The following is a 57671-nucleotide window of genomic DNA, read 5'->3' as shown; positions in this document are numbered from 1 at the left end:
CGTGGTTATTGCGTTGATGCCGGCTTTGCTGTTCGGTATGTACAACGTAGGTTACCAGCATTTCACTCATACAGGAGGCGAAGGCAGTTTTCTGGAAATGTTTGCCTATGGATTCCTGGCTGTATTGCCTAAAATTATTGTATCCTATGTAGTCGGTCTTGGTATTGAGTTTGTTATAGCACAATGGAAGAAAGAAGAGATTCAGGAAGGTTTTCTGGTTTCAGGTATGCTTATTCCGATGATTGTGCCGGTTGACTGCCCACTCTGGATTCTGGCTGTTGCAACTGCATTTTCTGTAATTTTCGCAAAAGAAGTATTTGGTGGTACGGGTATGAACGTGTTCAACGTTGCTCTTGTAACCCGTGCATTCCTCTTCTTTGCATATCCGACTAAGATGTCTGGTGATGCTGTTTGGGTATCCGGACAGAGTATTTTCGGTATAGGTCAGAGCGTAGATGGGCTGACTGCTGCTACTTCACTTGGTGTAGCTTCCACAGCACTGACTCCTGATGGCTATCCTCCATTTTCATGGGATATGGTGACGGGACTTATTCCGGGTTCTATCGGTGAAACAAGTGTTATTGCCATTGCACTGGGAGCGATCCTGTTGTTGTGGACAGGCATTGCAAGCTGGAAAACCATGTTTTCTGTATTTGTAGGTGGTGCTTTTATGGGATGGATTTTTAATGTTGCTGGTCCGGACACTGCTATGGCTCATATGCCTTGGTACGAACACCTTGTGTTGGGTGGTTTTTGTTTCGGTGCTGTATTTATGGCTACCGATCCTGTTACTTCTGCCCGTACGGAAACAGGTAAGTATATTTTCGGATTCCTTATCGGTGCTATGGCTATCATAATCCGTGTGCTCAATCCGGGATATCCCGAAGGTATGATGCTTGCTATTCTGTTGATGAATATCTTCGCACCGCTGATTGACTACTGTATCGTACAGAGCAATATCGGTCGTCGCGAGAAACGTGCTGTTAAGTCTAACAATTAAAACCGAACGAAAACAATGAATACAAATAGTAATACCTATACTATCATTTATGCTTCGGTAATGGTTGTTATCGTAGCATTCCTTCTGGCTTTTGTTTCTGCTTCTCTGAAACCGACGCAGAAAAAGAACGAAGAGTTGGATAAGATGAAACAGATTCTGGCTGCATTGAACGTTGACACAAAAGGTCAGAATGCGGAAGAACTGTATAAAACATATGTGAAAGCAGATGAGATCCTGAACGCTAACGGAGAGGTTGTTTCCGAAAATGGTGGTTTCGCAATAGATATGGCTGCCGAAATGTCTAAGCCGGAAGCAGAGCGTCAGCTTCCGCTGTATGTGTGCGATGTGAAGGGAGAGACCAAATATGTAATTCCTTTGTCGGGAGCCGGACTTTGGGGGCCGATTTGGGGATATGTAGGTTTAAACAAAGACAAAGACACGGTTTACGGTGTGTACTTCTCTCATGCAAGTGAAACTCCGGGTTTGGGAGCTGAGATTGCAACTCCTGCTTTTCAGAAAGAGTTTGATGGCAAGAAAGTGATGAAAGACGGACAGATTGCTCTTGCTGTTGAGAAGAATGGTAAAGTTACTGATCCTGCATATCAAGTCGATGGTATTTCGGGTGGTACAATTACTTCTAAGGGTGTAGATGATATGATTAAGAACTGTCTGGGTCAGTACAATAATTTTTTAACTAATAAATAAGGAGGAACGATAGAATATGAGCCAATTATTTTCTAAAAAGAATAAAGAAGTATTCTTTGCTCCGTTGGGAGTCGACAATCCGGTTACCGTACAGGTGCTTGGTATCTGTTCGGCACTGGCGGTAACAGCCAAATTGGAGCCGGCTATCGTTATGGGCTTATCCGTGACAGTAATTACAGCTTTTGCCAATGTTGTTATTTCGTTGCTGAGAAAGACAATCCCTAACCGTATCCGTATTATTGTTCAGTTGGTAGTAGTGGCTGCATTGGTTACTATTGTGAGTGAAATATTGAAAGCATTTGCTTATGATGTAAGTGTACAGCTTTCTGTTTATGTAGGTTTGATAATTACCAATTGTATCTTGATGGGACGTCTTGAAGCCTTTGCAATGCAAAATGGTCCTTGGGAGTCATGTCTTGATGGTATAGGTAACGGACTTGGATATGCCAAGATTCTGATTATTGTAGCCTTCTTCCGTGAGTTGCTGGGTTCGGGCACTTTGCTGAACTTCCGCATTATTCCGGAGTCATTCTACAAGATGGGTTACTTAAACAACGGTCTGATGTTGATGCCTCCTATGGCATTGATTATCGTTGCTTGTATCATCTGGTATCAGCGTGCGAAACATAAAGAATTGCAGGAAAACTAACAAATAAGTAGTCAGAATATAGTAGCTGGTAGCTGAGGTGAAATACATTTCTCTACTTACTACTTTAACGACTTGACTACTCAACTACTAAAAGATAGATTTATGGATCAATTATTAAGTTTATTCGTCCGCTCCATATTTGTGGACAATATGATATTCGCCTTCTTCCTGGGTATGTGTTCTTACCTGGCTGTGTCGAAGAATGTGAAGACTGCTGTCGGTCTGGGTATTGCGGTAACTTTCGTGTTGGTGGTTACGCTTCCTGTGAACTACTTGCTTCAGACGAAGGTGCTGGCTGCCAATGCTATCATCGAAGGTGTCGATCTTAGCTTCCTTAGCTTTATTCTCTTTATTGCCGTTATTGCCGGTATTGTGCAGTTGGTAGAAATGGTGGTAGAGCGTTTTGCTCCCTCATTGTATGCCTCTTTAGGTATCTTCCTTCCGCTGATTGCCGTAAACTGTGCTATTATGGGTGCTTCACTGTTCATGCAACAGAGAATTACAATGGACCCTGCCAATCCGCAAGCTATCACAGGTGTGGGTAGTGCAGTGGTTTATGCCTTAGGTTCCGGTATTGGTTGGTTGCTTGCAATCGTCGGTCTGGCTGCTATTCGCGAAAAGATGGCTTACTCTGACGTTCCCGCTCCGCTGCGTGGTTTGGGTATTACGTTTATCACTGTAGGACTGATGGCAATGGCCTTTATGTGTTTCTCTGGATTGAAATTATAACTAAAGTAAAAAGAATAATACAATGACGTCTTTAATATTAGCGAGTATCGGAGTATTCCTTGGAGTGATTCTCCTGCTTGTCATTATACTGCTCGTTGCGAAGGGCTATCTGACTCCTTCGGGCGAGGTTACGATTACGATGAACGGCGAACAACAACTGAAGACATCACCCGGTGGTACATTGCTGGGTACACTGTCTGCCAACAATGTGTTCCTTTCATCGGCTTGTGGTGGTAAAGGTTCATGCGGACAATGCCGTTGCCAGGTGCTCGAAGGGGGGGGAGAGATTCTTCCTACTGAAACCGGATTCTTCTCTCGCAAACAGCAAGCTGATCACTGGCGTCTGGGTTGCCAGGTAAAAGTGAAACAGGATATGTCTATCAAGATTGACGAGTCAATCCTGGGAGTGAAAGAGTGGGAGTGCGAGGTTATCTCAAACAAAAATGTAGCTACTTTTATCAAAGAGTTTATCGTAGCTCTGCCGAAGGGCGAACACATGGACTTTGTTCCGGGCTCTTATGCACAGATCAAGATTCCTAAATTTTCAATGGATTATAATAAAGACATTGATAAAAGTCTGATCGGTGACGAATATCTGCCGGCTTGGGAAAAGTTTGGTCTCATGGGACTCAAGTGCAAGAATGATGAAGAGACCATTCGTGCTTACTCTATGGCCAATTATCCGGCTGAAGGTGACCGTATCATGTTGACTGTACGTATTGCTACACCTCCTTTCAAACCGAAAGATCAAGGCCCTGGATTTATGGATGTAATGCCGGGTATCGCTTCTTCTTATATCTTCACACTGAAACCCGGTGACAAGGTAATCATGAGTGGTCCTTACGGAGACTTCCATCCGATATTCGATTCTAAGAATGAAATGATGTGGATTGGTGGTGGTGCCGGTATGGCTCCGTTGCGTGCACAAATCATGCACCTGACCAAGACACTGCATACAACAGATCGTATCATGAACTATTTCTACGGTGCACGTGCATTGAATGAAGTGTTCTATCTGGAAGACTTCCTGCAGATTGAAAAGGACTTCCCGAACTTCAAGTTCCATTTAGCTCTTGACCGTCCGGACCCTGCAGCAGATGCAGCGGGTGTTAGCTATACAGCAGGTTTTGTTCATGAAGTAATTTATGAAACTTACCTGAAGAACCACGAAGCACCTGAAGATATTGAATACTACATGTGTGGTCCTGGCCCGATGTCTAAAGCCGTTGAGAAGATGCTTGATAGCCTGGGTGTACCGGCTAAGAATCTGATGTTTGATAATTTCGGAGCATAAGGAAAGCGCTGAAATTTACGATTAGACGATTTACAATTTACGATTGGAGTTAGTTATAGCTATTGATTTTAAGGAATCATAGTAAACTTTAATCGTAAATCGTAAATCGTCTAATCGTAAATCTCCCTATCTTTGTGCCATTATGATACAAAAGAACGAATTAATACAAACTGCGCTGCGCAATCTGAAGATTGAAGCGCTGAATCCTATGCAAGAAGCTGCGCTGGATGCTGCTTCCGAAGAAAAAGACGTAATATTGCTTTCACCTACCGGATCGGGTAAGACACTCGCTTTTCTGTTACCTCTGCTTTTATCCTTGAAACCGGATGACAATACAATACAAGTACTGATTCTCGTTCCTTCGCGGGAACTGGCCTTACAGATAGACTCTGTATTCAAAACCATGAATACCTCTTGGAAGACTTGCTGCTGCTATGGTGGTCACCCTATCAGTGAAGAGAAAAAGAGCATTCAAGGTAATCACCCTGCAATCATCATCGGTACGCCGGGACGTATAACAGATCACCTTGCCAAAGGGAATTTCAATCCTGATACAATCCGTACACTTATTATTGACGAGTTTGATAAATCTCTCGAATTCGGTTTCCATGATGAAATGGCTGAGATTATCACTCAACTGCCCGGACTAAAGAAACGGGTACTACTCTCTGCAACGGATGCCGAAGAAATTCCACGGTTCACCGGACTGAACCGTACTATTAAACTGAATTTTCTATCAGATATCCCTGCAGAAGCACCGCGACTGACCTTAATGAAAGTCATCTCTCCGGTAAAAGACAAGATTGACACACTTTATAAGTTGCTTTGTACCTTGGGAAGTAGTTCCAGTATTGTTTTTTGTAATCATCGGGATGCGGTGGACCGTGTGAGTGCATTGCTTGCTGAAAAGGGTATGTACAACGAACGTTTTCATGGTGGTATGGAGCAGCCCGACCGTGAACGTGCACTTTATAAATTCCGTAATGGAAGCTGCCATGTACTTGTTTCCACTGATCTTGCTGCCCGCGGACTGGATATTCCGGAAGTAGAGCATATTATTCACTATCATATGCCTGTGAACGAAGAAGCCTTTACCCATCGAAACGGACGTACTGCTCGTTGGGATGCTACCGGAACCTCTTATCTCATTCTGAGCTCAGAAGAAAAAACACCGGAATATATTCCTACGGCTATCGAAATATATGAACTTCCGGAACAAGCTCCGCGTCCTTCAAAGCCGCTTTGGGTTACCTTATATATAGGTAAAGGAAAAAAAGATAAACTAAGTCGTATAGACATTGCCGGATTCTTGTATAAGAAAGGAAATCTTTCTCGTGAAGATGTGGGGGCAATTGATGTAAAAGAGCATTATGCTTTCGTTGCTATTCGCCGGGGAAAGGTGAAACAGTTACTGACTCTTATCCGGGGAGAAAAGATAAAAGGAATGAAAACCGTTATTGAAGAAGCTGATTAATTATCAGTTCACCGCAGAGGACACGGAGAGCACAGAGAAAATAATATCTCTGTGCCCTCTGCGACCTCTGTGGTGAAATACCGTATTAAACATGAATATCCTTCGGGGGATATTTTCCCTTTCTTTCATATCATAAATATTCGTTTTATATCCTTTTTACTTTCAGTCTTTAAGTAAAAATTATCCAATACTATTACTTTATTCTTTATGTTCACTCTTGATATCTATACATGACAAAATGGTGCATATATCCTGCATAAACCAATAAAAAGTAAGATAAATCAGCAAACCGAATGTGATTTTATAATGAAAGATTTGTTTTACGGAAATAATTCCGTAATTTCGCAATGTCAAAAGACACAAAGTAACGAAATGTTAAACCAAAAACAAACTTCAAATGAAAAAGCATAATTTCAATGCAGGACCTTCTATTCTTCCGCGTGAGGTGATTGAGGATACAGCGAAGGCTATTTTAGATTTCAATGGTTCCGGTCTCTCACTGATGGAAATAAGCCACCGCGCTAAGGACTTTCAACCTGTGGTTGATGAAGCCGTAGCACTATTCAAGGAATTACTCAACATCCCCGAAGGGTATTCGGTATTGTTCTTGGGTGGTGGTGCCAGTATGGAGTTCTGCATGGTACCTTACAATTTCCTTGAGAAAAAAGCTGCTTATTTGAATACTGGCGTATGGGCCAAGAAAGCAATGAAAGAGGCCAAAGCTTTTGGTGAAGTTGTAGAAGTTGCCTCTTCTGCCGAAGCTACCTATACATATATTCCGAAAGATTATACAGTTCCGGCTGATGCTGACTATTTCCACATTACTACTAACAATACTATTTATGGTACCGAATTGAAAGAAGATCTCAATTCTCCGGTTCCGATGGTTGCCGATATGTCTTCCGATATATTCTCTCGTCCTATCGACGTATCAAAATATATCTGTATTTATGGTGGTGCACAAAAGAATCTGGCACCTGCGGGTGTTACTTTTGTAATTGTGAAGAATGATGCATTAGGCAAAGTTTCACGATATATTCCTTCTATGCTGAATTATCAGACACATGTTGATAATGGCTCTATGTTCAACACTCCTCCGGTAGTGCCTATCTATGCTGCACTGCAAACATTGCGTTGGATCAAAGCACAGGGTGGTGTGAAAGAAATGGAACGCCGTGCAACCGAAAAAGCCAATATGCTGTATGCTGAAATCGACCGTAATAAGATGTTCGTAGGAACTGCTGTTAAAGAAGATCGTTCACGTATGAACATCTGCTTCGTAATGGCTCCTGAATACAAAGAGCTGGAAGCTGACTTCATGAAGTTCGCTACTGAAAGAGGTATGGTAGGTATTAAGGGACACCGTTCTGTAGGTGGTTTCCGCGCGTCATGCTACAATGCTCTGCCTAAAGAAAGCGTACAGGCATTGATTGACTGCATGCAGGAATTTGAGAAACTTCATTAATATTCTCACTACAGAGTATCGCAGAGTTTCACAGAGTTTTCTGTTTTAAGCAGTCTCCTCTATGAAACTCTGTGTCAGTTTGTAGTGAATCGTTTTTTTATAATTATATACATCGAATCATGAAAGTACTTATCGCTACCGATAAACCGTTTGCTAAAGTAGCTGTGGACGGTATTCGCAAAGAAATCGAAGCAGCCGGATACGAGCTTGCTTTACTTGAAAAATATACAGAAAAGGCACAATTATTGGATGCAGTAAAAGATGCCAATGCAATCATTATACGCAGTGACATTATAGATGCCGAAGTGCTGGATGCTGCCAAAGAACTGAAAATTGTGGTACGCGCTGGAGCCGGTTATGACAACGTAGACCTTGCTGCTGCAACTGCACACGGGGTATGTGTAATGAACACTCCGGGACAGAATTCCAACGCGGTAGCCGAACTTGTTTTCGGATTGTTGGTATATGCAGTTCGTAATTTCTATAATGGAACATCAGGAACTGAACTGATGGGTAAGAAACTGGGTATTCATGCTTACGGAAACGTAGGTCGCAATGTAGCACGTGTGGCTAAAGGTTTCGGTATGGAAATCTATGCTTATGACGCATTCTGCCCGAAAGAAGTAATCGAGAAAGATGGTGTGAAAGCGGTTGATTCTGCCGAAGAACTTTACAAAACCTGTAATGTTGTCTCTCTGCATATTCCTGCTACTGCCGAAACGAAGAACTCCATCAACTATGCTTTGTTGAAGGATATGCCTAAAGGAGCTATTTTGGTAAATACTGCACGTAAGGAAGTTATCAATGAAGACGAACTTATCCAGCTGATGGAAGATCGTCCCGACTTCAAATATATCACCGATATTATGCCTGCTGCTAATGCTAAGTTCACCGAACTTTTTGCCGGACGTTATTTCTCTACTCCTAAGAAAATGGGTGCACAAACGGCTGAAGCCAATATCAATGCCGGCATTGCTGCTGCACAACAGATCGTTGGTTTCCTGAAAGACGGTTGCGAAAAGTTCCGCGTAAATAAGTAATAAGACTTATGGCTACAATTAAACCATTTAAAGGTATTCGTCCTCCACAAGAATTAGTGGAGCAAGTTGCCTCGCGTCCTTACGATGTACTTAATTCAGAAGAAGCACGTGCAGAAGCTGGTGAAAATGAGAAATCACTCTATCATATAATTAAGCCTGAAATAGATTTTCCTGTAGGTACGGATGAGCATGACGAGAAGGTGTACATCAAAGCTGCCGATAACTTTAAACTGTTTCAAGACAAAGGCTGGCTGGTGCAGGATGATAAAGAAAACTATTACATCTATGCTCAGACAATGAATGGTAAGACACAATACGGACTTGTTGTGGGTGCTTTTGTGCCTGATTATATGAATGGTATTATCAAGAAGCATGAACTGACCCGTCGTGACAAAGAAGAAGATCGCATGAAACATGTCCGCGTGAACAATGCCAACATTGAACCGGTATTCTTTGCATATCCTGATAATGCGAAGCTGGATGCCATCGTCAAGAAATATACTGCTCAGAATCCTGTATACGATTTTATAGCTCCGGGTGATGGTTTCGGACATACTTTCTGGATTATAGACCAGGCAGAGGATATCGCTTCTGTCACAGCTGAGTTTGCTAAAATGCCTGCACTCTATATTGCTGACGGACATCACCGTTCTGCCGCTGCCGCGCTTGTAGGTGCTGAGAAGGCAAAACAGAATCCGAATCATCGTGGAGATGAAGAGTATAACTATTTCATGGCGGTATGTTTTCCTGCCAATCAATTGACTATTATTGATTATAACCGTGTGGTTAAAGATCTCAATGGTTTGACTCCTGCACAGTTCCTTACTGCGCTCGAAAAGAATTTCGTTGTAGAAGAAAAAGGTACGGAGATTTACAAACCGAATGCACTGCATAATTTTGCCCTCTATCTGGATGGTAAATGGTACAGTCTTACAGCGAAGGCCGGAACGTATGATGATAACGATCCGATAGGTGTATTGGATGTTACTATCTCTTCCAACTTGATTCTGGATGAAATTTTAGGTATTAAAGACCTTCGTTCGGATAAGCGTATCGACTTTGTAGGTGGTATCCGTGGTCTGGGAGAATTGAGTAAACGTGTAGATAGCGGTGAAATGAAAGTAGCTTTGGCACTTTATCCTGTTTCAATGAAACAATTGATGGATATTGCTGATACTGGCAATATCATGCCGCCGAAGACTACTTGGTTCGAACCGAAACTTCGTTCGGGGCTGGTGATTCATAAACTTAGTTAGTTGAAAATGGAAAGTTGAAAATTAACTGTATAATACGCTGCATAGTAATTTTTAATTTTCAACTTTCCATTTTTAATTCTAAAAGCATGGAAGATACATACAAAACCATTACTGAACCCTCCGAAGGTATTTATACCGAAAAGCGTAGCAAGTTTATTGCTATTGCATTGCCTGTGCGTACACACGAAGAAATAAAAGCACATCTCGAAACGTATCAGAAGAAATATTACGATGCACGTCATGTATGCTATGCCTATATGTTGGGACATGAACGAACAGATTTTCGTGCGAATGATAACGGTGAGCCTTCCGGTACAGCCGGAAAACCTATATTAGGACAGATCAATTCTAATGAACTGACTGATATACTTATTATTGTAGTTCGTTATTTTGGTGGAATCAAGCTGGGAACAAGCGGATTGATCGTAGCTTATAAAGCTGCTGCCGCCGAAGCCATTGCCACGGCTACCATTGTAGAAAAAACGGTAGATGACGAGGTGACTTTGCTTTTTGAATATCCTTTTATGAATGATGTGATGCGTATTGTGAAAGAAGAAGAACCTGAAATTTTACAACAGTCCTATGACATGGATTGTAGTATGACGCTTCGTATTCGTCGTTCTATGATGCCTCGTCTGAGGGCACGCTTGGAAAAAGTAGAGACTGCACGTATCCTTGAGGAAGAATAACATGTTGGTGGAACAGAAAAATTGAATGCGTGTCTCTTCGGGTAAATATTCCGTTGATACACGCACTGGAGTTTATAAAAGACGCATTTGTGTAGCCTTATTCGTTGTCCTTTTCAAAATTTATTTTACGATGTGTTCCGTCGCAAAATGGTTTGTTTTTAGAGTGGCCGCAACGACACAAAGCGTTTGTTCCTTGCAAAATACTCTCTTTCCCTTCTTTGTTAATCATCTTAAATTCACCTTTGATGATGTAGGGCCCGGCAGGGACTTCCGTGATACTAATCAGATTTTCATTTTTATCCATAATTTTATTTTTTAAGTAGTCAACTCTATTTATATAACATTTGGAATTGGAAATAGTTTTTTCTGTCCACCATTTGTTTTATCAGATTTCCTTATCTTTGCACACAATGATACGAAATGTGATAATGAAAGCTCTGTATCTCGGTTTGTTATTGATTGGAAGCCATTTGCCTTCTGTTCAGGCTCAGGAAGTGGCTCCCAACGATATTCCTTTACCCTGGTATTCGCAGAAGATCAGCGGATGTCCTTATGCGCATTGTTCGCTGGCATCCTCATTGATGGTATTTGATTATTATAAAGGGATGACCGTAGATAGTTGCCGTTCGGCAGCAGAAGCCGAAGCAAAGCTTGTAGAGTATCAGAAAAATTATTTTTTGAAAAAACGTGCTCCTTTCAAGCGGCGTACATCCATAGGACAGGGTGGCTATTATTCTTTTGAAATAGATTCGTTGACACGGTATTATGAACATATGGTGAGTGCTGAGCATTTTATGAATAAAGACTACCGGGCGCTGAAGGCATATATTGATCAGGGTATTCCCGTACTGATAAATGTGAGGCATCGCGGTTCGTCTCATGGGTTGATGCAACCGGGTAGTCACCGTCATTGGATGGTGCTTCGCGGTATAAATGATACTCATGTATGGATCAACGATCCCGGGCGTTCGGCTATGATGCGGAGTAAGGGTGAAAATCAATGTTTTCCAATAAAGCGGGAGCGGGGTAATCCGGCCTGGTTTGATGGCTGCTGGACAGGGAGGTATATTGTGATAACTCCACGTATTCCACTGGCTATAGCACGTGCTGGGAAATTACCACCTGTGGAGAAAGAGATAGAGATACAACGTCCGTTGATCCCTTGGCAGGAACTGCCCGAAATGATTAATCTGTAAAACAAATATATTAAATATGGCATTTGAAGCAACAAAAAGAGAATGGAGTGAACTGTATGCTTTTTTCCGTTTGCTGGCAGACGGAAAGGTTTCGTTGGGTACGCCGCAAGCAAAAAAAGACGATACACAGTGCTGGCCTGTAGCAATGGTACAGCGCGAAGAGCATGATGGTACGCGTCGCTATTATATTGAGAAAGAGGAAATTCATATTGTAAACGAAACAGTAGATAAGCGAATACCACGGGAAGATTTTGCCACAGTGGCCGGATTAATTCTCGATGCAGTCAAGTCGTCATCCGAAAATGATGTGACTTCGCCTGATGGGGTAGAAGAGTTCCTGGATGAAGCAGGTATCTTTGATCTTGAAGCAAAAACAGATGATCGTACGGACTTTTCTGTTGCCTTCTGGCATCCTGAGGCTCCATTGACAGGATTCAATGTTCGTTCACGTCTTAGTGCCATGAATCCTTTGCTTGATGGCGGACGAACTGCCAATCTGAAATTGGAGCAGACAGGTGTTAAGTTTGCCGTACCTACTGTGAATAAAATAAATGCATTGGAAGAGTCGCCTACAGAAGTGGCAGAGCGTATGATGATGATAGAACGCCTGGGCGGTGTATTAAAGTATTCTGATGTGGCAGACCGTGTGTTTCGTTGCAACCTGTTGATGATAGATTTGCACTTTCCGCGTGTTCTGGCAGAGATGGTACGTATTATGCATTTGGATGGTATCACACGTATCAGTGAATTGACGGAGGAGATAAAACGAATCAATCCGTTGAAAATCAAGGATGAACTGATCAATAAACATGGTTTTTATGAATTTAAAATGAAGCAGTTCCTGCTTGCTCTGGCATTGGGGATGCGTCCGGCAAAGATCTATAACGGGACGGATTCTGCTGTGGAAGGAATTTTGCTGATAGATGGAAACGGAGAGGTGCTTTGTTATCATAAAGCGGAGAAAAAGACATTTGAAGATTTTCTCTATCTGAATACCCGTTTAGAAAAAGGATCTGTGGATAAAGATAAGTACGGCTTCCTGGAGCGGGAGAATGGGGTATATTACTTTAAGTTGAATGTGAAGATTGGGCTGGTTAAAAGGTGATGAGGTATGATACATTGTAGTGTAACCAGTTCATCATTTTATTTCTAACAAATAAAAATTAAAACACTATTCATCATGAAAACAAATGAAGTATTAGAAAATATCAAAGCACGTCGTAGCGTACGTGCTTATACTACTCAACAGGTAGCTGAAGAAGATTTACTGACTATTCTTGAAGCTGCCACATATGCTCCGAGTGGTATGCATCTTGAAACATGGCATTTCACAGCTATACAAAATACAGAGAAACTCGAAGAATTAAATGCCCGTATCAAAGGTGCATTTACCAAAAGTGAGGATAAACATTTGCAGGAGCGCGGATGTAACCAGACGTATTGCTGTTATTATCATGCACCAACGCTTGTAATTGTTTCTAATGAACCGACACAATGGTGGGCAGGTATGGATTGTGCCTGTGCTATTGAAAATATGTTTCTTGCTGCCCGTTCTCTGGGTATTGGTTCTTGCTGGATCAACCAGCTGGGGACAACATGCGATGCCCCCGAAGTACGTGAATTTATCACTTCTCTCGGTGTCCCCGAAAATCACAAAGTATACGGTTGTGTAGCCTTAGGATATCCTGATCCTTCTATTCCAATGAAAGAAAAGAGAGTAAAGGTGGGAACGATAACCGTTGTTTAGTTGAAAATTGAAAGTTGAAAGTTGAAAATTACTATGCAGCGTGACAGCGCAGCTAATTTTCAACTTTCAACTTTCAATTTTCAACTAAAACGAACCGTACCTTGTTGGCAACAGTTTTCTGTCTCCCAATGTATTATCTACGCGTGCCACATTTACCCAGAATTTATTTTCACGTACGCTTTCTATCGGGTAGGCAGCTTTTTCACGTGTATAGCTGTGTTCCCAGTGGTCGTTCACGATCTCATATTCCGGATGCGGAGCATTTATTAGTACGTTATCTTCCGCGCTTGCTTCGCCATTTTTCACTTCCTGGATTTCTTTCCATATCGTTTGCATCACGGTTACAAAATTATCCAGTTCCCACAAACTTTCACTTTCTGTAGGTTCAATCATCAGCGTTCCGTGAACAGGGAAGGAGAGAGTAGGAGCGTGATATCCATAATCCATAAGACGTTTTGCGATGTCGTTCTCGCTGATTCCTGTTTCCTCGTGTACTTTGCGGCATTCCAGAATCATTTCGTGTCCTACGAAACCATTAGCTCCGCGATATACGATGCCATACGTGTCTTTCAGGCAGGCAGCAAGATAATTGGCATTGAGGATAGCGGCTTTTGTTGCCATAGTCAAACCTTCGGTACCCATCATGCGGATATAACCGTATGTGATAGGTAGTATTCCTGCACTACCAAAAGGAGCGGCAGATACTTCATTTATCGGATTACCAAACAATCCGTGACCTGGGAGGAATGGTATCAGGTGTTCGGCTACACAAATCGGACCTACACCGGGGCCACCACCACCGTGGGGAGATGCAAAGGTTTTATGCAGATTCAGATGACAGACATCCGCGCCAATAAAGCCTGGATTGGTTAGTCCTACCTGAGCATTCATATTTGCACCGTCCATATACACTTGTGCGCCACAGGCGTGGATGATATCGCAGATCTCTACGATTTCTGTTTCAAAAATGCCATGTGTAGACGGGTACGTAATCATCAGGGCGGCTAACTCTTCTTTGTTTTCTTCAGCCTTGGCACGAAGATCATTCATTTCTACATTGCCATGTTCGTCGCAAGCACAAGTGATTGTGGTGAAACCTGCTTGTATAGCCGATGCAGGATTCGTTCCATGTGCCGATGCGGGTATCAGAATCTTATTACGGTGTCCCTGACCGATACTTTCGAGATAACTGCGAATCACACGAAGGCCTGTATATTCACCTGCTGCACCGGAGTTCGGTTGCAAGCTGACACCGGCAAATCCGGTAATTATTTTCAGTTCATCACTCAGGTTTTCTATTAATTTACGATACCCCTCAGCCTGGTCTTCGGGTACTAACGGATGCATACACAGAAGGTCCGGACGACTCAGTGGTAACATTTCGGCGGCGGCATTCAGCTTCATGGTACACGAACCCAGTGGAATCATAGATTGGGCAAGCGAGATATCCTTGCGGTCCAGTCTCTTGATGTAACGCATCATTTCCGTTTCCGTATGGTATTTATTGAATACTTCGTGGGTAAGGAATGCACTCTGGCGTTTCAGTTCTTTAGAGAATGTATCAGCATCGGGGATTTCAGTAATCTTCTGATAATCCTTCTCAGCAGCAATAGCGAAGATAGAAAGCAGCATATTGGCAGCAGAAATATCAGTGGTTTCGTCAATGCTGAAACCAACGTCACCATTGTCGAAATAGCGTAGATTCACCTCTTTGCTGAGTGCGATGGTACGTACTTGCGGTGCCGAAACATTGTCGGGCAATATGAAACGGAGCGTGTCGAAATAATGTTTGTTCACCTGTTTATATCCCAATTTGCTGATCTCTTTTTCAAGGAAAACACTGATACTGTGAATACGTGATGCAATATCCGTGATACCTTGTTGACCATGATAAACAGCATAGAATCCTGCCATTGTAGCCAGTAATGCCTGGGCAGTACAGATGTTGGAAGTAGCTTTTTCACGTTTGATATGTTGCTCACGGGTTTGCAAAGCCATGCGATAACACATCTTTCCATATTTATCCTTTGACCAGCCAATGATACGTCCCGGCATGTTGCGTTTAAATTCGTCGCGGGTAGCAAAATAGGCTGCTGAAGGACCACCATAGAACATCGGTGTTCCCAGCCTTTGCGTTGTACCGAATACAATGTCTGCTCCCCATTCACCCGGAGGTACGATGAGTGCAAGACCCAACAGATCGGCAGCTACAGCTACTTTACAATCAGCCTTGTGTGCCTTTTCTGTGAAACTGCGATAATCTTCAATACTTCCGTCCGAATTGGGATATTGGAGGATGCAGGCGAATACTTCCGGAGTCGGTTCAAATTCCTGATACTTGCCTACACGTAGCTCAATGCTTTGCGGTATGGCACGTGTATTCATCACAGCCAGCGTTTGTGGAAAAATATTCTCATCAACGAATACAACATTAGCTCCCGACTTTTGCTTATCGCGTGGGCGCAGTCCGTACATCATTGTAACTGCTTCTGCGGCGGCGGTGGCTTCGTCCAGTAAGGAACAGTTAGCTAATGGCATAGCTGTAAGATCGCAAACGGCTGTCTGGAAATTCATTAATGCTTCCAGGCGTCCTTGTGATACTTCTGCCTGGTAAGGTGTGTAAGAGGTGTACCATACAGGGTTTTCGAACACATTTCTCTGAATTACGGCAGGGGTAATGGTATTATACCAGCCCATTCCGATATAAGTGGTGAATAATTTATTCTGACCAGCCAGTTCGGCAATGTGCTTGCTGAATTCATATTCGGTCATAGCCGGAGGCAATGCCAATGGTTCTTTGAGCCGGATATTGGCCGGTATTGTTTTATCAATCAGTTCATCAAGAGTGCTTATGCCTATCTTGCGGAGCATCACTTCAATGTCTTTTTCGCTGACACCTATATGGCGGTTGGCGAATGAATCGGTTTTCATGTTAATTAGTTTTTAAGTTGCTCAAATGGATTGTATAATCGCTTGGCGTAGATTCTCCGTATGCGAAACAGTTATCGGAAGAATGGATTTTCCGCTTTCTCCATACCGATGGTCGTTGGTGCTCCGTGTCCCGGATAAACCACAGTTTCGTTGGGAAGAATGAACAGACGGCTACAGATGTGTTCTTTCAGTTCATCAAAGTTACCTCCCGTTAAATCGGCACGTCCGATGCTGCCTTGAAAAAGTACATCTCCGGAGAACATACAGTTCTCTGCTTTACAATAATATACAAGGCTTCCCGGAGAGTGTCCCGGTACGTGAATTGCTTCTAACGATATATTTCCGAAGGTGATTATATCTCCATCATGCAGGTATTTTCCCAGTGGCACAGGAGCTTCCTGTAGTTGGAAACCAAACATACGGCTCTGCTTCGGAGCTTCTTCAATCCAGTATTCATCCGCTTGGCTGGCTTCTGCAGAAAGGCCGAATTCTTTCAGCATGAACGGATTTCCAAAGATGTGGTCCAGATGCAGGTGTGTATTCAGCAAATGTTTCACTGTTAACCCATTGGTGTTGATGAAGTTTTTCAATGCTTGTTTCTCTTCATCATAAAAGCAGCCTGGGTCTATGACGACTGCTTCTTTTGTTTCATCCCATAATACATAACAATTTACGGGAAACATATTAAATTCAAATCTCTTTATTTTCATGATTATTTGACGTTACGTATCTATCTATTTATACGGTCACATATACCACTTTCTTTGTCTGGAAGAACTCTTCCTTAAAATCTTCATTTAAGCTGTGTAAGGTGGTTCTATGCTTAAACGGCATTGCTTCATGTTCAAGTTCTCCACCTTTAAGACAGATTAAACCATTCGGCAATACATTTTGTTGCCGGGGTGAGATGTTCTTTTTGATGATTTTAACTAAATCTGCCAACGGCATAACAGCACGGCTCACTACAAAGTCGAATAACTGTTTTTCCTCTTCGGCACGTGCATGGCGGAAGGTTACATTTTTCAGCCCGATGGCATTGGCTACTTCAGTAGCTACGCGCACCTTTTTCCCGATACTGTCTACCAGATGAAACTTTACATCAGGAAAAAGTATAGCTAACGGAATACCCGGGAAACCGCCGCCCGTACCCAAGTCCATAATGCTGGTACCGGGACGAAACCGGATCACTTTGGCAATGCCCAGTGAATGCAGTACATGATGTTCGTACAAGTTTTCGATGTCCTTGCGCGAGATGACATTGATTTTGGCATTCCAGTCGATGTATAAGTCGTATAGAGCAGCAAATTGCCTGCGCTGTTCTTCCGTGAGGTCAGGAAAATATTTTAGTATGATTTCCACTGCTTTATTTAATGTATGAGTTATATTTTTAATTTTTCAGTTCACCAATAACCGGATTGCTACCTAACATATGCTCCAGCATTTGAAAAGGCAGGGATACTACAACCGGTCCCATTGCGTAGGGAGTGATATCGTACACATTGTAGTAGAAAGTAACTCCGTCTTTGTTAAGATAGAAGTTTTCTGTAGCTGCTATTTCACCGGTTGATCCATAGCCCATATCTTCCAGTTCGGCACGTGTCTTGGCTCCGTTATCTGCCATAAGCTGATTCCAGATAAGATCGGTCAGTGGCTCCTGATAATCTCCAACAAAAATATCGTCCAGACGTAACGGACGCATCAGACCGAGGTCGAAGTTAAGATAAGTAGTCATGTAGATGCCATGCGCCCCACCTGTATATTCATTGTAGTTAATGCGATATACAAGCAAATTCTTTTCATAGAGCTGTACATGGCTTTCGATTCCTTTGTAATAAGAATACCATGCGCCTACGGATGATTCATTTTCTTTATCTTTTTCATCTTCCAGATACATCGGTTCCAAATCGCGACGATACTCACTGATGTATGTTTCTGTATATTGTTTTACCACTTCCTGAGGTTTCTCTCCCATGTATTTATCGCCGAAACAAGCAGCAATGAAATATTTATCCAACGTATCTTTCAATAATTCGTCAGATGATTTGGAAGGATAGACAAAGTTTATCAGCAGGTTACAGGCTGGTTTGGATGTATCTCCAAAAAGATGTACCGTCTTGTTCACCTGTATACTATCGAATTCCAGCGAACCGGTATCTTTTTTCATCTTGTCACCACAAGAAAATAAAAAGCCGCTTGCCGCAAGTATAACTGCAAGTAGGCTGACATATTGTTTTTTCATAAGGGCTTTTTCTTTAAATTCAACATTTGTTAGGTTATTCCCTATCGACAAATATAGAACATATTAACGAATAGAACGAATAAAAAAGAAAAAAATAATGTGCTGAAACGGTTAAATCTCCCTATCTTTGTACCGGATTTATGAAGAGACTTCGATACATACTGCTTGCTATGCTCTCCCTGTTGATTATTTACGCCGGGGTAGGAGTCTCTGTTGTTCATTACTGCTGTGCCGGTTGCGAAACTGCGCAGACTTGTTGCACCAGTGGTTGCCCTAAATGTAATAAAGCTCACCATCAGTCAGATAAATCATGCAAAGACGAAGGTTGTACGGCTACTATCTATAAAGTAGATTTGATGAAACATTCGTGCGAAGCCTCTGTTGTTGCGCCCGTAATACAACTTATCTGTGAATTATTACCGGACTTTCAGTGCCTTCCACCTTCTGATAAATGGCAGGAAGTATCTTATGCTGTCCCTCCGCATCCTGTCAGTTCGCGGTACTATCTGACTCTTTATTCAACTCTTCTTATTTAGCCAAAAGTATATAAGAAAGGTATGTGTGTTGGTAGTGTTTCATAGTACTGCTTTCACTATTCCTTGCGTTTGCATCTTTAGGCTTCAGAATGCAAAACATCCCCATGTTGTGTACTAAAACATCCGGGTGTTTTGTACAACAACATCCGGATGTTCTGATTCCTTATCTCATATGTTATACAGATAAGATATTGGTAAACAGAATATAAAGAAGCCTGTAAATATACGAATACAGAATGTACTTTTCATGCAACCATGTTGCACAGGTTATTTTGTAAATTTGCACCACGAAATGAATTAATTTATATGAAATATATATTTTTATTATTTACTCTCTTCACTTTCCATACTTTACAGGCACAGGTGACGGGAATTGTAAAAGACAATACCGGAGAACCCATTCCCGGTGCCAATGTGTTTTGGATGAATACTACAAACGGTGTGACAACTACCGAAGAGGGCAGGTTCTCCATTTCCAAACCGGCCAAAAGCCATATGCTCGTTGTTAGCTTTATCGGTTTTGAGAATGACACAATTCATGTCAACAGTAAGAATCAGGAACTTGATATTATTCTTCACGAAGGTGTTGAATTAGGTGAGGTGAACATTGTAAGCCGGAAACTCGGTACGATGAAATTGCGAAACAGTGTGATGAATGAAGATATCATCAGTAGTGCCGAGCTGACACGTGCCGCCTGTTGTAATCTTGGCGAAAGCTTTGTTACTAATCCCTCAGTAGATGTCAGTTATTCGGATGCTGCAACAGGAGCCAAACAGATAAAGTTATTAGGACTTTCGGGTATGTATGTACAGATGATGACGGAAAATATTCCTAATTACAGGGGAGCTGCTGCACCCTACGGTCTGGGATATGTACCCGGTCCGTGGATGCAGAGTATCCAGGTAAGTAAAGGTAGTTCTTCGGTAAAAAATGGCTATGAGTCTATCACCGGGCAGATCAATGTAGAGTTCAAGAAACCTCAGCTCCCGGAGGCGGACTGGGTATCGGCCAATCTGTTTGCCAGTAGTACAAGCCGTTATGAAGCCAATGCTGATGCAACGATAAAACTCTCGAAACGGTGGAGTACTTCACTGCTGGCACATTATGAAAATGAAACAAAAGCACATGATGCAAATGATGATGGCTTTGCCGATATTCCCCGGGTAGAGCAGTATAATTTGTGGAATCGTTGGGCGTATATGGGCGATCACTATGTCTTTCAGGCAGGTATCAAGGGATTATCTGAACATCGTAACAGCGGGCAGGTCAGTCATGGGAAAGAACCGGCACATGATCTTTATGAAATAGGTATTAAGACGGATCGTTACGAAGCTTTCACCAAGAATGCTTATATATTTAATAAGGAGAAGAATACCAATCTTGCCCTTATCCTCCAAGGGACGATTCACAATCAGGATGCTACCTATGGTCTTAAACTCTATGATGTGGATCAGAGCAATGTGTATGCCTCTCTGCTTTTTGAGACGGAGTTCAGTAAGCAACACAGCCTTTCTACCGGATTGAGTTTCAATTATGATGGATATAATCAGCATTATCGCCTGACCAATGATGCAGAGCAGAGATTGACAAAGGCTTTGGTAAAAGAATCTGTTCCCGGAGCATATATTCAGTACACATTTAATTTGAATGATAAATTGATGCTCATGGGTGGACTTCGCGGAGATCATAGCAGTAAATATGGTTTCTTTGTAACTCCCCGTGCACACATCAAATATAATCCGAATGAGTATGTCCATTTTCGACTTTCAGCTGGAAAAGGCTATCGCACCAATCATGTACTGGCAGAGAACAATTATCTGCTTGCCAGCAGCAGGAAGGTAAAGATAGCCGATCATCTTAATCAGGAAGAAGCTTGGAATTATGGAGCAAGTGTTTCGACCTATATTCCTTTATTTGGTAAGACTTTGAATATTAATGCGGAATATTATTACACTGATTTCCTGAAACAGGTTGTTGTGGATATGGATACAGCCCCCCATGAAGTGTCATTCTACAATCTGGACGGACGTTCTTACTCACAGGTGCTACAATTGGAAGCGAACTATCCGCTTTTCAAGGGGTTCACCCTGACGGCTGCTTATCGTCTGACGGATGCAAAGACAACTTATAACGGGAAGTTATTGGAGAAACCTCTGACCAGTAAGTATAAAGGACTTTTGACGGCCTCTTATCAAACGCCACTTGGATTGTGGCAATTTGATGCAACGTTGCAGTTGAACGGTGGGGGAAGGATGCCGAATCCATATACACTTGCTGATGGTAGTCCGTCATGGGAGGCGCGCTATGGCAGCTTTGAGCAGCTGAGTGCGCAAGTAACGCGTTATTTCCGCCGCTGGTCTGTCTATGTGGGTGGGGAGAACCTGACAAACTTTAAACAAAAGAATCCGATTATAGATGCCGCTAATCCATGGGGAGAAAATTTTGATTCGACCATGATATGGGGGCCAATGCATGGAGCAAAGGCGTATATAGGGGTTCGTTTTAATTTACCGAGAATATAGAAGAGAGTAGTTAAGTAGTCAAAGTAGCTAAGTAGTAAGTAGCAGAGCGCTAACGTTATCCTGCCATATACATTTTAACTACCTCTACTTACTACTTAACTACTTTGACTACTTAACTACTAAAAAAAACAGTTTATGAAAACAAGAAGAATGGTAGCTGCTCTGGCAGTAGCTTTATTGAGTGTGACAGCCGTTATGGCGAAAGATATCCGTACGGCAGTGTTCAAAGTATCGCAGATGCATTGTGAAAATTGTGAACGAAAAGTGAAAGATAACATCAAGTTTGAGAAGGGAGTAAAAGAGTTTTCTACAGACTTGAAAACGAAAACCGTTTCTATCACTTATGACGCTGACAAGACAAATGTAGAGAAACTGAAAGCCGGATTTAAGAAGTTTAATTATGAAGCTGAGTTTGTGAAAGAAGCAAAGCAGACAGAAAAGAAGTAATTGAACAAACGTCCCGGAGAGATTGTTTTAATAGGGATGAGTAAGTAGTGATAAGTGATTAGCAAGCTACGCTGTATGCCGTATGGTACTTATCACTCATTGCTTATCACTACTCACTCATCATTATTCACTAATCGCTAATTAATAATATTATGAGTACTATTACAAAGAAAGCGTTTCCTGTGCTGAACATGCACTGTGCAGGATGTGCTAATAATGTTGAAAAGACAGTTCGCAAGTTGCCGGGTATTGTAGATGCTTCGGTCAATCTTGCTACCAATACACTCTCTGTCTCATATGAAGCCGACAAACTGACTCCCGGAGAAATTCGTGCCGCCGTGTTGTCCGGTGGCTATGACCTTATAATAGAAGAGGGTAATCTTAAGGAAGAGCGGAAAGAAGAGGCGCAACAGCAACATTACCGAAAGCTGAAGATGCAAGTTATCGGAGCTTGGGTTTTTGCTATCCCGATGCTGCTTCTTTCTATGGTTTTTATGCATGTACCATACTCGAATGAGTTGCAGTTGTTACTTACACTTCCGGTGATGATACTTTTTGGTGGTTCGTTCTATACGGGTGCCTGGAAGCAAGCTAAGTCGGGGCGTAGTAATATGGATACTTTAGTCGCTTTGAGTACCTCTATTGCATTTTTGTTTAGTGCATTCAATACTTTTTTCCCCGAATTCTGGTATGATCGGGGATTGGAACCACATGTCTATTATGAAGCCTCCGTCGTTATCATCGCTTTTGTATTGACGGGTAAGTTAATGGAAGAGCGTGCCAAAGGTAATACTTCAACTGCTATCAAAAAACTGATGGGGTTACAACCCAAAGTGGCGCGTATCGTGCGTAATGGCATTGAAGAAGAAGTTCTGATCGATCAGTTACAGGTGGGCGATCTTGTGGTGGTCCGCCCTGGTGAACAAATTCCTGTGGATGGGATTCTTGCCGAAGGAGAATCTTTTGTAGACGAAAGTATGATAAGTGGTGAACCTATCCCTGTCGAAAAGAAGCAAGGAGACAAGGTGCTTGCCGGAACAATCAATCAACGAGGTTCTTTTATAATAAAGGCTTCACAGGTAGGAAGTGAGACGGTATTGGCACGTATCATTCGTATGGTGCAAGAGGCTCAGGGAAGTAAGGCCCCCGTACAACGTATCGTTGACCGTGTAACGGGAATTTTCGTTCCTGTGGTTCTTGGTATTGCCATACTTACTTTTGTGCTTTGGCTGGTAATAGGTGGAACAGAATACTTCTCATATGCCATGCTTTCTGCCGTTTCGGTATTGGTAATTGCCTGTCCGTGTGCTTTGGGACTTGCCACACCTACCGCACTTATGGTGGGCATTGGCAAAGCTGCCAGTCAGCACATTCTGATAAAAGATGCTGTGGCCCTGGAGCAGATGCGCAAGGTTGATGTAGTGGTACTTGATAAAACCGGAACGCTGACAGAAGGACATCCTACTGTAAGCGGTTGGTTATGGGCACAAACGCAGGAAGAGTGTTTCAAGAATGTTCTTTTGGCTGCAGAAATGAAATCGGAGCATCCACTTGCCGGAGCCATTGTCACCTCTCTGCAAGACGAGGAAAAAGTAAAACCTGCACCGCTTGAAAGCTTTGAAAGTATTACAGGGAAAGGAGTGAAGGTGATTTATGAAGGCGATCTGTTTTGGGTAGGTAGCCACAAGTTGCTTAAAGATTTCGACGCCATTGTTACGGATGTAATGGCAGATATGCTTGTGCAATATGAGTCCGAAGGAAACGGAATCATTTATTTTGGTCGTGAGAATCAGTTGTTGGCTATTATTGCTGTTACGGATGCGATAAAATCTACCTCTTCCGAAGCTGTCAAGGAACTGAGACGTCAAGGCATTGATATTTGTATGCTGACAGGTGACGGACAACGTACGGCTTTGGCGGTAGCGGGAAAATTAGGTATTGATCGTTTTATTGCAGATGCCTTGCCGGATGACAAAGAAGACTTTATCCGTGAATTGCAATTACAGGGAAAAACTGTAGCAATGGTGGGCGACGGAATTAATGATTCGCAGGCATTGGCTTTGGCAGATGTCAGTATAGCCATGGGGAAAGGAACGGATATTGCAATGGACGTAGCTATGGTTACTCTGATGACTTCTGATTTACTGTTGCTTCCGAAAGCATTCAACTTATCCCGGCAGACAGTGAGACTTATCCATCAGAACCTGTTCTGGGCATTTATCTATAACCTTATAGGTATTCCCATCGCTGCCGGCGTACTCTTCCCATTGAATGGATTACTACTGAATCCGATGCTTGCAAGTGCTGCTATGGCATTCTCAAGTGTGAGTGTAGTATTAAATTCACTGAGTTTAGGAAAAAGGAAGTGATTTTAGAGTTATGATTTATGGAGTGTAATTCATTGTGCTGCTCTATTGGAGTTTTAATATAAATCATACTTCATAAATCATAATTCTCTTTTATCTTTGCCCTTATGAAAACAACTGTAATTGATTGGAATTTTATCCCATATGCCGAAGCCTGGCAACGGCAGACAGAATATTTTGACACCCTTGTCCGTGCCAAACAAAACGGAGAAGAGTATGAGAACGTCATAATCCTGTGCGAACATCCTTCTGTTTATACTTTGGGGCGTAGTGGAAAAGAAAACAATATGCTTTTGAGTGAAGCACAGTTAGAAAAGATTGGCGCTACACTTTACCATATTGATCGTGGTGGAGACATAACTTATCATGGTCCGGGACAGTTGGTTTGCTATCCCATTCTAAATCTTGAAGAGTTCGATCTGGGATTGAAAGAATACGTACATTTACTGGAAGAAGCCGTCATTCGTGTTTGTGCTTCCTATGGTATCACTGCCGGAAGGCTGGAGAAAGCAACCGGAGTGTGGTTGGAAGGAGATACTTCCCGTGCCCGTAAGATTTGTGCGATAGGAGTGAGGAGTAGCCATTATGTCACAATGCATGGACTGGCATTGAATGTAAATACCGATTTGCGTTATTTCAACTATATACATCCCTGTGGGTTTATAGATAAAGGCGTTACTTCACTGCGTCAGGAACTGGGATCTGAAATCCCAATGTCCGAAGTGAAGCAACGCCTTGAACTTGAAATAAAGAACCTGCTTACGCGATCCTGAATTTGTTATTTCAGAGCTTTAGCGATAGCCTTTTCAACCATTGGCTGCATGATTTCATATCCTTTCTTGTTGGGATGTACGCCATCTTTTGACAAATCGGCAGGCAATCCGTTTCTATCATCAGCCATTGCAGAGAAGTAATCCAGATAAATAAATTTATTCTTTTCTGCGTAAGCTTTGATCCATTTGTTCAGTTCCGGAATCTTCACATTAGGCTCCATACCCGGACGCCAGGGATAATCAAAAGCGGGAAGTACAGAGCAGAGGATTACTTTGATACCATTTGCTTTGGCAAGCTGGGCCATAGAAGCCAGATTGTTTTCTATCATTTCAAGGGTAGAAGGGCCTGTATTTCCTGCTATATCGTTTGTTCCGGCAAGTATCACTACCACCTTCGGCTGTAAGTCAATCACATCCTGGCGGAAGCGAATCAACATTTGCGGAGTAGTCTGTCCGCTAATGCCACGATTGATATAAGGGCGGTCTTTGAAAAACTCCGGGCAGTTGTGGAGCCATCCGATTGTAATGGAGTTACCCATAAATACGACACGTTTTTCTCCTTTTGCAGGAGTGCCCAGTGCAGCGTTGTCCTTCTGGAATTGTTTTAAGTTAGCCCAATCCTGTGCGGCAATGTTGCCACTCATAAGGAACAGGCTGATAAGTAAAAGATAAATAGTTTTCATTCTTTTTGTCGTTTCCATCGTTGTTTTTATTTTTTCATTCTGATAACGCGTATTCCTGTCCAACTGTTGTTACGGTCGAGCAGACGGCTCAGTGCAAGTTTTTCTACTAATACTTTTCCTTTTGAAGAAGAGGCATGAAGCATACATAGATTGCCCTTTATATAAATGGCAATCCCCATATGAGCCACATCCAATCCCGGGGTGTTTGTAGTAATGGCGATGATGTCTCCGTTTTTAATCCAGGAAAGTCCCGTTACGGGCAATGCATCTTTGGGTAACCAATGAACTTCCTGTCCTGTCAACGCTTTTTCATAACCTGCCATTTTACTGACATTGGCCGGGGAGTTAGCAAGCTGTTTATACTGTTGCGGATGAGTAGACATGTATGAGAGGGATAATTTCTGTGTATATGGGCTATTGGCAGCGGTTACATCTTCCATGATTCCTTCACGTACTCCGTTGTTTATCCAATCGGCAATGTAGTGTAAACGTGAAGTGTATCCGTCAATCTTTCCGTCACGATACCGGATGCGTTGCAAATTCTCTGCGAAATCACCCTCACGCATATCTTTACCCTGGGTGGGGCAGAGAGACATGGCAAGCACATATTCTACAAGAGTGGTGCAGTCTACTTCGTCGCAATTGATAATAAGATCTTCTTCGTCATCCATTTCCAGCGTGTGGGCAGTGTATGGAGTATCGATGAATGTCTGAGCATTGGTTAGCATAAGATTTGTTTCCTGTTGCGCTGCAACCGGGCCACCTGATAAACAGGCGGCCAGTAAAAATGAACTGATTGTTTTCATTATTAATATTGATAAATTAAGTTTCTGAAATCGGTTTTACGGCCGAAAGGAACCAGTGTAAAGCCGTATTCAACAGCATTCTGTGCACCGGTACGAATCAGGTAAGGCTCGTGTGCAAGTGCTCCCCAGCTATTATCACCACCGACACCCATCATGCGGTAATCAATAAAGAGATCTACCATCTTTTCCGGTTTCGGATCTGTGAGATGGCGATGGTTCGTTTGGGCTGTACGTGGGGCCGCGTTGTGTAGATCGTCTCCACTATCAAGGGTTTCGAGCGGATAGTTTGAGGCGTTCATTTCGAAAGTACGGTCGGCTACAAGGAGTAATCCTGCACCGGATTTATTGGTAAGTGCACACCAGTAAATATCTGTACGGTGATTGTTTTCCTGTGGGCGAATGTAGGGTTCGTACATCTTTTTGATAGGAGTGGAGTATTCACCAAAGAACTGTGAAGTACGGCGGTCACGATAGTTTTCTTCCGGTCCGCGTCCGTAGTAAGTCAGTGTGGTGAATGTTTCCGGCATTTGCATACGCAGGCCGATACGTGGAATCATCGGAGTCTTTTCATTGGCTGCCACAAAGCGGTTATCTACCTTTATTACTCCGTTTGTGTAAATTTTGTAAGTGATATCCCAAGTTGCGTCAGTTTGCGGGAATTGGTAAGTACAGGTCACTTCTCCGTTACGGGCATTGAAAGAGGCAGCCATTATATCTTGATAACTTGCTTCTTTCCATACTCCCAGTTTGCGTGCCAGTCCTGCACCATAATCATTGTCAATCGGTGCACGCCAGAAGTTAGGGTGTAATCCTTGCCCGTTGAGAATGTATTCTGCTCCGTTGTATTGGTAGGAGACGAGCAAACCACTCTTCTTATCAAAAACAGCCTTGAAGTTCTTTCCTGAATAGATAACCTGTGTATCTGTTTCCTTCATGGGTGCAACTTCTTGCTGAGCCACTTTGTCTTTGTGGAAAGTATAGATGTAGTTCTGTTCACGGGCTATTACTGTTCCTACCGGAAGGAATGGTTCCGCAATGCGGACTGTAGCATAAAATTCGATACGTACATCGCCGGTACTGGTTTGTGCCTGTGGGATACCTTTCAGTTGTACGGTTACCGTCTCGCCCGGTGCCCCGCTGACCTGGAATTTATCTGTATAGATTTCTTTTCCATGATCGCGAATAATGTAGTGATAATTATACTTATCCAGATTGGTAAAGCTGAAATCATTGCGCAGATCGATTGTTCCCTTGTCTTTTTTGAAGTTGATAAACTTGATATTCTGATATACTTTACCCATTTCCGTAGTATGCGGTTTCACAGTCCGGTCCGGATAAACAACGCCATTGATACAGAAATCTCCGTCTGAAGGAGTACCAAAAGCACCGTAATCACCACCATAGGTCCAGTATTTACGTCCGTCGGCAATTTTCTCTGCAAATCCCTGATCTACCCAGTCCCAGATGCAACCACCCTGTAAGAGCGGGTACTTCTCTATAACGTCCCAGTACTCCTGGAAGTTACCCAGACTGTTTCCCATAGCATGTGCATATTCACACAAAATGAGCGGGCGGGTATGCTTCGGATCCTTTGCGTATTTCTCGATGTCGGCAGGCCGTGTGTACATCGGACAGTAGATATCCGAATTCCATTCCAGATGTGCCTGTTCGTATTGCACCGGACGACTGTCGAGTTCTTTCAGTGCACTATAAGTCTTGTAGAAGTTAATACCGTTTCCGGCCTCATTTCCCAATGACCAGACAATCACCGAAGGATGGTTTTTATCACGTTCGTACATGTTGATGGTACGGTATAGGTGTGCATCCATGAATAGACGGTTGTTGGCTAAAGTACCACCTACTTCGCGGTTATACCCCATTCCGTGAGATTCGATATTGGCTTCATCAATTACATAAATTCCATATTCATCACATAGTTCGTAAAAACGTTCTTGTTGTGGATAGTGGCAGGTACGGACGGTGTTTACGTTGTACTTCTTCCAGAGTTCGAAGTCTTTCAACATCAGCTCTTCAGTGACGTAATGTCCGGTGTGTTCATTGTGTTCGTGTACATTTACACCTTTTACGAGAATTGGTTTACCATTGACACAAAGCTGGTTATTTTTCATTTCCACGGTACGGAAACCTACTTTCACACTGGTTGCTTCCATTACCTCACCACTTTCGGGCTTCTTCAAGCTGATAACGAGGGTGTAAAGGTCAGGAGTTTCGGCTGTCCACTGTTTAGGGCTTTTGATGATATTGTCATCAAAAACAAATTCGTTCAGGCTCTGAGAGATTCCGGGAGCAGGCATTGCTTTCACAGCATAGTCTGAAGTAGCTACCTGTTGTCCGTCTTTATCAAGAAGTTTGTAAGAGATAACATATGAAGGATAAACCGGCTTGCCACTATTGGCTATTTTAATTTTAAATTTCAGGATACCGTTATTGTAGTCGGCATCCAACGGGCTTTCTACTTTAAAATCAGAAATACGAAGCTGGGGTTGTGCATAGAGATAGACATCTCTCTCGAAACCACTCAGCCGCCAGAAGTCCTGGCACTCCAGATAGTTGGCATCCGAAAAGCGGTGAATTTGTACGGCAAGCACATTCTTACCGGGTTTCACCTGTCTCGTGATGTTGAACCGGGCAGGAGTCTTTGCATCTTTATTCATACCGATGAATGTTCCGTTCAGGTAGTAGAATGCTGCACCTTTGGTTCCGTCGGCACTGAGGAATATCTCTTTTCCATCCCAGTTGGCAGGAAGGTTAAAATCACGGCGATAGGTACCTGTCGGGTTCCATTCTTCCGGTACATACGGAGGGTTGGGTTTGTCCCAATAGGGGGCATAGCCCGGTGAACAAAACTCGTAAGAGGTATTTACATAGATGGGAATTCCGAAACCTTGTCGCTCCCAGTTACCGGGAACTTCAATATCTGCCCAGGCACTTACATCTTTCTCAGGAAGCATGAAGTCAGTAGGGCGGGTAGAGAAGCTGTCTACATAGTTGAATTTCCATTTGCCATTCAACGAGAGGCGAAGAGTACCGTCTTTGCGGTTGTTTGCCGTTGCATCTTTTTCGTTGGTGTACGATGTGAAGGTACTGCGGGGAGTTTCACGATTGATACTGGTTAGATTAGGGTCGGTTATCTGTTTGTAACGATCCCCCTGGGCTGTGGAGCTCAGAGGGAGTATTACGAAACATGCAACCGTTAACAGGTTTTTCATGAAGATAGTTTTTATATTGTTACTTTGAGAAATATTACTTCACTTTCATCGAAGCTTTAATGAAATAAAGAATCAACAATGCATAAGCACCCAGAGCAAGTACCTGCGACCAGGTATTATTCAGCCACGCATCATTCACCAGATTGATACCGCCAAAACGCATCGCTGCACTCACAACACCCATTAATGCACCACCGGCAATGAAACCGGAAGCAAGTAACGTACCTTTTTCGCCACGTTCAGTGTTCAGTGAAGTGTCTTTGCTGCGGCTGGTCACATACCAGTTAATGGCTCCACCTACTACTAAAGGTACATTCAGTTCCAACGGGATGAACATACCCAGTGCAAAAGCAAGAGCAGGAATCTTACAGAGTGTCAGAATGATAGCTAATATCGCACCGATGCCGTAAAGCAACCAGGGTGCACCTACACCACTCATCAGTGGTTCGATAACGGCTGCCATAGCATTTGCCTGTGGTGCAGCCAGCGCTCCGCTTGTGAAACCATATGTTTTATTCAGGATAATCATGACTCCGCCTACCGTAGCAGCCGAAACAATTGTTCCTAAAAATTTCCATGCCTCCTGTTTGGCAGGAGTACTTCCCAGCCAGTAACCAATTTTCAAGTCGGTAATGAAACCACCTGCCATGGACAAGGCTGTACATACTACACCACCCATCACCAACGCAGCCACCATACCCGAAGGGCCTTTCAATCCTACAGCTACCATTACAACAGAAGCCAGAATAAGCGTCATCAGTGTCATACCCGAAACTGGGTTGGTACCAACAATTGCAATTGCATTGGCGGCTACTGTAGTAAACAGGAAAGAGATGCCTGCCACTAATACGATAGCTACTATTGTATGTATCAGATCACCTTGCATTACGTCAAAGTAGAAGAACAGGAAAATCAGAATCAGTGTAATAATAGAACCGATAGCAATAATCTTCATAGAAAGGTCACGTTGCGTACGAATGATGTTTTTCTCAACATTCCCTTTGCCACCCATCTCTTTGGCAGCCAACCCTACAGCACTCCTGATAATGCTCCATGATTTGATAATACCGATAACACCAGCCATAGCAATACCACCGATACCGATACTCTTTGCATAGTATTTGAATATCTCTTCGGGACTCATCATACCTACGGTGTTAGTGATTTCCGGGTTCCATGCATTCAGTACGCTATCTCCCCAAAACATTGATATACCTGGTACAATAACCCACCATACCACCAGTGAACCGGCACAAATGATAGATGCATATTTCAATCCGACGATATACCCCAGACCTAATACTGCAGCACCTGTATTTACTTTGAATACCAACTTGGCTTTTTCTGCCAGCATTTCACCGGCGCTGCATACACGGGTCGTAAAATTTTCATTCCACCAGCCGAAAGTAGCCACAATAAAATCGTATAAACCACCGATCATACCTGCCATCAATAACGGCCTGGCCTGGCTGCCTCCTTTTTCACCGGATATGAGTACCTGTGTGGTTGCCGTGGCTTCCGGGAAGGGGTATTTACCATGCATATCACTAACGAAGTATTTGCGGAAAGGGATAAGAAACAAAATCCCCAATACACCACCCAACAGCGAACTGATGAATACCTGCATGAAGGTGACTGTCATCTCCGGATATTTAACTTGCAGAATGTACAAAGCGGGGAGTGTAAAGATGGCTCCGGCTACGATAACACCCGAACAAGCACCAATAGACTGGATGATCACATTTTCTCCTAATGCATTTTTTCGTTTTGCCGCGCCGGAAACACCTACTGCAATGATAGCAATAGGAATGGCAGCTTCAAATACCTGACCTACTTTCAGTCCCAGGTAGGCAGCGGCTGCCGAAAAAAGGATGGCCATGGTGATACCCCAGGTGACTGACCAGAAGTTTACTTCCGGATAATTTTTACCGGGACTCATCAGAGGGTTGTATACTTCGCCCGGTTTTAATTCTCTGAACGCATTCTCGGGCAAGCCGGTGAATTTGTCTTCTTCTTGTTTCATAGTTTCTATATAAATATTTAATGTGTTTAATTATGTATTCTGTAAATATGCATCAAAGAAAGCAAAAAAAAAGGAGAATCGAAAGATTCTCCTTACTGTTGTTGTCTATTTTTTCTTATTTGGCATCTTTTGCTGTCATATTACCTTCAATATACAAACGCAGCATTTCTGTTTTAGCATTTGTGCGAAGAGTTATTGATTTCTTGAAGTGTCCGGGGTATTTACCTGTTCCGTTGTAAGTAACCTTGATCGTTCCTGTTTTTCCCGGAAGGATCGGTTCTTTTGTATAGTCGGGCACCGTACATCCGCAGGATGCTACAGCCTGATGAATAACCAAAGGAGCATCACCGATATTAGTGAAAGTAAATACGCAGGATACAACCGGATTGTTTTCTGAAAATGTTCCGAAATCATGAGTGGTTTTATCAAACTTAATGTCGGCAGTTTGAGCAGATGCATAACTGATTCCTATTACCAACATTGCAACGAATAATGCTATTTTTTTCATATTCATTTCCTTTTTATGGTTTATGAATGACAAAGGTAGAGCTTTTTTTTAAAAATAATGCCGTATCTTTGCGAAATAGTATTAAAAAAAGACGAACAATAGCTTATGAATAGTAGAAGTATCATTTTTATAGCTTTTATTTTACTGCTGTGTACATCTTGTAGAAAAGAAAAAGAGATGACACTTTCCGGTCTGGATGTACGGGACTTTCAGACGGAAGTAGACGGACAATTGACAAATTTGTATGTGCTTAAGAACCAGAATGGAATGGAGGTTTGTATTACAAACTACGGTGGAAGAGTCGTATCGTTAATGGTACCGGATCGTAATGGGAAAATGGAGGACATTGTATGTGGATATCCTACTATTGCTGAGTATCTTGCTAAGAAACAGAACTTTGGTGCTACCATCGGACGATATATCGGTAGAATCATGTATTCTACCTTTACGTTGGATTCTATTACATACCATCTTGTTCCTAATACCGGAGAACATTGTGCTCATGGAGGAGATCCGGGGTTTGCGTCTAAAATATGGCAGGCAGAACAGCTGGATGAAAATGCACTGAAATTAAGTTTATTTTCTCCGGATGGGGAGAACGGATTTCCCGGTAATTTACAGGTACATGTTATTTTTGTGGTGACCAATGACAACGAACTGGATATTCATTACGAAGCGGAAACAGATAAACCTACTGTTATTAATCTGTCACATCACTCCTTCTTTAATATCTCCGGTGATTTTGATACGACAGTTGAAGATCAGTCTCTTTATATCAATGCGGATATGTATACTCCTTATGATTCGTTGAAATGTGTTACGGGAGAGATCCTGCCGGTAGCGGGAACACCTTTTGATTTTACCACTCCTCATTTAATTGGTGAACGTATTAATGAAAATGTAATGCAACTGAATATTGTGAAAGGATATGATCATAATTGGGTGTTGAATACGAACGGAGATGATACAAAGCTGGCAGCTCGTCTAATAGATACAAAAAGCGGACGTAGTATGGAGGTTTATACTACAGAACCTGGTTTGCAGGTATATACGGCAAACGGATTGCGTGGTGCAATGGTAGGAAAGAAGGGGATTGCTTATCAGAAGCGTACGGCCGTTTGTCTGGAGACGCAACATTTTACAGATAGCCCTAATAAACCACAATTCCCGTCTACAGTACTTCGTCCCGGAGAGAAATATTACAGTCATTGTGTGTATCGTTTCGGAGTAGTAGATTAAGAGTAAAAGTCTGCGTTCGTCCTGTGTTTCCATTCAGCAATCATCGCCTAACGCACTTCCCTGTGCGGGAAACACAACTTTCCATGAATTTTGGCTAATAAAAAAGTGCCGGTTACATTTGGTTAATATGCAACCGGCACTTTTCTGTTTGTCAATGGTTTATTTCTTCAATGCAAACCCCAGCATCATTCCGTCATAGCTATCTGCCAGTGAACTGATTGTTTTAAGAGTTGTACTACTACTTTTACTTGATATAAATGCAATCAGTTTCAATAGTTTGTCAGAGTTGAACAGCAGATCCATATTGGTACTTGTACAGTTTACCTTTGCATTCATATTCAGCAACTTGAAGTATCTTAGGTGTACAACTTTGTCTGTAGCATCATATGAATAAGTTCCTGTCATAGTACGTTTTCCTACTGTACTTGTAAAAGTACTGTCCGCATTGAAAGTAAAGCTGACCTGTCCGTCTTTAATACCGACTTTTGCCAACTGCTCGTCCAGTTTCTTTTCTGCAACGGCCGCCGCTGCTGCACCACCTGCCTTCTGTAACAGGTTATCTGATTCGAACTCAATAGCCGAACCGCTATATGTCCAGGTTCCAGTCATATCTATCGTTTGATTACCAGTTACGGCATTTACTACTTTTTCGATGTTGTCTTTATTAAATAAATCTTTCCATGATTGTGCCTGTACATTCGTTGTAACAAGCAATAAGGCCGACACGACTGCCAGCGATAAAACATACTTTTTCATTCTAATTTGTCTATTTTGAATTAACTTCTTTGTTGATACTTTCTATATAATCTAATATTTCCGTACGTCCCATCCGGTCTTCCGAAGAGGATACGAAATAGGGGGGGAGCTCTTCCCACTGTTTGCGAAGTTCGCGTATATATGCGTTGATATTCATCTTTAAACGTCCGCCTTTCAGCTTATCTGCTTTGGTGAATATGATGGAGAATGGTATTCCATTTTCACCCAACCATTCCATAAACTCCATATCTATCTTCTGTGGCTCCAGGCGGGAGTCTATTAGCAAAAAGAGATTTGTCATCTGTTCACGTTCCAGGATATAGTCTTCGATGATGGTACGAATCTGTTCCTGACCTTTCATTCCGCGACGGGCATAACCGTAACCCGGAAGATCGACGATGTACCAGCTATCGTTGATTAGGAAGTGATTGATGAGCATTGTTTTCCCGGGAGTAGCTGATGTCATAGCCAACCCCTTCCGGCCGGTCAGCATATTAATAAGGCTGGATTTACCTACATTGGAGCGCCCTATGAAAGCATATTCAGGAAGATGCCCGGGCGGACATTTTTTCACGTCCGTGTTACTAACAATAAATTCAGCGTTTGATATTTCCATATTCTTTGTTAATTATTTCATTTGAAGATAAAGCGTACATCCCTGCAAAAGTAAGTATTCCGTTCAACATTAGCAACTCATACCCGAACTTATATCCATACCTCTGCATTGCGAAACAATCGAGGGCATAGCATATTAGCGGAGAAGCTACTGCTATAAACGGTACCCACCGGTCCCGGGTGGTTCTGTGTGTAAATAGTCCGAAAGCAAACATTCCCAATAGCGGGCCATACGTATAGGAAGCAATGATATAAATAGCATCGATCACACTTTTACTGTTGAGTGCTTCTACCAGGCAGATGAAGAAAATGAGTATCACAGATAGTATAATGTGTACTCTTCCACGTCGTTGCCGAGCTACTTCTTCTATATCTTTATTTGTGTCAAGAAGGTCTACACATACACTGGTAGTCATTGCAGTCAGTGCGGAATCGGAATTACTGAACGCCGCTGCAATGATACCGATTGTGAAGAGTACAAGTACTGTTTGCCCCAGATATCCTTGTGTGGCAAACATCGGAAGTATATCGTCATTCACTTCCGGGAGGATAAGGTTCATTTGTCCTGCCAATGTCAACAGAAGGATCCCCAAGCAAAGAAACAGGAGATTCAGCGGGATGAAAGAAAACCCGTAACAATACATATTCTTTTGTGCCTCGCGCAGGTTTTTGCAGGAAAGATTTTTCTGCATCATGTCTTGATCCAACCCCGTCATCACAATTACAATGAAAATGCCACTCAGGAATTGCTTGAAAAAATTCTGTCGTGACATCCAGTCATCAAATATGAATATACGGCTATGTGGGTTGTTGCTGATAAGCTGTATTATGCTGTTTCCTCCTAAATCCAACTTTTGTATGGTGATATAGATGATGCAGATTAACGCTGCTATCAGGCAGAAGGTTTGTAAAGTATCTGTCCAGACAATCGTTTTTATACCACTTTTATGCGTATATATCCAGACCAGTGCCACGGATCCGGCAGCAATCATCCAGAAGGGTATACCCATGTTACCGAATACATAAGTATGAAGAATGAGGCAAACCAGATACATTTTGGCAGCTGTACCTAACATACGGGACAATAAGAAAAAGAAAGAACCTGTACGGTAAGTTCGTGGTCCGATTCGTGTGCCGAGATAACTGTAGATACTTGTCAGATTGAGCCGGTAATATAATGGAAGTAACACGTGTGCTACCACCAGATAACCGAAGAAAAAGCCGAAAACTGTTTGCATATACGTCATGTCCATACTTCGCACCATACCGGGTACAGAGACAAAGGTTACTCCCGATATGCTGGCACCGATCATCCCGAAAGAGACGATATACCACGGTGACCGGTTCTCTCCCCGGAAGAATGCAGCATCCGAACCGCTTCTTTTTCCTTTTCCGGTAAGGCGGGCTATCAGTAGCAGTACTGCAAAGTAGCATATAATAGTGACAAGTATTCTCATAACGGGCGCAAAGGTACAATTTATTTCGCAATTCACGTGACGGGCTTTTTCTATCTGCAAATAATAAGTATCTTTGCACTGAATAATAGATTCAGTTAGAAATATATGAACCAACAATATCCTTCTGTGCTGCTTGAAAAGGCAGTCGGAGAGTTTTCCAAACTTCCCGGAATAGGACGAAAGACTGCTATGAGACTGGTGCTTCACCTGCTGCGGCAAGACAGCGCTACCGTTGAAGCTTTTGGAAACTCAATTATCACATTGAAACGCGAGGTGAAGTATTGCCATGTATGTCATAATATATCCGACACAGATACCTGCCAGATTTGCGCCAATCCCGCCCGTGATGCTTCAACAATCTGTGTGGTAGAGAATATTCGGGATGTAATGGCGGTAGAGGGAACTCAGCAATTCCGTGGATTATATCATGTGCTGGGAGGTGTTATCTCGCCTATGGATGGAGTAGGCCCCAGTGATCTTCAGATAGATAGCCTTGTGCAACGTGTAGCAGACGGAGGAATAAAAGAAGTTATACTTGCCCTGAGCACCACCATGGAAGGAGATACGACCAATTTTTATATCTACCGTAAGCTCGAAAGAATGGGTGTTAAGTTGAGTGTACTTGCCCGTGGCGTTTCTATAGGTGACGAGTTAGAGTATACCGATGAGGTGACATTGGGACGAAGCATTGTTAACCGGACGGTATTTACAGGAACTGTATAGTTTTTAATAAAAGAAACAGATATTAAAATGGAGAAACAGATAAAGCGCGTTGTAAAAAAATTGAAGATAAGTTATATAATCTTTTGGGCGGTTACTATACTATTGGTTGTTATTGGCGAAACTGAATTTTTCCCTATTGGGCTATTGGCTGATGATGTGAGAACTTGTTATTTTCTCGAAACGGTAGGGATATTACTCACGGCTATTTGTATTCCTTTTTCTATGAAGCTTTTTTCTTTTGTGTTAACGCGTAAAATTGATAAACTAACTTTTCCGGTCGCTCTTAGTCGATATGCCTTATGGAGTATTGTACGTTTAGGATTACTTAACTTTGTTGTTATATATAATCTTTTGTGTTATTACATGACATTGAATAGTACCGGTGCTCTTTGCGCCTTATGTGCTTTGACTGCTTCATTTTTTTGTTTGCCAGGCGAAAAACGCCTTCGTAACGAACTTTATATAACGAACGAAGAATGAAGCTTACAGTAGTTATAGTTAATTATAATGTAAAATACTATTTGGAACAATGTCTTGTATCCCTTTATCAGGCCATTAATGATATTTTTTCAGAAGTAGTAGTGGTAGATAACGCTTCTACTGATGGCTCTAAAGAATACATAACAGAACGTTTTCCTAATCTTACATATATTTATAATGAAGAAAATGTAGGCTTTGCACGTGCCAATAATCAGGCGATGCGGAAAGCTAAAGGAGAATATATATTATTATTGAATCCCGATACTTTGCTTCCTGCAACTAATATTGTGGAAGTACTTCGCTTTATGGATACTCACTCCGACGCCGGCGCTTGTGGAGTAAAGATGCTTGCGCCTGACGGCCATTTTTTACCAGAATCGAAAAGAGGATATCCATCTCCATTAACTTCGTTTTGGAAACTTACAGGAATGCACCGTTGTTTTCCGAATAATCCTCGATTCGATAGATATTATCTTTCGCGCCTGGATGAAAATTCTATTCACTCAGTCCCTGTATTAGCCGGAGCTTATATGATGCTTCGTAAAAAAGCATTAGATCGTTCTGGACTGCTTGACGAGGATTTTTTTATGTATGGTGAAGATATTGATTTATCTTGTCGTATCACCAAATCCGGATATAAGAATTATTATCTGCCATATCCAATTTTGCATTATAAAGGTGAAAGTACCTCTAAAGAATCGTATCGATATGTGCATGTGTTTTATGGTGCAATGGATATATTTTTTCGTAAACATGGTTCACACTACCCTTTACCATATCGTTGGATGATTAGGACGGGAATTAAGATACAGACTTGGTTGAAATTGACTATAGTCTGTGTGAAGAAATGTTTTTTTGCATTACGACCAACCAAAGAGTATATGCCTTGTTTCCTTATTTTTATCAATGAGAAAAATTTAGATAATATTCGCACTATCTTTAATTCTAATCAGTTGAACGGACATCATCACTTTGTGATAGTAGATGAGAAATCTGTTATTAATGAGTCTGAGCTTTTATCAAGTTTTTCTGATGAATTTACACATGTAGTATATGATAGTAGCGCTTTTTCTTATTCAATGATACTTTCTTTACTTGTTCATAACCAAAGAAAGAATTTACAATTAGGTGTATATAATGCTGAGAGTTGTGTATTGGTAACTCCCGAAAAAAACTATGTATAAGTAACATGAAACAATCTTTTTTAATAAATGATCGTATCTATCTCCGTGCTGTAGAACCAGAAGATATTGATATAATGTACGAAATGGAAAACGATCCTTTGATGTGGGATATAAGTAGTTTTACAGTGCCTTATTCCCGTTATGTATTACGCCAGTACATTGAAGGGTCTCAGAGTGATATGTTTGCCGATAAGCAATTGCGTCTTATGATTATACGACGTGAAGACAATCGTATCCTTGGAACGATTGATGTAACCGACTTTGTTCCTTTGCATTCACGTGGAGCAGTAGGTATTGCAGTACACACTGATTTTCGTAGGGAGGGGTATGCTTCTGATGCACTCAATTTGTTGTGTGATTATGCATTTGATTTTCTGCAAATTCATCAGCTCTATGCTCATGTCGCAATAGAGAATGAAGCCAGTATGAAATTATTTTCTTCCTGTGGTTTTGTACAGTGTGGCTTATTGAAAGACTGGATTGTAACCTCAGAGGGATATAAAGATGCTGCCTTGATGCAACGTTTCGGACAGCGTTAATCAATCAATTCAATGAAGGAACTTGTGGAAAGCGAGACCAGGTTTCATACTTGCTACCTAACTTTCCCAGTGTGTTTTTCCACATATCTTTGGCTTCTCCATTGAGTAGATAAGAGGCTTCTTCTTTGGCAATCAGCCAGGTGTTTTCCTTGATCTCCTGTATTAATTGTTCATATTCCCATCCCGAATATCCCAAAAAGAAACGTACTTTTCCGTTGATATTATTCCCTTGTAAAATATGCTTTTTCAAGGCATCAAAATCTCCGTTCAGGTATAATCCTTTATTTACATGGAGCGCTCCGGGAATATGTGGCAAAGTATGCAGATAGAAAAGTGTGTCTGTCCCTATGGGGCCGCCTTTATAGAGAGGTATATCTTCCAGATATTTGAATTCTTTGATGACATCGTTCACCAGCAAAGGGAGTTGTTTGTTCATTATCAATCCCATACTTCCCTCGTCAGTATGGTCAACGAGCAATACTACCGAACGTCCGAATGTTGCATCACACAGGAAAGGTTCTGATATCAGAATCTTTCCCCGTGAAGGCAATACATTATTAGATTGTATCTTAAATATGTCGGAATTGATATTATTCATGCGATAAATATAAATATTTATTTCGCAGGAACAAACTATCTTCTCCTTTTTTTTACTTTTGTGTGTACTTTTTATGATATGGGATGATTTTCCTTAAAAATTTTCATTCTTTCATCCAATTGTTCATATTGATGATCTTTTATAAAAGAAGTACATGCTCGCAGACCTTCTTGATGGCTCCCGGTAGTTACAAGGGAAATAGCACTTACACCATAATACATCAACTCTTTGGCTAATTCTCCGCTTGTCATTCCCGGATAACCAATTGTAAAGTAGAAACCATCGGCAATGGGTTCACCCAGATCTTTATCATATACAAGATGAAAACCATGGCGAAGAAAAATTTCTTTTAGCTTCTTTGCCCGTTCTCCATAGATTTTCACTTCATCAAGGAAATTATATTCTCCTTCATTGGCTGCTTTCAACATTGCTGCCATAGCAAATTGTGCCGAATGACTGGTACCGGATGATAGTGCATAAAGAACACGGTGGATAAATACTGTTCCAAAGGTTCCTCCACCATAACGTTTTGTGAGTCCGGGATAGTAGCGGTGATATAACTTATCGGAAATACAACTGACACCGATACGTTGTCCTGCATAACTGAATGCTTTAGAACCGGAGATGAGCAATATATAATTGTCTGTATAATGTGCTACTGACGGTTGATAAGGTGTCTGGAACGGAGTGCTGAGATTCTGACGGAAGTCCATGGCAAAATAGGCGAGGTCTTCCAAAACAATAACATCATACTGAGTTGCCAGTTCTCCTATGATTCTAAGTTCTTTATCATCCAGGCAAATCCAGCTTGGATTGTTGGGATTAGAGTAGATGATTGCAGATATATTTCCTTTTTGCAAATAACTTTCTAACTTCTCTTTCAGCTTTTCTCCACGGAAATCATATACGTCAAAAGTCTCGTATTTTTGTCCCATAACCACAAGTTGCTGTTTTTGTACAGGAAATCCCGGATCAATAAAAAGTATGGTATCTTTCTTTTCATCACACTGACTGCAAGTTAGAAATGAAGCAAAAGTACCCTGCATGGATCCTGTTACAGGTACACATCCTTCTGGTTTTAAATCTACATTTATGAATGCTTTAATAAAACGTGATGCTTCCTGTTTAAGTTCCGGAAGTCCGTTAATATCCGGATACAGGCTTGCTATCCCTTTTTGCAATGCTTCCACTTCTGCCTTTACCCCCACAGCTGAGGGTGGGAGACCGGGTACGCCCATTTCCATTTTAATAAATTCTATTCCTGATTCTGCTTCAGCTTTGGCTGCAATGGCTTTTACTTCGCGAATGGTTGCTTTTGAAAAGTCTGCAATCTGAAATTCTTCGATAGTTTCATCAATCAGATGTTGTTTGATAGGTGTATCTTTCATGTCTTTATTTTTATATTATACTTCTGAGCTACAAAGATAAAGAATAAATCCATCCATGAAATGTTTTTCTTTGATGAGTTACCTTAAACAAAAATATTCGCATTTTTTCCTTCTAATTGTTGCAGGTATAAAAAAAATGTCTACCTTTGCATCCGCAATCGAGAGAGATAGTTAGAACAAAATATTGGTGCGTTAGTTCAGTTGGTTAGAATACATGCCTGTCACGCATGGGGTCACGGGTTCGAGTCCCGTACGCACCGCGAAAGCAAATAGCAAATTAAAGCAAAGCTCTGAAATTCAAGGATTTCAGAGCTTTTTCTTTTTCTCCACTTCGGCAAAAAATAGTAGTTTTAGGCAGTTCTCACGTGGCTTATTCGTGGGACTTTTTGAAAGCTATTTTTGCTCCCACGAATTGACGCATTTGTCTTTGATTGTCAGCTTTTTGCGTAGCTTGTTTTTGAGTGTAGCAAACTAATTTTGTACCACTTAAAAAAACAAAGAATTATGGGAGCAGTGAAAAGAAACACACTAAGCGTATTGTTCATCATCAAGAAATCAAAACTTCTGAAAAACGGTGAAGCTCCTGTTTGTATGCGCATCACCGTAAACAAGCGAGTAGCCGAAGTTATGATTAAACGGAGTATTCCTGTAGACTTATGGAATCAGAAAAAGGAATGTTCCAAAGGAAAAGACCGTGTAGCCATAGAACTAAACCACTATATTAATACAGTTCGTGCCAAAGTATTACAGATACACCGTGAACTGGAAATAGACAACAAACCGATAACAGCCGATATAATAAAGGATTGTTTCTACGGACGTGATAAAGTACAGCGTAGTTTATTGGAAATCTATGCAGAACATAACGAGAAATGCCGAGCTTTGACAGGCAAGGAATATACAGCGTCTACCGTTGCCAAGTTTGATACCTCTATTAATCGCCTGAAGGAATATATCCGTTCTTGCTACCACCGTGATGATATAATGTTATCGGATGTAGACGGTCAGTTTATTCGTGACTTCGACTTTTGGCTGAAAACGGATAAGCATTGCCAAAACAATTCAGCCTTGAAGCATTTGAAGACTTTAAAAAAGGTCGTTCGTATTGCTTTGGCTAATGACTGGATAAAGAAAGACCCTTTTTACGGTATTCACTTCAAACAAGAGGAAGTAGAGGTCGAATTTCTATCACGTGAAGAATTGGACGTTTTGATGAACAAAGAATTTACCATCAAGCGGTTGGAACAGGTAAGAGATACTTTTGTCTTCTGTTGCTTCACGGCACTCGCTTTCGCAGATGTTCAGCAGCTAAGTCGTGAGCACTTGATAAAAGACAATAACGGTGCATTGTGGATACGCAAAGCACGACAAAAGACTAATCAGATGTGCAATATTCCTGTTTTATCCATTCCTCAAAGTATATTGAGGAAATATGAAGATAATGCAGAGTGTATAAAGAAAGGTGTACTTTTGCCTGTAATCAGTAATCAGCGCATGAATGCCTATCTAAAGGAAATTGCTGATTTGTGTGGCATAACAAAACGCCTAACTACTCATGTTGCAAGACATACTGCGGCTACAGTTGTTTTTCTCGCTAATGATGTATCAATGGAAAATGTATCTAAGATTTTGGGACATTCCAATATAAGAATGACACAGCACTATGCAAAAGTTTTGGATAGTTCTATTATGCGTGATATGGTGAATGTGGAAAAAAACTTTTGTAAAAATGATAGGTTCTCATTTTAAATATCATTTTTAAACAAAATCTTTGATTATATCTGTAATAGACATATCTTTATAGGCGATAAAAGTTATGCTCGTAATATTGTGATGAATAAAATAATAAACTTGTAATAAATTTTAATTATGGTATATTTTACAGACTGTTTTAATATAAATGAAGATGTGTTGAATCAATATGGTGCATTTAATATATCACTAATTAATGATTTACCTCTTTTTATAGACCCTTTTTTATTATATGCAAGCAAAAAAGAAGAATATAAAAAATTACATGAAGGAATTTTAGATTACTTATTGTTTTTAAAAGAAAAGTCTGAATATGGATATTTGACTGAAGCTGAAATAAAATCATGGTACAAATTTTCAGAAGTAAAACAAAATTGGTTGGGATATAGTATTTCAGGTAATGGGGGTAGTGGACTTGGTTTAAAATTTGGTAAAGCTATGTCTGATAATATGCATATTGTTTATAATGATTTGAATAAAGAAGTTATAACTCAGACATCACATATTGAGAAAGTTGGTCTATTCCAATTGGGAGTAGGACGAGATAATATTAGTGATTTTTCATGTAATCTGATAAAAGCCTATTTATTAGAGTATACTGAAAATTTTGCAAAGAAATATTTGAAAGCCGAACAAACAAAGAAGGTAAACGTTCCGAAAGTTTATTTTGACTATGAATTAGAACGATGGATGTCTAAAGAATTTATTTTACCTTATTATAATAATGACTATATCATTTTAACTCCAAAGGATTTGTTGACTAAAGACGAAAATTGGATTAATAGTCACGATTTAAGAGGGCATTTTTTAGAAATTTGTGGAAGTATACCTAATGACCAACTAAGAAGTGAGATTAATAGTTTTTATTTTTCTCGACTTCCATCACCAACTAGAATTAAAGGACGTAATACTCAAAAACAACCAACTCTAAAAGAAATAGCAATTGCGGTTAATCGAACGATACAGCAATACCCAGAATTATTAAATTTTTATATAAAACAAAAGGAAGAAAACAAAGAAGGTGCTAAGAATATTTCAAAAGAAAAGGTGCTTGAAGTTGAAACTCTATTCAAAAGCAACGTACAATATCTTATAAATGAACTATTAAAACAAAGTGAATTTTACTCTTTACCACCAGAAGGTTCTTTGAATGAAGCTTTGAAAAGAGTTTTATATTTAAAAGATTTCATAGAAAATAAAGATGGATATAAATTGTTTTATTATAAAAATGAACCGATAAAAAGAGAAGCTGACTTACAAGTAATATATCGTCTAACATGGTACTCTTCACCTTTTGATGTTAATAGGGAAGTAAATAATGGCAGAGGACCTGTTGATTATACTGTTTCAAAAGGTTCAAGAGATAAAACACTAATAGAGTTTAAATTAGCTTCAAATAGTAAATTAAAAATGAATTTAGAAAATCAAGTAAAAATATATGAAGAGGCTAATGATACAAAACAAAGTATTAAAGTTATAATGTATTTCAATAATGTTGAATATGTGAAACTTATGAAGGTCTTAAAAGAACTAAATTTAGAAAATGACCCCAATATAGTACTTATAGATGCGAGGGATAATAAACCTTCTGCGTCCAATGTGAAATAATGTATAGCAATAATATCTGAGTATAGTTTATCTGATAAATCTTTTTCCAAAGCTGAATAAAACATTAACAAAGGTAAGCTCCGTATTCCGTCTGTTCAAGCCCAAGCCCTACGGGTTTGAAAGAAAATCTCCACACCTGCGCTACGCTCCGGGTAGTATTTTCTTCCAAAGGCTTGTACAGACGGACTACTACACTAATAAAGTTAATGTTCTTAGTCAGTTTCGGAAAAAAATGTGTGTTTTTAAGGATGGTAGGCTATTCCTGCCGTTACTTGTTATAGTAGGTCTGTAAAAGCCTTTCTATATCGCTTTGACGGTAGATTATTTTGCCTTTTATCTGAATGTAAGGGATAACGCCCGTATCTCTCCACTCTTGCAGCGTGCGGATGCTTACTTTCAGATATTTGGATGCTTCCCGGTTGCTTAGAAACTTTTCACCGTTTAAAATGCGGTCTGTTTTCCTTTGCCAGCCGGCTGATACCGTCCAACATTCTTTCCATAGACTGAAAGAACTCCTTTATCATTTCACTGTTACCGTTTATCAATTCCATATTGCCATATTGATTTATAGTTAGTTTGAATGATTGGTATATACATGTTCAATTACGCAGGTAATCGCCATAATAAGAAATGGAAAGGCAATCTTTTACCTTGTCATAGCCGATATAAAGCCGTTTAAAGGCTTCAACAATGAAGTAACGGTTATCTTTCTGTATCTCGTAAGTGGCAGGTTGCGCCTGTCCGTTATCTGATACATGGAGCATCGAAAGGAGATACTTTTTCTTGCTTTGGTATATCATCACCGTAGGATGAAGATTTAAACTTTCCCATGTACCCACAATAGCCAGGAGGGTAAAAGATTGGTTTACTTCTGAATTGTCATCTTGTTTTCTTGTCATAAGGCGATACTTATTTATTGGTTGGTATATAGTTGTTTTTCTTTCCTGAAAGATGGTTTGACGTACATTCGGTAACCAGTCTTTCTATATCGGCAGATTTATAGTACAGCTTATTCCCGATTTGGGAATAGCCAAGTTTGCCACTGTTCCGGTAGTTCTGCAAACTTCGGATGCTGATACCGAGCAGGGTGCACACTTCACGACCTGACAACCATTTCTCCGGCTGGTGGGTATTCTCTCTGCAAATCCGTTCCACCTGACTGACGAAACCGGAGAACCGCCCACATACTTGTTTAAAAGTCTGTTCCTCAATAGTTACGATATTCATGCGTCTTTTTCTTTTGGCTGGTTGAATATCTCTTTCTGCATTTCTTCTCGGTAGAGAGCCGAAAGGACGTCGTTGTACTTTTTCAAATGTTCTTCCAGTACGTTATCAATAAAATTTCCGATGCTTACCTGTTTGCCCGTAATCACCCCTACAATCTGCATGATACGTTTCTGTATCTCTCCACTTATGTACACGCTTTGACGGTTGCAAACCGACCGTTTTTTAAGGAACACCGATTTATAGCTTTCCCGTTCCTTGCTTGCTGCTTCCTGTAATGATTGTTTTACTTCTTCCATGCATTTAATTTTTAATGGTTTATAAATAGGTTGATTGATTTCTGATACTGATTGAAAAGGAACAAGCTAATTTTATAGCAGTATTGCCATATTTCTAAAAGGTTTTTAAATATGGTTTAAAGCCATATTCAAACCTTGTTTGACTATCTTATATATTGCTGCCATTCAATCAATTTTTAGCAAAGAAAAGGGTAAAAACAGATGTTTTTAAAAATGGGGGTACTTTGCCCATTTGTGTCGCAATTTGGCGTAATAGGGCATATTTCAGGGATTAACTGCTGTCTGTAATTTTGTAACCGATAAATAGATATAGGAAGAAGCCGAACCGCTTGCTTTGGCAATCTGACCGTAGGGAAGATTTTTATGTTCATTAGAACATAGCAAGTTGTGTTTTGAGGTCCGCTATTTGCTTTTTGCACCTCAAAACCTTGCCACCTGATAAGGTGGTTTGGTTTACTCCGAAGTCGTAAACCATGTAAAAATTATAATTATGGAACAGAAAAAGAAGTACCAACACAAAGGAGGGCGCAAGCCTAAACTTGACCCACGAACACACCGTTATTCGTTCAATTTGGACGATGTGGAGAACGCCAAATTCCTGTCATTTTTTGATAGGTCAGGTTATACTATCAAAGCGCATTTTATTAAGAACTGTATTTTCGGTAAGTCGTTTAAGGTAACAGTAAGGGATAAAAGTAAGGTGGATTATTATATTCAGCTAACACAGTTCTATTCACAATTCAGGAGCATAGGACAGAATTACAATCAGGTAGTGAAAGAACTTCATTCCAATTTTTCAGAAAAGAAAGCACTTGCTTTGCTTTACAAACTGGAACAATGCACTTTGGAACTGATAAAGACCAATGAAATGATAGTAATGTTAAGCAGACGGTTTGAACAGTCCTACCAAAGAGAGGGGACAATATCGGCAGATGAATAGAAATAACTTGCCAAAAAAGAAAAATCCCGAAGTTACCACGTGTACAACTTCGGGATAGTTTCTTTCTTATTTGTCCGTTCCGTGTTCTTTTTCAAACTTTCGGAGCGTACCAACATCAAACCTTTTCTTTATGAACTCACGCACATCGGAAGCCCGATAATAGGCTTTTCCGCTAATCATCATAAAGGGCAGCAGTTTCTTGCTTCTCAATCTCTGTAACGTTCGGGTACTTACTTTGAACAACAGGCATAAGTCCTGATTATCCAAAAGTTTATCGCCCGGCATTACTTCGGGATTGGTTTGCAAACTCTTTACGTCTTTGCCTACTTCTTCCAATTTATCAAGAAGTTTCTGCATCCAGTCTTTAAACTCGTAATTATCTATATACATATTGCTTCATTTTTCTGATTATACACTAATGATTACCAATCAATTGATGAAGCAAAGTTCAGAAAAGGGAAGCAAACAAATTACAGGGTAGCATACGCTACCCTGTATAAATTGATGCTAAACACCTGATTATCTATACCCTTTATTTTCGTGTTCTTTGCGGATAAGGTTTGCCAGTTCATTAAGGAACTCCGTAAGTTTGGTTGGCTTTCGCTTGATGACATCCATGTACTTTTGGTGATAATCACCTAATTTAATGTTAAAGAGCCATTCAAAGGCTTTTCCTAAGTCCGTCAGGTGAACAGGTTTTTCATTTTGATATATTATGCGTTTTGACAGGAATAGACCGCTGACAATTTCCATGATATTGATAAGGCTTGTTTTATCAGCTAAATGGAGAGGAGAAATGAATAGCTTATTTGCGTGTTGCTGGAATTGTTCGGGGTATTTGATACGCAGATTCACTATGCGTACTTCTGTTTTGATTAGTTCTATTGCTTCATCAATCAAATGCAAATAGGGTATTTTTTTCTTGCTCAAACCGCACACGATACGATTTAAGCCGATGTAAACCAAAGGAGAAATAACGAAGTAAAACGCAATAATCCTGTTCGTTTAAACTAAAATCAGCTAAATGTGTAGCCAGTTCTTCAATAGCTTCTGTAAATTCGGATGCAGAAACTTTACGCTGTGAGTATTCCGATAATAATCGGAAGAATCTCTGTTCCAATAAATTATTCATTATGGGAATTATAGAAAGAAGTCCTACCAACATGGTAGAACTTGCTTTTTTTAATAAGTTATTTATTTACAAACTGAAAATCATATTCATTATATCTGTTACCAATATTAGGATATTTTTTTAAAAGCAGTTGAATATTAGAGACATCTTCCATTGATAGATTTACATCTACCGCTTTTGCATTTTCTTCTAAATACTTAATCCGTTTAGTTCCCGGAATAGGAATTATATTTTCACTTTGTGCCAATATCCAAGCTAAAGCAAGTTGGGCTGGGGTTATTCCTTTGCTTTCTGCTATTTCTGCAATTTCAATAGTCAGTTTTTGGTTATTTTCCCAATATTTACCGTTATAACGTGGCAAATGCTTGCGGAAATCATGTTCTTCCAACGCATTTACGTTGATAGTATTTGTTACTAAACCTCTGCCTAACGGTGAAAATGGAACTAAAGTTACACCTAATTCTTTTGTCAATGGCAGAATCTCTTTTTCGACATCATGTGTTAATAAAGAATATTCACTCTCAACCGCAGATATAGGATGAACATCACAAGCTCTTTTTAGTGATTCGGGAGAACATTCGCTTAGTCCCAAATAGCGCACTTTACCCTCTTTAACTAACTCTGCCATAGCTTCAACTGTTTCTTCGATTGGTATTGTGGGGTCAATCCGATGCGCATAATACAAGTCTATAGTTTCGATATTTAATCTTTTCAGACTGTTCTCTACAGCTTGTTTTACATATCTTGGAGAAGCATCCACATAACTTTCACCACCAGCGAACACGCTACCTTGACTATTGCGTAAGCGAAAACCAAATTTTGTTGCAATGAAAATCTGATTTCTTTTTTCTGCTAATACTTTGGATAGTAATTCTTCATTAGCACCATTTCCATACACATCCGCAGTATCCCAAAAATTAATGCCAAGTTCTAAAGCACGATGCAATGTCTTAATGCTTTCTTTTTCATCGGCTACTCCATAAGCAGCACTCATTCCCATACAACCCAATCCGATAGCGGATAGGTTTACTTCTGTTTTGCCTAATTTTCTGTACTTCATTATTTATATTTTTTAGTCGGTACAAAATTAGGTAATGCAAATATTGCTGATTAACACTATTCAAAGCATCATTTGCACAAATCAAATAATTGTTGCTCTCTAATTTCGCTTGGCGTTTTTCCTGTATGCTTACGATAGAATTTACTGAAATAGGCTATGTTTTCAAATCCCAAGCTATAAGCAATTTCTGAAATAGAAAGATTACTATGTAATAAATACTGGGTACATTCTTTAATTATTCTTTCCGCAATCATTGTAGAAGTAGTTTTTCCAGTAGTATCTTTTACCACTTTATTTAAATGATTAACGTGTACAGACAAACGGTTTGCATAATCGGCAGGAGTACGCAAACTTAATACTGAATGTGGATAATCAACAGGAAATTGTCTATCCAATAATTCTATGAATAATTCGGTAATACGTTGCGAAGCATTTGGATGTGATTCATATTTATTTAACTCCTGCATTTTTAAAGCTGTATGTACCAACAAATGAAGATAACAACGTAAAACATCATATTTGTTTGCATAGTCTGACTGGTTTTCTTCCTGCATTTTGGTATATATATCCAAAACTTTGGTAATTTGTGTATCATCCAAGAAGAAAACTTTATCTCCCGTTACTTTGAACAATGGACTATTAGCCAAAGAACTATTTTTGTCTTCTGACTGTACAAATTGCTCATTAAATATACAAAACATTCCTTTCTGTTCTTCACTGATTGATTCCCAAGCATAAGGGACTAAAGGATTAGAAAATAACATTGCAGGACGATTTACTAAAATCCATTTATCTGCATAATATAGTTTTCCCACGCCAATAATCAAAGTGACTTTGTAAAAATCTCTGTAACTGAATTGTACTGTCCCAAAATTACATTGTCGGGAGAGAACATTGAAATATGGTTTCTCCTTAGAGTAGGTTGTACCCAGTTGAGGGTCACAACGTTGGATTCTTTTATAGAACTGTGGAATACTTTCGGACATAGTTTATAATTTGCTATGACAAAATTACGAGAAAGTCTAAAGATACAATAAATTATATTTCATAATTAAAAGAAAATAACTATTTTTGTAGCGAGATTTTTGAAATTCTGCAATATCAAGTAAATAAAGGTAGATAGCACGTTATTAAACCGTTACCCCCTTCTTTTTAATATATCATGTAATAATATGTATTACAGATAATTATGATTTAAAGTAATAGTAATTGCAAAAGCATAATAGGAAATTTCTTACATACAAAATGGAGCTTATAGATATTCAAGTTTTATAGAAATGAATAATCAGAAATTTAAAGAAGAATTCAAATTACTGTTAGAGAAAACTATTTTCCCAAGCGATATAAAAGATGAAGAACGTAGTAGGGATTGGAACAATATTATTAGTTATACAATGGCTAATGTTCCTTCAAAACTCTATAGATTTAGGGCATATAATGATTATAGTGTTGATTCTCTAAAAAACAATACTATATCTTTGGTTAGGCCAGACATGTTTTATGATATGTATGATTCTTTAATATATGTAGATACAACAAAAATTGAATCCTTGATTAAAAATGCGTTGAGTCCTGCTTCTCTATTAAAATTTATTGAATATTGTCATGAAAAAAAAGAGGTTCCACCATTATTTACTTCAATCTTCAATGATGAAATATGTCAATCGGTATTGGAAAATATTTTATCAATGTCAACAGATAATATTGTTGACGGAGTAAAAGCTATTTCAACATGGGACATTACACCTATTAAAGAGTTTGTAAAAAGAAGTGTTGTCCTTACTGAAAAATTAATAAAAGAAAATCCCATGACTAAAATAGCTTGTTTTACAGAGGATGTATGTTCTAAAATTATGTGGGATAGATATGCAGATGGTTATAAAGGATTTGCTGTAGAATATGATTTTTCGGAATATGTATTTAGTCTTTGTGCTAAATGTGATAAGAGAGATTGTTTAGACAGGGTTCATCCATATTTGTTTCCTATAATTTATTCTGATTGTAGGTATGATGCAACAGAAATAGTACATTATTATTCTACACTGGATATGTCACAACAAACTAAATCTCAAAATAATATTCCATTTCCCGATACTTTGTTTTGGATAAAAGCCTTTTTATATAAAGATAAAGAGACATACGCTTACGAAAAGGAGTGGAGATTTATGTGTTGTTGTGAAAATCGGGTACAAGAAAATCATATAGAGTTAACTGTTAAGAAGCCCACAGCAATCTATTATGGTACATATTTACCTCTTGAACAGAAAAAGAAATTGAGTTTAATAGCAAGAAGTAAAGGTATTAAGGAATATGAAATGTATGTTAATAATAATACGGCTTCATATTCACTTAATTATAGAGAAATAGAAAATGATTAGTTTGATATGCGAGTAATATTTAGTATCTTTGCCGCAACTCAAACAACCACAGCAACACCAAGCAATCTAAAGAATTGCGCACGTGGGGTTATTAGTGGGAGAAAGAATAAAGAGCTTGCTAAGATATTGAGTAGGTGAGGAATAGAATTAAGGTTCATCTTCCGTACGCACCGCAACAACACTTCAAAGCCCTTGAAAGTCAATCACTTTCAAGGGCTTTTTTCTTGGGGTCTCAATCGGGAGACCAATCCGATAATACACCGTAATGCATCCTGATACATTGCGGTTTGCTGCAAACCATCCTCTTGTTATATTCCTGTCTGCAAATAGCCTTTTCCCACAAATCGCTGTGTTCATGTTTTGACGAAATACCCTAATAACTTTTGCATTGTCCCCCGATTGATACCGATAGGGAGACCAACGGTGTAACCCACAGTATGCGTATTGTACTGTGGGCTACACCGTTTTTGTTCTATACCTTATTATAATATATCGGCAGAATACCATCTCTAACTCTTTTGCCATATTTTGAGCATAATTAATCGCATTATCTGATATGTCTATACCTGTAGCTTTTGCACCTAATCGAGATAGTGAGATGGTGTCTTGACCAAAATGACATTGCATGTGGAGGATAGATTTATCTTTGATCTCTCCTAATAAATCTAGTTCAATATGTTTCAATGATGAATCCCCTTTCAAAAAGAGTGTATTATTGTAAAATTCACTTTTAATGTGAATGTCGGTTTTCAAATTCCAAGCGGCTTTATTTATCTTCTTATAATCCTTCATCCTATTTCCTTTAATTTTGTTACTATTTATAGGCAATTTATGTTCCTGACCCTATCTTTATACCCTATTCTATTCTGACTTGATACATAAATAATGACAAGCTTTCTTTCAGCTCATATTCCATATATATTTTGCTATTTTAATTGGTTCCAAAGAGATAGAATAAAATGCTTTCTTAGAATAAAAACTAAGTTTATATCGCAAATATATATAATTATTGATAATCAATAGATTATTGTGTAATATAAATATTTTGGTGCTCTATGTTTTTTCATCATTCTTTGATTTAGTGGTTCGTTTTTTTATTAGAAGCAAAAACCTTTCTCTAAAGTCTCAGCAGTCTCAACTACTTCAAACAGCATACGATCATTTATTGTAATCGTACCGCCTAAGCTTTGACCGATATTTTTCAATGATAAAAATCAATCAATAAAAGCCTCACTTCTTTACTTCATTTTCTGTTTTCATAACAATTGATAATTATTTCTGTTTTCATGTTTATGCAAGTTGTTGTATCTTATGAATATTCAATTTATTCCTCGGTGAGAAACGACCCGTTTCTCGTAGAGCATCGACGCGATCTCCGTAGAGAAACGAGGTGATTCTCGTAGAGAAAAAATAGCCTGTGTAATATCTTGATTTACAATGTGTTATAAATTATTGAAATATTGAATATTTTCAATATACAAGCGATCTCCTTATCTGTTTATTTAGCATTTTTATGTATCTGAAATCACAACATATACATCGTGCCTTTTTATATATACTACCTGCCATAAGACCGTTGTTTGCAAATCTGATTATTAATCGAACGCAATAACTTATTGGCAGTGTATTCATTCTACGGAAAAGCACGTCTTTTGAGATCAAATTCATTCTATCAGTTTCCGATGAGATTCAATATATGGATCAATAGTATTACTTTCACTTGAGAAAATAAAAGAAAGAAATCTTGTAGAAATATAATGTAAATTTAATAAGCAAATAATTAATTGTTTATACGATTACAATAACTTTTGAAACTGTTTTTTTATGGATATAAAACAGGATGATTCAATAGTATAAAAAAACTTATTATTTCTTCTTGTTTAGGAATATTATGATGATAAATATTAATTTTGTAAATTAAATAATGATTTTGTTGATCAAAATAATTAATCATGAAAGCACTCAAACAAAGCAATCTCATTACTTCTTGTTTTTATGTTGGATAGATTCCGTTTTTAAAATTATGCAAAAGAAACAATAGTAGTAATACTTTCATGAAATAACATTTTGATTCTATAGAGTATAACATTCTGATAGACATAATAGCAGATGAAAGAAATTAAAATAGAATCCCAAGAGGGTGACAGTATATCTTTTGAGAAAGAAATCTCCAATTTGATGCAAGAACAACTTCTGTTCACAGAAAGTATATATGTTCATTTACCAATGGGAGTTGAAGTTTATGATGCGGTGGGTCTCCTTCACAGTATAAACGACTATGCATTAAAGATGTATGGTGTTGAAGACCGGAATACAGTGATAGGTGTTGTGAATCTGTTTAATAGCCCGTATGTCGATGAAGAACTCAAGACTAAGATTCAACGTGGTGAAAATATTGTATTGGAATTTGAATATGATTTTGATCGGATAAACAGGAATGCATATTTTTCTTCCAATAACAAGAATAGTATGATTTACGAAGTTAAGGTCGTTCCCGTACGTAATAAAAAAGAAGCTATCATCGGACATATCTTACTCACTAATGATGTAACAGCAAAAAAAGAAGCAGAATTTCATACAGAAGAAAACAAGAAGAATTTGGAAATGGCTATGGACGCCACCAATATGTCTTCGTGGGTATATGATGTATATAAAAAAACTTTCAGTTCATTATATGGATCTCCTATAGTAGAATCTATTTCAACATTAGAGGATTTATTAAAAATAATGCATCCGCAGGATCAGCTTCAGCTGCTTCAACTCTTTGGTCAACTGGAACAGAGAGAAATTCAGCAAGGGCAAATCACTGCACGTATTTATAATGAAAAGGAGAAACAATATCGCTATTATGAAAGTAGAATGCGTTTATCCTCTGAACATTTTGGAAAATTACTGATTATCGGTACGGAAATGGATGTGACAGAAAAGGTACAGTTGGCAAAGAAAACAGAGGAATTAATAGCGAAGCGTGAACTTGCTATGCAGGTTAGCAATATTGTCCACTGGGATTTTGATGTGCGAACCCGGAAATTCGAATCTTACAATGACCCTGTTAATGATTACGCCAGCGACAAGCTATTGACTATTGAAGAACAGATGAATGTAATACATCCTGAAGATCGTTCTTCCGCTTATGATGCTATACAAATCATGTTATCAGGTAAAGACCTTACCGTGGAATTTTCTTGTCGCATTAAAACAAAACACGACAAAATGTGGTCATATTGCAATATAATCGGAGTGCCTTTTGAGCGAGATGAAAATGGAGATATTGTACGTTATACAGGATTCAGACAGAACATTTCGAAACAACATCAATTGGATGAAGAACTTAGAGAGAGAAACTACAAAATGGAGCTCACTTTCAAGACTGTTGGAATGTCTTATTGGGATTTTGATGTAGAGAGCGGACAATTCCGGGCATTTAACGATCCGGTTAACGACTTTCATTCTGAAAAACCAATTTTTCCGGAAGATTATTTGAATACTGCCCATCCAGACGATGTGAATTGTGTTCGTGAATATATAAATCGTATACTTCTGGGAGTTAATAGCGATTTTAATTTGAAATATCGTTCTAAAACTAAATGGGATGATGAATGGCAAACCTTGTTAGTTACTGGAATTCCGATTGAAAGGAACAAGAAAGGGCAAGTAACTCGTTACACTGGTATTAAAATAAACAATATGAAATGGGAAAAGATGGCACAAGAATTGAAAGATCTAAAAGAAAAAGCAGAGCTTTCTGATCGTTTGAAATCAGCTTTTCTTGCCAATATGAGCCATGAGATTCGTACTCCGTTGAATGCTATTGTAGGATTTTCCGAATTGATGATAAATTGTGATGATTCTTCTGAAAAAGAAGAATATATGGAAATTATTCAATCTAATAATGAATTATTATTGCGTTTGATTAATGACATTCTTGATCTTTCTAAAATAGAGTCGGGAATTCTTGAACGCAAACCAGAAAAATTTAACATGAGTAAGGTTTGTAGTGAGTTGTATACTATGATTCAGCCCAAGGTTACAAATCCTGATGTTAAATTCTGTATGGATGAATCCGGTCCGGAGTGCCTGATCTTTTTGGATAGAAACAGGCTCAAGCAAGTATGGATGAACTACCTTACTAATGCCGTGAAATGTACTCAGTCCGGATATATAAAAATGGGATATTCCATTGAAGGGAAAGGCATCCGGTTTTATGTTGAAGATTCCGGAGTAGGTATTCCTGTAGAATTGCAGGATAGAGTTTTTGGCCGGTTTCAAAAGCTTAATGAGTTTGCACAGGGGACGGGACTTGGACTTGCCATTTCCAGAGCCATAATAGAAGGGGCAGGGGGTAAAGTCGGATTTATCTCTCAACCAGGCAAAGGATCTACTTTCTGGGCATGGGTGCCATGTGAGATAGAAATGCCGGAAAAAGTATCCTCGGTCGATTCTCAACCGTTAGACCAACCGTCTGTACTGAATGAAATAAGTAAGGAAGATTTGAAGATTTTAATTGCTGAAGATAATGATAGTAATTATTTATTGGTACGACATATTCTCAAAGACTATAATCTAACGAGAGCACTGGATGGTGCAGATGCTGTCTGGAAGGCTCGCAATGAGAGCTTTGATCTTATTCTTATGGATATGAAAATGCCTGTCATGGGAGGATTGGAAGCAACTCGAAGAATTCGTGAATTCAATGCGAAGGTTCCCATTATAGCACTAACGGCCAATGCTTTTGATTCTGATAAAGGCAGTGCCATTGAGGCAGGGTGCAATGCTTTCTTAGCAAAGCCTTTATCCAAAAAACAATTACTGGAAATATTTTCAACAAAGTGGTGGTAGTTATATATCTTTGTTTCAACGGTTTATTGCAGTAATAACATCAGTGAATAGATATTAAGAATTGAATAAACATTTTCGGTTTATCATAGTCATTCCTAACAATATGACCATGAGACCGATTAACTGAATAATGCTGACGCTTTCATTCCCTAAAAGCACTCCAAAACAGAATGGCTATAAAAGGATTGACATAAGCATGAGTTCCAACTTCTGCTGCCGGACGAACTTTTAATAACCACACATAAACTGAATAAGAGCCAAAAGAAATCAGAGAAATCAATGAAATCTTGTTTACTTTCTTCCCTTCCGGCATATTTCCTTTATTGGGTTGTTAATTGCTTAAAGCACGTCTTATTCTGTTTAGCCCGTCAATCAATGTTCGTCGGGGGCAAGCTATATTGATACGAATAAAACCATCACCTGCTTCTCCGTACAGATTGCCTTCATTTACTCGAATCTTACCTTTCTTAAGCAGTATTTTTACAATTTCTTTAGATGACAGTTTCAATACAGAGCAGTCTATCCATACCAAATAAGTACCTTCGAGCCTTATTACGGGAAACTGTGGAAGATGTTCTTTGAAATAGTTTTTCAGATAATTGTAGTTGACAAATAAATAGTGATTAAGTTTATCCAGCCATTCCTCACTATTATTGTATGCTGCCATCAAAGCTTCAATTCCAAATGGGTTTACGTCGCATACTTCGTTTACGTTAATTGCTTTTTCTATTCTCATACGTATATTTGTGTCGGCAGAAATAATATTTGCAATCTGAAGTCCTGCCAGATTGAAGGCTTTACTTGGCGAAGTACAGGTAACAGAGTGCATTAGAAACTCTTCCGATACAGAGGCAAAAGGAGTATATGTATGTCCGGGAAAAACCAATTCGCAATGAATTTCGTCCGCTACTATCAATATATCATTTTGAAGGCAGATCTTACCAATACGTATTAATTCCTGTTTTGTCCATACTCTGCCTGCCGGATTATGTGGATTACACAATAACAGAAGTTTTGCTTTCGGATCAGCTGCTTTTTTTTCTAAATCATCAAAGTCAATCTGGTATGTCTCGTTTATATAAATAAGAGGATTGGTAACTATCTCGCATCCATTATTACGAATGGATGAGAAAAAGCAATTGTATACCGGA

General features: G+C 39.8%; 53 protein-coding genes, 1 tRNA gene and 1 pseudogene (2 of these 55 running past the window's edge). 29 read left to right on the top strand and 26 right to left on the bottom strand.

Annotation, left to right across the window (positions count from 1 at the left end; all coding sequences use genetic code 11):
* The 10 genes from K8P02_RS08650 to K8P02_RS08605 all read left to right on the top strand — a co-directional run.
* Positions 1–1000, top strand: partial view of an NADH:ubiquinone reductase (Na(+)-transporting) subunit B gene (locus tag K8P02_RS08650; protein ID WP_002560541.1) — the 3' portion only. It extends 179 nt beyond the left edge of the window; the window shows 1000 of its 1179 coding nt (coding positions 180–1179); its start codon lies off the left edge, out of view; its stop codon occupies positions 998–1000.
* 15 nt (positions 1001–1015) lie between these two features.
* Positions 1016–1705 carry a Na(+)-translocating NADH-quinone reductase subunit C gene (locus K8P02_RS08645; RefSeq protein ID WP_002560540.1) on the top strand — a complete coding sequence of 230 codons (690 nt, stop codon included), beginning with the start codon at positions 1016–1018 and terminating at the stop codon, positions 1703–1705.
* Positions 1706–1721: 16 nt separating this feature from the next.
* On the top strand, positions 1722–2354 hold the full coding sequence (locus K8P02_RS08640) for an NADH:ubiquinone reductase (Na(+)-transporting) subunit D (protein ID WP_002560539.1): 633 nt from the start codon (positions 1722–1724) through the stop codon (positions 2352–2354).
* Between the two features lie 102 nt (positions 2355–2456).
* Positions 2457–3083: an NADH:ubiquinone reductase (Na(+)-transporting) subunit E gene (nqrE, locus tag K8P02_RS08635; RefSeq protein ID WP_002560538.1), complete on the top strand. Its 627-nt coding sequence runs from the start codon at positions 2457–2459 to the stop codon at positions 3081–3083.
* A 22-nt stretch (positions 3084–3105) separates the two neighbouring features.
* Positions 3106–4377: an NADH:ubiquinone reductase (Na(+)-transporting) subunit F gene (gene nqrF / locus K8P02_RS08630; protein ID WP_002560537.1), complete on the top strand. Its 1272-nt coding sequence runs from the start codon at positions 3106–3108 to the stop codon at positions 4375–4377.
* Positions 4378–4519: 142 nt separating this feature from the next.
* The gene (locus K8P02_RS08625; protein ID WP_002560536.1) at positions 4520–5851 is read left to right on the top strand and encodes a DEAD/DEAH box helicase; all 1332 of its coding nucleotides are present in this window, start codon (positions 4520–4522) and stop codon (positions 5849–5851) included.
* A gap of 397 nt (positions 5852–6248) precedes the next feature.
* Positions 6249–7316, top strand: coding sequence for a 3-phosphoserine/phosphohydroxythreonine transaminase (gene serC / locus K8P02_RS08620; protein ID WP_025866429.1), 1068 nt, complete (start codon positions 6249–6251; stop codon positions 7314–7316).
* Between the two features lie 119 nt (positions 7317–7435).
* Entirely contained in the window at positions 7436–8356 is a 921-nt protein-coding gene (locus K8P02_RS08615) for an NAD(P)-dependent oxidoreductase (protein WP_007485459.1), read from the top strand.
* Positions 8357–8364: 8 nt separating this feature from the next.
* On the top strand, positions 8365–9612 hold the full coding sequence (locus K8P02_RS08610; protein WP_025866428.1) for a DUF1015 domain-containing protein: 1248 nt from the start codon (positions 8365–8367) through the stop codon (positions 9610–9612).
* An 86-nt stretch (positions 9613–9698) separates the two neighbouring features.
* A complete protein-coding gene (locus tag K8P02_RS08605) occupies positions 9699–10301 on the top strand; it encodes an IMPACT family protein (RefSeq protein ID WP_007485461.1) in 603 nt (200 codons plus the stop codon).
* 97 nt (positions 10302–10398) lie between these two features.
* Here the strand turns inward: K8P02_RS08605 and K8P02_RS08600 are convergent, their stop codons facing one another.
* Complete coding sequence (locus tag K8P02_RS08600; RefSeq protein WP_002560531.1) at positions 10399–10605, bottom strand: CDGSH iron-sulfur domain-containing protein; 207 nt, start codon at positions 10603–10605, stop codon at positions 10399–10401.
* A gap of 124 nt (positions 10606–10729) precedes the next feature.
* Here K8P02_RS08600 and K8P02_RS08595 point away from each other — a divergent pair, with 124 nt between their 5' ends.
* The 3 genes from K8P02_RS08595 to K8P02_RS08585 all read left to right on the top strand — a co-directional run bounded on the left by K8P02_RS08595 (position 10730) and on the right by K8P02_RS08585 (position 13244).
* Complete coding sequence (locus K8P02_RS08595; protein ID WP_223382402.1) at positions 10730–11497, top strand: C39 family peptidase; 768 nt, start codon at positions 10730–10732, stop codon at positions 11495–11497.
* 16 nt (positions 11498–11513) lie between these two features.
* Positions 11514–12602 (top strand): HpaII family restriction endonuclease, encoded by a 1089-nt coding sequence (locus tag K8P02_RS08590; RefSeq protein WP_025866426.1) that lies wholly within the window; start codon positions 11514–11516, stop codon positions 12600–12602.
* Positions 12603–12677: 75 nt separating this feature from the next.
* Positions 12678–13244 carry a nitroreductase family protein gene (locus K8P02_RS08585; RefSeq protein ID WP_025866425.1) on the top strand — a complete coding sequence of 189 codons (567 nt, stop codon included), beginning with the start codon at positions 12678–12680 and terminating at the stop codon, positions 13242–13244.
* A gap of 84 nt (positions 13245–13328) precedes the next feature.
* On the opposite strand, the gene gcvP is transcribed toward K8P02_RS08585, so the two are convergent.
* From gcvP to K8P02_RS08565, 4 genes are all read right to left on the bottom strand, one after another.
* A complete protein-coding gene (gene gcvP / locus K8P02_RS08580; protein WP_025866424.1) occupies positions 13329–16175 on the bottom strand; it encodes an aminomethyl-transferring glycine dehydrogenase in 2847 nt (948 codons plus the stop codon).
* 71 nt (positions 16176–16246) lie between these two features.
* Positions 16247–16885 (bottom strand): MBL fold metallo-hydrolase, encoded by a 639-nt coding sequence (locus K8P02_RS08575; protein WP_002560526.1) that lies wholly within the window; start codon positions 16883–16885, stop codon positions 16247–16249.
* A gap of 28 nt (positions 16886–16913) precedes the next feature.
* Complete coding sequence (rsmG, locus tag K8P02_RS08570; protein WP_025866423.1) at positions 16914–17534, bottom strand: 16S rRNA (guanine(527)-N(7))-methyltransferase RsmG; 621 nt, start codon at positions 17532–17534, stop codon at positions 16914–16916.
* Between the two features lie 28 nt (positions 17535–17562).
* On the bottom strand, positions 17563–18414 hold the full coding sequence (locus K8P02_RS08565) for a DUF3298 and DUF4163 domain-containing protein (protein ID WP_002560524.1): 852 nt from the start codon (positions 18412–18414) through the stop codon (positions 17563–17565).
* 140 nt (positions 18415–18554) lie between these two features.
* Between K8P02_RS08565 and K8P02_RS08560 the strand changes: the two genes are divergently transcribed.
* The 5 genes from K8P02_RS08560 to lipB all read left to right on the top strand — a co-directional run bounded on the left by K8P02_RS08560 (position 18555) and on the right by lipB (position 25059).
* On the top strand, positions 18555–18950 hold the full coding sequence (locus tag K8P02_RS08560) for a thioredoxin domain-containing protein (RefSeq protein WP_025866422.1): 396 nt from the start codon (positions 18555–18557) through the stop codon (positions 18948–18950).
* Between the two features lie 306 nt (positions 18951–19256).
* Positions 19257–21473 (top strand): TonB-dependent receptor, encoded by a 2217-nt coding sequence (locus K8P02_RS08555; protein ID WP_025866421.1) that lies wholly within the window; start codon positions 19257–19259, stop codon positions 21471–21473.
* A 135-nt stretch (positions 21474–21608) separates the two neighbouring features.
* Positions 21609–21920, top strand: coding sequence for a heavy-metal-associated domain-containing protein (locus tag K8P02_RS08550; RefSeq protein WP_002560520.1), 312 nt, complete (start codon positions 21609–21611; stop codon positions 21918–21920).
* A gap of 152 nt (positions 21921–22072) precedes the next feature.
* Entirely contained in the window at positions 22073–24289 is a 2217-nt protein-coding gene (locus K8P02_RS08545) for a heavy metal translocating P-type ATPase (RefSeq protein ID WP_025866420.1), read from the top strand.
* Between the two features lie 104 nt (positions 24290–24393).
* Positions 24394–25059, top strand: a complete 666-nt coding sequence (gene lipB / locus K8P02_RS08540) for a lipoyl(octanoyl) transferase LipB (protein ID WP_007485469.1) — start codon at positions 24394–24396, stop codon at positions 25057–25059.
* Positions 25060–25064: 5 nt separating this feature from the next.
* Here the strand turns inward: lipB and K8P02_RS08535 are convergent, their stop codons facing one another.
* From K8P02_RS08535 to K8P02_RS08515, 5 genes are all read right to left on the bottom strand, one after another.
* Complete coding sequence (locus K8P02_RS08535) at positions 25065–25760, bottom strand: SGNH/GDSL hydrolase family protein (RefSeq protein WP_195659855.1); 696 nt, start codon at positions 25758–25760, stop codon at positions 25065–25067.
* An 8-nt stretch (positions 25761–25768) separates the two neighbouring features.
* Complete coding sequence (locus K8P02_RS08530; RefSeq protein ID WP_007485471.1) at positions 25769–26548, bottom strand: N-acetylmuramoyl-L-alanine amidase-like domain-containing protein; 780 nt, start codon at positions 26546–26548, stop codon at positions 25769–25771.
* A gap of 2 nt (positions 26549–26550) precedes the next feature.
* Entirely contained in the window at positions 26551–29778 is a 3228-nt protein-coding gene (locus tag K8P02_RS08525) for a glycoside hydrolase family 2 TIM barrel-domain containing protein (protein WP_007485472.1), read from the bottom strand.
* Positions 29779–29812: 34 nt separating this feature from the next.
* Complete coding sequence (locus tag K8P02_RS08520; protein ID WP_007485473.1) at positions 29813–31801, bottom strand: OPT family oligopeptide transporter; 1989 nt, start codon at positions 31799–31801, stop codon at positions 29813–29815.
* A gap of 115 nt (positions 31802–31916) precedes the next feature.
* On the bottom strand, positions 31917–32309 hold the full coding sequence (locus tag K8P02_RS08515; RefSeq protein WP_002560513.1) for a DUF1573 domain-containing protein: 393 nt from the start codon (positions 32307–32309) through the stop codon (positions 31917–31919).
* Positions 32310–32414: 105 nt separating this feature from the next.
* Between K8P02_RS08515 and K8P02_RS08510 the strand changes: the two genes are divergently transcribed.
* Positions 32415–33548 (top strand): aldose epimerase family protein, encoded by a 1134-nt coding sequence (locus K8P02_RS08510; protein WP_007485474.1) that lies wholly within the window; start codon positions 32415–32417, stop codon positions 33546–33548.
* A gap of 159 nt (positions 33549–33707) precedes the next feature.
* Here the strand turns inward: K8P02_RS08510 and K8P02_RS08505 are convergent, their stop codons facing one another.
* From K8P02_RS08505 to K8P02_RS08495, 3 genes are read right to left on the bottom strand one after another with little or no spacing between them, the layout of a single operon-like run.
* Positions 33708–34304, bottom strand: a complete 597-nt coding sequence (locus K8P02_RS08505; RefSeq protein ID WP_007485475.1) for a DUF4923 family protein — start codon at positions 34302–34304, stop codon at positions 33708–33710.
* 10 nt (positions 34305–34314) lie between these two features.
* A complete protein-coding gene (gene yihA / locus K8P02_RS08500; protein WP_025866419.1) occupies positions 34315–34920 on the bottom strand; it encodes a ribosome biogenesis GTP-binding protein YihA/YsxC in 606 nt (201 codons plus the stop codon).
* A complete protein-coding gene (locus tag K8P02_RS08495) occupies positions 34901–36376 on the bottom strand; it encodes a sodium:solute symporter (protein WP_025866418.1) in 1476 nt (491 codons plus the stop codon). The genes yihA and K8P02_RS08495 overlap by 20 nt, the downstream gene beginning before the upstream one ends.
* A gap of 105 nt (positions 36377–36481) precedes the next feature.
* Here K8P02_RS08495 and recR point away from each other — a divergent pair, with 105 nt between their 5' ends.
* From recR to K8P02_RS08475, 4 genes are read left to right on the top strand one after another with little or no spacing between them, the layout of a single operon-like run.
* Positions 36482–37099, top strand: a complete 618-nt coding sequence (recR, locus tag K8P02_RS08490) for a recombination mediator RecR (RefSeq protein WP_002560508.1) — start codon at positions 36482–36484, stop codon at positions 37097–37099.
* Between the two features lie 27 nt (positions 37100–37126).
* Entirely contained in the window at positions 37127–37579 is a 453-nt protein-coding gene (locus K8P02_RS08485) for a hypothetical protein (protein WP_007485481.1), read from the top strand.
* The gene (locus K8P02_RS08480) at positions 37576–38763 is read left to right on the top strand and encodes a glycosyltransferase family 2 protein (RefSeq protein ID WP_007485483.1); all 1188 of its coding nucleotides are present in this window, start codon (positions 37576–37578) and stop codon (positions 38761–38763) included. The genes K8P02_RS08485 and K8P02_RS08480 overlap by 4 nt, the downstream gene beginning before the upstream one ends.
* Before the next feature lie 5 nt (positions 38764–38768).
* Positions 38769–39302: a GNAT family N-acetyltransferase gene (locus tag K8P02_RS08475; protein WP_002560504.1), complete on the top strand. Its 534-nt coding sequence runs from the start codon at positions 38769–38771 to the stop codon at positions 39300–39302.
* 4 nt (positions 39303–39306) lie between these two features.
* Here K8P02_RS08475 and K8P02_RS08470 read toward each other — a convergent pair whose 3' ends face one another.
* On the bottom strand, positions 39307–39900 hold the full coding sequence (locus K8P02_RS08470) for a YqgE/AlgH family protein (RefSeq protein WP_007485485.1): 594 nt from the start codon (positions 39898–39900) through the stop codon (positions 39307–39309).
* Between the two features lie 71 nt (positions 39901–39971).
* On the bottom strand, positions 39972–41288 hold the full coding sequence (locus K8P02_RS08465) for an aminotransferase class I/II-fold pyridoxal phosphate-dependent enzyme (protein ID WP_007485487.1): 1317 nt from the start codon (positions 41286–41288) through the stop codon (positions 39972–39974).
* 186 nt (positions 41289–41474) lie between these two features.
* Between K8P02_RS08465 and K8P02_RS08460 the strand changes: the two genes are divergently transcribed.
* From K8P02_RS08460 to K8P02_RS08450, 3 genes are all read left to right on the top strand, one after another.
* Positions 41475–41548: transfer RNA gene (locus K8P02_RS08460), tRNA-Asp, on the top strand.
* A gap of 244 nt (positions 41549–41792) precedes the next feature.
* Positions 41793–43037: a site-specific integrase gene (locus K8P02_RS08455; protein WP_007485490.1), complete on the top strand. Its 1245-nt coding sequence runs from the start codon at positions 41793–41795 to the stop codon at positions 43035–43037.
* Between the two features lie 120 nt (positions 43038–43157).
* Complete coding sequence (locus tag K8P02_RS08450) at positions 43158–44648, top strand: hypothetical protein (RefSeq protein WP_007485492.1); 1491 nt, start codon at positions 43158–43160, stop codon at positions 44646–44648.
* Positions 44649–44916: 268 nt separating this feature from the next.
* Here K8P02_RS08450 and K8P02_RS08445 read toward each other — a convergent pair.
* The 4 genes and pseudogenes from K8P02_RS08445 to K8P02_RS08430 form a co-directional block, all read right to left on the bottom strand.
* Positions 44917–45199 (bottom strand): annotated as a pseudogene (locus tag K8P02_RS08445) (helix-turn-helix domain-containing protein).
* A gap of 48 nt (positions 45200–45247) precedes the next feature.
* Positions 45248–45547 carry a DUF3876 domain-containing protein gene (locus K8P02_RS08440; RefSeq protein ID WP_007485497.1) on the bottom strand — a complete coding sequence of 100 codons (300 nt, stop codon included), beginning with the start codon at positions 45545–45547 and terminating at the stop codon, positions 45248–45250.
* 10 nt (positions 45548–45557) lie between these two features.
* Positions 45558–45875, bottom strand: coding sequence for a helix-turn-helix domain-containing protein (locus tag K8P02_RS08435; protein ID WP_007485499.1), 318 nt, complete (start codon positions 45873–45875; stop codon positions 45558–45560).
* Positions 45872–46171, bottom strand: coding sequence for a DUF3408 domain-containing protein (locus K8P02_RS08430; RefSeq protein WP_007485500.1), 300 nt, complete (start codon positions 46169–46171; stop codon positions 45872–45874). Before K8P02_RS08430 ends, K8P02_RS08435 begins: the two co-directional genes overlap by 4 nt.
* 490 nt (positions 46172–46661) lie before the next feature.
* On the opposite strand from K8P02_RS08430, the gene mobA reads away from it, so the two are divergent.
* The gene (gene mobA / locus K8P02_RS08425) at positions 46662–47111 is read left to right on the top strand and encodes a conjugal transfer protein MobA (protein WP_007485502.1); all 450 of its coding nucleotides are present in this window, start codon (positions 46662–46664) and stop codon (positions 47109–47111) included.
* A gap of 66 nt (positions 47112–47177) precedes the next feature.
* Here mobA and K8P02_RS08420 read toward each other — a convergent pair whose 3' ends face one another.
* The 5 genes from K8P02_RS08420 to K8P02_RS08400 form a co-directional block, all read right to left on the bottom strand.
* Entirely contained in the window at positions 47178–47501 is a 324-nt protein-coding gene (locus tag K8P02_RS08420) for a helix-turn-helix domain-containing protein (RefSeq protein ID WP_007485505.1), read from the bottom strand.
* 129 nt (positions 47502–47630) lie between these two features.
* A complete protein-coding gene (locus K8P02_RS08415) occupies positions 47631–48050 on the bottom strand; it encodes an RteC domain-containing protein (RefSeq protein ID WP_162173703.1) in 420 nt (139 codons plus the stop codon).
* Positions 48004–48243: a hypothetical protein gene (locus tag K8P02_RS08410; protein ID WP_025814668.1), complete on the bottom strand. Its 240-nt coding sequence runs from the start codon at positions 48241–48243 to the stop codon at positions 48004–48006. Before K8P02_RS08410 ends, K8P02_RS08415 begins: the two co-directional genes overlap by 47 nt.
* A 58-nt stretch (positions 48244–48301) precedes the next feature.
* Positions 48302–49303, bottom strand: coding sequence for an aldo/keto reductase (locus K8P02_RS08405; protein WP_022470003.1), 1002 nt, complete (start codon positions 49301–49303; stop codon positions 48302–48304).
* Positions 49304–49371: 68 nt separating this feature from the next.
* Positions 49372–50289 carry a helix-turn-helix domain-containing protein gene (locus K8P02_RS08400; RefSeq protein WP_025866417.1) on the bottom strand — a complete coding sequence of 306 codons (918 nt, stop codon included), beginning with the start codon at positions 50287–50289 and terminating at the stop codon, positions 49372–49374.
* A gap of 291 nt (positions 50290–50580) precedes the next feature.
* Between K8P02_RS08400 and K8P02_RS08395 the strand changes: the two genes are divergently transcribed.
* Complete coding sequence (locus K8P02_RS08395; RefSeq protein WP_011202723.1) at positions 50581–51681, top strand: DUF2971 domain-containing protein; 1101 nt, start codon at positions 50581–50583, stop codon at positions 51679–51681.
* 456 nt (positions 51682–52137) lie between these two features.
* Here the strand turns inward: K8P02_RS08395 and K8P02_RS08390 are convergent, their stop codons facing one another.
* Entirely contained in the window at positions 52138–52473 is a 336-nt protein-coding gene (locus K8P02_RS08390) for a class I SAM-dependent methyltransferase (RefSeq protein ID WP_025866416.1), read from the bottom strand.
* 1317 nt (positions 52474–53790) lie between these two features.
* Between K8P02_RS08390 and K8P02_RS08385 the strand changes: the two genes are divergently transcribed.
* Positions 53791–56520, top strand: a complete 2730-nt coding sequence (locus K8P02_RS08385; RefSeq protein WP_223382220.1) for a response regulator — start codon at positions 53791–53793, stop codon at positions 56518–56520.
* Between the two features lie 331 nt (positions 56521–56851).
* Here the strand turns inward: K8P02_RS08385 and K8P02_RS08380 are convergent, their stop codons facing one another.
* Positions 56852–57671, bottom strand: the 3' portion of a protein-coding gene (locus tag K8P02_RS08380; protein ID WP_002560389.1) for a MalY/PatB family protein. The gene runs 341 nt beyond the window's last position; the window shows 820 of its 1161 coding nt (coding positions 342–1161); the start codon falls outside the window, past its right edge; it ends in the stop codon at positions 56852–56854.

Origin of the sequence: Bacteroides nordii, from assembly GCF_019930665.1 — a bacterium.
In the GTDB taxonomy this organism is placed as follows: Bacteria; Bacteroidota; Bacteroidia; order Bacteroidales; family Bacteroidaceae; genus Bacteroides; species Bacteroides nordii.
Note: the sequence above shows the minus strand (reverse complement) of the source record. Positions and strands in the feature narration are given on the sequence as shown.

Excerpts from the sequence above, each read along its gene's own strand:
- K8P02_RS08645 (WP_002560540.1), top strand. The coding sequence starts at position 1,016 with ATGAATACAAATAGTAATACCTATACTATCATTTATGCTTCGGTAATG.
- K8P02_RS08640 (WP_002560539.1), top strand. The coding sequence starts at position 1,722 with ATGAGCCAATTATTTTCTAAAAAGAATAAAGAAGTATTCTTTGCTCCG.
- nqrE (WP_002560538.1), top strand. The coding sequence starts at position 2,457 with ATGGATCAATTATTAAGTTTATTCGTCCGCTCCATATTTGTGGACAAT.
- nqrF (WP_002560537.1), top strand. The coding sequence starts at position 3,106 with ATGACGTCTTTAATATTAGCGAGTATCGGAGTATTCCTTGGAGTGATT.
- K8P02_RS08625 (WP_002560536.1), top strand. The coding sequence starts at position 4,520 with ATGATACAAAAGAACGAATTAATACAAACTGCGCTGCGCAATCTGAAG.
- serC (WP_025866429.1), top strand. The coding sequence starts at position 6,249 with ATGAAAAAGCATAATTTCAATGCAGGACCTTCTATTCTTCCGCGTGAG.
- K8P02_RS08615 (WP_007485459.1), top strand. The coding sequence starts at position 7,436 with ATGAAAGTACTTATCGCTACCGATAAACCGTTTGCTAAAGTAGCTGTG.
- K8P02_RS08610 (WP_025866428.1), top strand. The coding sequence starts at position 8,365 with ATGGCTACAATTAAACCATTTAAAGGTATTCGTCCTCCACAAGAATTA.
- K8P02_RS08605 (WP_007485461.1), top strand. The coding sequence starts at position 9,699 with ATGGAAGATACATACAAAACCATTACTGAACCCTCCGAAGGTATTTAT.
- K8P02_RS08600 (WP_002560531.1), bottom strand. The coding sequence starts at position 10,605 with ATGGATAAAAATGAAAATCTGATTAGTATCACGGAAGTCCCTGCCGGG.
- K8P02_RS08595 (WP_223382402.1), top strand. The coding sequence starts at position 10,730 with ATGAAAGCTCTGTATCTCGGTTTGTTATTGATTGGAAGCCATTTGCCT.
- K8P02_RS08590 (WP_025866426.1), top strand. The coding sequence starts at position 11,514 with ATGGCATTTGAAGCAACAAAAAGAGAATGGAGTGAACTGTATGCTTTT.
- K8P02_RS08585 (WP_025866425.1), top strand. The coding sequence starts at position 12,678 with ATGAAAACAAATGAAGTATTAGAAAATATCAAAGCACGTCGTAGCGTA.
- gcvP (WP_025866424.1), bottom strand. The coding sequence starts at position 16,175 with ATGAAAACCGATTCATTCGCCAACCGCCATATAGGTGTCAGCGAAAAA.
- K8P02_RS08575 (WP_002560526.1), bottom strand. The coding sequence starts at position 16,885 with ATGAAAATAAAGAGATTTGAATTTAATATGTTTCCCGTAAATTGTTAT.
- K8P02_RS08565 (WP_002560524.1), bottom strand. The coding sequence starts at position 18,414 with ATGAAAAAACAATATGTCAGCCTACTTGCAGTTATACTTGCGGCAAGC.
- K8P02_RS08560 (WP_025866422.1), top strand. The coding sequence starts at position 18,555 with ATGAAGAGACTTCGATACATACTGCTTGCTATGCTCTCCCTGTTGATT.
- K8P02_RS08555 (WP_025866421.1), top strand. The coding sequence starts at position 19,257 with ATGAAATATATATTTTTATTATTTACTCTCTTCACTTTCCATACTTTA.
- K8P02_RS08550 (WP_002560520.1), top strand. The coding sequence starts at position 21,609 with ATGAAAACAAGAAGAATGGTAGCTGCTCTGGCAGTAGCTTTATTGAGT.
- K8P02_RS08545 (WP_025866420.1), top strand. The coding sequence starts at position 22,073 with ATGAGTACTATTACAAAGAAAGCGTTTCCTGTGCTGAACATGCACTGT.
- lipB (WP_007485469.1), top strand. The coding sequence starts at position 24,394 with ATGAAAACAACTGTAATTGATTGGAATTTTATCCCATATGCCGAAGCC.
- K8P02_RS08535 (WP_195659855.1), bottom strand. The coding sequence starts at position 25,760 with ATGGAAACGACAAAAAGAATGAAAACTATTTATCTTTTACTTATCAGC.
- K8P02_RS08530 (WP_007485471.1), bottom strand. The coding sequence starts at position 26,548 with ATGAAAACAATCAGTTCATTTTTACTGGCCGCCTGTTTATCAGGTGGC.
- K8P02_RS08525 (WP_007485472.1), bottom strand. The coding sequence starts at position 29,778 with ATGAAAAACCTGTTAACGGTTGCATGTTTCGTAATACTCCCTCTGAGC.
- K8P02_RS08520 (WP_007485473.1), bottom strand. The coding sequence starts at position 31,801 with ATGAAACAAGAAGAAGACAAATTCACCGGCTTGCCCGAGAATGCGTTC.
- K8P02_RS08515 (WP_002560513.1), bottom strand. The coding sequence starts at position 32,309 with ATGAAAAAAATAGCATTATTCGTTGCAATGTTGGTAATAGGAATCAGT.
- K8P02_RS08510 (WP_007485474.1), top strand. The coding sequence starts at position 32,415 with ATGAATAGTAGAAGTATCATTTTTATAGCTTTTATTTTACTGCTGTGT.
- K8P02_RS08505 (WP_007485475.1), bottom strand. The coding sequence starts at position 34,304 with ATGAAAAAGTATGTTTTATCGCTGGCAGTCGTGTCGGCCTTATTGCTT.
- yihA (WP_025866419.1), bottom strand. The coding sequence starts at position 34,920 with ATGGAAATATCAAACGCTGAATTTATTGTTAGTAACACGGACGTGAAA.
- K8P02_RS08495 (WP_025866418.1), bottom strand. The coding sequence starts at position 36,376 with ATGAGAATACTTGTCACTATTATATGCTACTTTGCAGTACTGCTACTG.
- recR (WP_002560508.1), top strand. The coding sequence starts at position 36,482 with ATGAACCAACAATATCCTTCTGTGCTGCTTGAAAAGGCAGTCGGAGAG.
- K8P02_RS08485 (WP_007485481.1), top strand. The coding sequence starts at position 37,127 with ATGGAGAAACAGATAAAGCGCGTTGTAAAAAAATTGAAGATAAGTTAT.
- K8P02_RS08480 (WP_007485483.1), top strand. The coding sequence starts at position 37,576 with ATGAAGCTTACAGTAGTTATAGTTAATTATAATGTAAAATACTATTTG.
- K8P02_RS08475 (WP_002560504.1), top strand. The coding sequence starts at position 38,769 with ATGAAACAATCTTTTTTAATAAATGATCGTATCTATCTCCGTGCTGTA.
- K8P02_RS08470 (WP_007485485.1), bottom strand. The coding sequence starts at position 39,900 with ATGAATAATATCAATTCCGACATATTTAAGATACAATCTAATAATGTA.
- K8P02_RS08465 (WP_007485487.1), bottom strand. The coding sequence starts at position 41,288 with ATGAAAGATACACCTATCAAACAACATCTGATTGATGAAACTATCGAA.
- K8P02_RS08455 (WP_007485490.1), top strand. The coding sequence starts at position 41,793 with ATGGGAGCAGTGAAAAGAAACACACTAAGCGTATTGTTCATCATCAAG.
- K8P02_RS08450 (WP_007485492.1), top strand. The coding sequence starts at position 43,158 with ATGGTATATTTTACAGACTGTTTTAATATAAATGAAGATGTGTTGAAT.
- K8P02_RS08440 (WP_007485497.1), bottom strand. The coding sequence starts at position 45,547 with ATGACAAGAAAACAAGATGACAATTCAGAAGTAAACCAATCTTTTACC.
- K8P02_RS08435 (WP_007485499.1), bottom strand. The coding sequence starts at position 45,875 with ATGAATATCGTAACTATTGAGGAACAGACTTTTAAACAAGTATGTGGG.
- K8P02_RS08430 (WP_007485500.1), bottom strand. The coding sequence starts at position 46,171 with ATGGAAGAAGTAAAACAATCATTACAGGAAGCAGCAAGCAAGGAACGG.
- mobA (WP_007485502.1), top strand. The coding sequence starts at position 46,662 with ATGGAACAGAAAAAGAAGTACCAACACAAAGGAGGGCGCAAGCCTAAA.
- K8P02_RS08420 (WP_007485505.1), bottom strand. The coding sequence starts at position 47,501 with ATGTATATAGATAATTACGAGTTTAAAGACTGGATGCAGAAACTTCTT.
- K8P02_RS08410 (WP_025814668.1), bottom strand. The coding sequence starts at position 48,243 with ATGAATAATTTATTGGAACAGAGATTCTTCCGATTATTATCGGAATAC.
- K8P02_RS08405 (WP_022470003.1), bottom strand. The coding sequence starts at position 49,303 with ATGAAGTACAGAAAATTAGGCAAAACAGAAGTAAACCTATCCGCTATC.
- K8P02_RS08400 (WP_025866417.1), bottom strand. The coding sequence starts at position 50,289 with ATGTCCGAAAGTATTCCACAGTTCTATAAAAGAATCCAACGTTGTGAC.
- K8P02_RS08395 (WP_011202723.1), top strand. The coding sequence starts at position 50,581 with ATGAATAATCAGAAATTTAAAGAAGAATTCAAATTACTGTTAGAGAAA.
- K8P02_RS08390 (WP_025866416.1), bottom strand. The coding sequence starts at position 52,473 with ATGAAGGATTATAAGAAGATAAATAAAGCCGCTTGGAATTTGAAAACC.
- K8P02_RS08385 (WP_223382220.1), top strand. The coding sequence starts at position 53,791 with ATGAAAGAAATTAAAATAGAATCCCAAGAGGGTGACAGTATATCTTTT.